This is a genomic window from Mesorhizobium loti R88b, assembly GCF_013170845.1.
In the GTDB taxonomy this organism is placed as follows: Bacteria; Pseudomonadota; Alphaproteobacteria; order Rhizobiales; family Rhizobiaceae; genus Mesorhizobium; species Mesorhizobium loti_B.
The window spans coordinates 1985001-2041722 of sequence record NZ_CP033367.1; the positions used below are offsets into that span (position 1 = coordinate 1985001).

Consider the following 56722-nt stretch of genomic DNA (forward strand, 5'->3'; position numbering starts at 1 on the left):
GATCCCGTCCGGCTCCACCACTTGCGCAATCCGAGAGGATTGTCGCTTCCAGCCGCAACGTTGCGGTTTGGCGAGCGCGCAATCCGAGAGGATTGTCGCGGTTCGCGACGATCCTGTGGATCGCGCGGAGGTGTCGAGTAGAGGTGAAAAAAGTCATTCGTAAAAAAGGTTTGTGGTGAGCTTCTGGCTTGCCGCTTGTTCTGTTTGACATCGTAAAGAGAAGATTTGTTCGAACTTCATGAGCCGAAAGGTCTTATGATTTGTCGCCGGGGACGCTCAATCCCTTGCATATGATGGGTTTGCCTAACCGCACCCTCGAACCGATCTCGAGAAGCTGGTCTTTTTGTGCCAATGACATCGAATTGGATCCCGCACAGGATCTGGTTCAGGCGACAATTCCTTTGGAATCGCGCGGATGGCGACAATCTCTTCGAGATTGCGCTGGAAGCGACAATCCTTCAGATTGCGCGGATGGGCATTGGCAATGAGAACGATCAAGTGTCTTAAGGGCAATTGGTGGATGCCTTGGCATGCACAGGCGATGAAGGACGTGATACGCTGCGATAAGCTACGGGGAGGTGCGAATACCCTTTGATCCGTAGATTTCCGAATGGGGAAACCCACCTAAGGTACTTGGAAAATCAGAGCAGCCAGAAGGTCGCAAGGCCGACTTGCTGCTGTGGTTTCCAAGTATCGATAATAGGTAACTTACCCTGAATACATAGGGGTAAAGTGGCGAACGCGGGGAACTGAAACATCTAAGTACCCGTAGGAAAGGACATCAACCGAGACTCCGGAAGTAGTGGCGAGCGAACCCGGACCAGGCCAGTGGCGATTGAGAGACAAGCGGAACCTTCTGGAAAGTAGGGCCATAGTGGGTGACAGCCCCGTACGCGTAATGCAATCAATCGTCCTCGAGTAAGGCGGGACACGTGAAATCCTGTCTGAAATTGGGGGGACCACCCTCCAAGCCTAAGTACTCGTGCATGACCGATAGCGAACTAGTACCGTGAGGGAAAGGTGAAAAGCACCCCGACAAGGGGAGTGAAAGAGTACCTGAAACCGGTTGCCTACAAACAGTGGAAGCCCAAGGTTCGTCCTGGGTGACCACGTACCTTTTGTATAATGGGTCAGCGACTTAGTGTGACGAGCAAGCTTAAACCGATAGGTGTAGGCGCAGCGAAAGCGAGTCTGAACAGGGCGTTCAGTTCGTCGCATTAGACCCGAAACCGAGTGATCTAGCCATGAGCAGGTTGAAGGTAAGGTAACACTTACTGGAGGACCGAACCCATAACTGTTGCAATAGTTCGGGATGACTTGTGGCTAGGGGTGAAAGGCCAATCAAACTCGGAAATAGCTGGTTCTCCGCGAAATCTATTTAGGTAGAGCGTCGACCGAATACCCCAGGGGGTAGAGCACTGGATGGGCTAGGGGTCCTCACCGGATTACCAAACCTAACCAAACTCCGAATACCTGGGAGTACTAGTCGGCAGACACACGGCGGGTGCTAACGTCCGTCGTGAAAAGGGAAACAACCCTGACCTACAGCTAAGGTCCCCAAGTTATGGCTAAGTGGGAAAGGATGTGAGGATCCCAAAACAACCAGGATGTTGGCTTAGAAGCAGCCATCATTTAAAGAAAGCGTAACAGCTCACTGGTCTAAATAAGGGTCTTTGCGCCGAAAATGTAACGGGGCTAAAGCCATACACCGAAGCTTAGGGTTTGGTCCGCAAGGGCCAAGCGGTAGCGGAGCGTTCTGTAAGCTGATGAAGCCATACCCGTGAGGGGTGGTGGAGGTATCAGAAGTGCGAATGCTGACATGAGTAACGTAAGGGGAGTGAGAGACTCCCCCGCCGAAAGACCAAGGGTTCCTGCTTAAAGCTAATCTGAGCAGGGTTAGCCGGCCCCTAAGACGAGGCGGAAACGCGTAGTCGATGGGAACCACGTTAATATTCGTGGGCTTGGAGGTAGTGACGGATCATTGAGGTAGTCCAATCTTATCGGATTGAACGGGCTGCTGCGTGGTTCCAGGAAATAGCTCCTCCTTATAAACCGTACCCGAAACCGACACTGGTGGTCTGGTAGAGTATACCAAGGCGCTTGAGAGAACTATGCTGAAGGAACTCGGCAAATTGCACGCGTAACTTCGGAAGAAGCGTGACCCTTTTCTACGCAAGTAGAGGAGGGTGGCACAGACCAGGGGGTAGCGACTGTTTATCAAAAACACAGGGCTCTGCGAAGTCGCAAGACGACGTATAGGGTCTGACGCCTGCCCGGTGCTGGAAGGTTAAGAGGAGGGGTGCAAGCTCTGAATCGAAGCCCCAGTAAACGGCGGCCGTAACTATAACGGTCCTAAGGTAGCGAAATTCCTTGTCGGGTAAGTTCCGACCTGCACGAATGGCGTAACGACTTCCCCGCTGTCTCCAGCATAGACTCAGTGAAATTGAATTCCCCGTGAAGATGCGGGGTTCCTGCGGTTAGACGGAAAGACCCCGTGCACCTTTACTATAGCTTTACATTGGCATTCGTAGTGGCATGTGTAGGATAGGTGGTAGGCTTTGAAACCTGGGCGCCAGCTCAGGTGGAGCCACCCTTGAAATACCACCCTTATTACTATGGATGTCTAACCGCGGCCCGTTATCCGGGTCCGGGACAATGTATGGTGGGTAGTTTGACTGGGGCGGTCGCCTCCTAAAGAGTAACGGAGGCGCGCGATGGTGGGCTCAGAACGGTCGGAAATCGTTCGCTGAGTGCAATGGCATAAGCCTGCCTGACTGCGAGACTGACAAGTCGAGCAGAGACGAAAGTCGGTCATAGTGATCCGGTGGTCCCGCGTGGAAGGGCCATCGCTCAACGGATAAAAGGTACGCCGGGGATAACAGGCTGATGACCCCCAAGAGTCCATATCGACGGGGTTGTTTGGCACCTCGATGTCGACTCATCGCATCCTGGGGCTGGAGCAGGTCCCAAGGGTATGGCTGTTCGCCATTTAAAGCGGTACGTGAGTTGGGTTCAGAACGTCGTGAGACAGTTCGGTCCCTATCTGCCGTGGGTGTAGGAATATTGAAAGGATCTGTCCCTAGTACGAGAGGACCGGGATGGACGGATCTCTGGTGGACCTGTTGTGGCGCCAGCCGCATAGCAGGGTAGCTATATCCGGACGGGATAACCGCTGAAGGCATCTAAGCGGGAAACCCACCTTAAAACGAGTATTCCCTGAGAACCGTGGAAGACGACCACGTTGATAGGCCGGGTGTGGAAGAGCGGCAACGCTTGAAGCTTACCGGTACTAATAGTTCGATCGGCTTGATCGTTCTCATTCCTTATGCTCATCTCGATTGGCGACAATCCTTTGGATTGCGCCAGAAGTCAGATGGTCTTACCAGCGCTCACGCATGAGCGGCCCTTACGGGCCTATGCTCCGCGAGGGCGCCGGAAAACCGGCGACGCGCAGTCGCGCTTGCGGGCCTTGCCCGTTAGCAAAACGCGAACGTCGCCTTGGCACAGAAAACAGCTTCTCGAATAACGTGCGTTTTGCCGACCTGGTGGTTATGGCGGAGCGGCTGCACCCGATCCCATTCCGAACTCGGCCGTGAAACGCTCCAGCGCTGATGGTACTTCGTCTCAAGACGCGGGAGAGTAGGTCGCTGCCAGGTCTGCTAAATGCACGTTAAAACTCTCATCCAAGCGGATGAAGTGAAATCTTCTCTCTACGAACAGGCCCGCCAACGGGAACTCGGGCCGCGAATGCGGCCCTTTCATTTGGTGCTCAATATCGCAATCGCCCACGGCGATCGCAGCATTAAGCAAGCAAACGCTTGCTAAGTTCGGCAAGCAAACGCTTGCCTAGTTTAGCAAGCAAGCGCTTGCTAAGTTCGGCAAGCAAACGCTTGCCTAGAGGTGGCGCGGGGTGGAGCAGCCCGGTAGCTCGTCAGGCTCATAACCTGAAGGTCACAGGTTCAAATCCTGTCCCCGCAACCAATCCCTCAAAACAAGCCCGCTTCGAGCGGGCCTTTTTGTATCCGGATGGCGGGCAGACTGCCTTGCGCTAATGTAAGCTGTCACTGACCGATGATCAAATAGCCACCATTTCGGCCTTTGCAACGCTTTTCGCGATGCAGCATGCTTGTCTGATCTTTAGGATCGGGCTTTTGAGAAGAACGGTCGCAATACGTCGGCGACGCGCGCCGGCTTCTACGGCATCGCCGGCTGGCATACGCGGGCGCATCTGTTGCGGGCGCTGTTCGAGGGCGTCGCCTTCGAGCACAAGAGCCATGTCGAGACGCTGCTCAAAGCCGGCGCCGATTTCGATTCCGTCATCGTGGTGCGCAGTCGCGAGACCGGAGCCCTGGGAGCAGCAATCGCGGCGGGCACCGGCGTTGGCCTCTTCGCGGACTATAGTGCTGGCGCCGCCGCCATGGCGGCCGCCGCCCGACACTTCGCGCCCAACGAGGCGGTTGCCGAGGCATACGCCCGGCGGTATCTGCTCTACAGCGAGATCAACAGCGCGATGGTGCCGCTATGGGAGCGCATCGCCGGACAACAGGCCCGCACGTGAGCGAAGCATCACCGTCCCCGTTTGGCGATTACGACTACGTCATCGTCGGTGCCGGCTCCGCAGGCTGCGTGCTCGCCAACCGGCTCTCGGCCGATCCGCGCAACCGGGTGCTGCTGCTCGAAGCCGGCGGCAGTGACCGCTACCACTGGGTCGATATCCCGATCGGCTACCTCTTCTGCATGGGCAATCCGCGCACCGACTGGATGATGAAGACCGAGCCGGAGGCCGGCCTCAATGGACGCAGCCTCAACTATCCGCGCGGCAAGGTGCTTGGCGGCTGCTCGTCGATCAACGGCATGATCTACATGCGCGGCCAGGCTGCCGACTATGATGGCTGGCGCCAGGCCGGCAATACCGGCTGGGGCTGGGATGATGTCCTGCCTTACTTCCTCAAATCGGAAGACCATCACGGCGGCAAGGGCGCCATGCATGGCAGTGGCGGCGAGTGGCGGGTCGAACGGCAACGCCTGTCATGGCCGATCCTCGATGCCTTCCGGGATGCCGCCGAGGAACTCGGCATTCCGCGCACCGACGACTTCAACACCGGCACCAATGAAGGCTCAGGCTATTTCGAGGTCAACCAGCGCAACGGCGTGCGCTGGAACACATCGAAAGCGTTTTTGCGCGGCATTGCGGCGCGCAAGAACTTGCGCGTCGTGATCGGCGCCGAGACGGAGCGGCTCGAGTTCGAAGGCTCGCGCGTCACGGGACTCGTCTTCCGAAAAGACGGTGGCCTGCATCGCGTGTCCGCCGGCCAGACCATTCTTGCCGCCGGTGCCATCAACTCCCCGAAGATCCTTGAACTCTCGGGCGTCGGCCGGCCAGACCTGCTCTCGGGCATTGACGTGGATGTCCGTCATGCCTTGCCGGGGGTCGGCGAAGGTCTGCAGGACCATCTGCAGATCCGCACCGTCTTCAAGGTCGCCAATGCCACCACGCTTAACCAGCGCTACCACAATCTGATCAGCCGCGCGTCGATGGGGTTGGAATACGCGCTCAGGCGCAGCGGGCCGCTGTCGATGGCGCCGAGCCAGCTCGGCATCTTCGCCAGGAGCGATCCGCGTCTCGCAACACCTGATCTCGAATACCATGTGCAGCCGCTGAGCACGGATCGGTTGGGCGAGCCGCTGCATCGCTTTCCGGCAGTGACGGTATCGGTCTGCAATCTGCGCCCGGAGAGCCGGGGCACTGTGCATATGGGATCGTCCGATGCGCGCGAGGCAACGAAGATCCAGCCGAACTATCTCTCCACCGAGGGAGACCGCAGCGTCGCCGTCGCTTCACTGCGTCATGTCCGCAGTTTGATGAAGGCAAGGGCGATAGCACGCTTTGCACCGGAAGAGATGCTGCCCGGTGCGCAATATGACAGCGACGAAGACCTCATCCGCAAGGCAGGCGATATCGGCACGACGATCTTCCACCCGGTCGGCACCTGCAAGATGGGTTCGGACTCGATGGCGGTGGTTGACGATCGTCTTAGGGTTCACGGGCTTGCCGGGTTGCGTGTGGTGGACGCCTCGATCATGCCGACAATCGTGTCGGGCAACACCAACTCTCCGGTGGTGATGATCGCGGAGAAGGCTGCCGAGATGATCCTGCGGGAGTCTCGCTGACGGCGTCACACAATGGCGGCGGCGCGTGATCGTCTTTTCTCGGCAGCCGCCATCAGGTCGACAAAGGCGCGCACCTTGGCGGGCCGGAACCGGGCCGGTGGAAAGACCGCGTGGATGCCGCCGGTCGGCAAGGTCCAGCCGGCGAACACCGGCAGCAGCCGTCCTTCGGCGATATCGTCGCTGACGCTGTAGTCGGGGAAGATGCCGAGCCCGATGCCGGCGAGCACGCAGGCCATGGAAGCCGGGCTCTTGTCACACATGATGACCGGGTTGAGCTCGGTCAGCACCATCTCGCCATTTCTGGAAAACAGCCATTGGCCGACGCCACGCAGCTGGGTGTTGCCAACCCAGGCCAGCGATCTCGCCTGGTGCGGGGTCACGTCGGGTGGCAAGGTCGCTGCGAAGGCCGGGCTCGCCACCACGACCTGCTCTATCGTGCCCAGGCGCCGCGCCTGGTTGGAAGAATCGGCAAGCCAGCCGACGCGGATGCCGAGATCGATCTGTTCGTCGACCAGATTGCTCACCGCGTCATCGAAGATTGCTTCGACACGCATCTGAGGATAGGCCTTCAGATATGCCGCCATGACCGGTGCCACCATCTTGGTGCCGTAGTCGAGCGGTGCGGTCAGCCTCAGCATTCCAGTCGGTTCGACGGCCGCGTGAGAGATTTCCCCATAGGCCGCTTCCGCCTCGCGCAAAATGATCATCGCACGGTCATAGAAGTGGCGACCCTCGTCCGTCGGCGTGACACGCCGTGTCGTGCGCTGCAGCAGCGTTGCGCCCAGTTCCTCCTCGAGCCTGCCGACCTGATGGCTGACGACGGCCTTGGCGACGCCAAGCCGGTCCGCGGCAGATGTGAACGAGCCGGTTTCCATCACCGTGGTGAAGTAGACGAGCCGGTTGAGGTTCAGAAGGTCGGTCAAAGCGCTGCTTTTGTCTGATTCAATCAGACAGTTTGTATTATTGGCGCCTATTTATCGCAAGACCGCTGCCTGCCACATATGGCCTGGATGTTTGGCGGGGCCGGGCTGTGGCAGCCCCCACCAGGAATGGCGATGACGATGAGCAATGCAGAAGTGACCTATTTTTTCGATCCGCTTTGCGGTTGGTGCTACGGCGCCACCCCGATGCTAGACAGGCTGTCGGCCAGCGGCGTGCGCGTTGAGCTGCTGCCGACCGGCCTGTTCTCCGGCGCCGGTGCGCGGCCGATGGATGAAGGCTTTGCCGCCCACGCCTGGGCGAATGACCAGCGGATCGAACGTCTGACCGCACAGAAGTTCACGCAGGCCTATCAGCGCAATGTCCTCGGCATCCGCGGCACCTTGCTGGATTCGCAAGCCGCGACCCTCGGCATCAGCGCCGCCGGCCTGGAGGACCCCAGCCGCCGGCTGGCCGCGCTGAAGGCGATCCAGCGGGCGCGCTATGTCGACGGCCGCGATATCGTGACCGTCGAAGGTGTGGCTGCCGTGCTCGTCGCCGCCGGCTTGGCGGATGTCGCCGCAATGTTGAAGGAGCCGACCGAGACATTGCTGACCGCTCACCGTGAGCTGGTTGGCCGAGGTCGCGCGCTGTTTCAGCGCCTGCATGCCAACGGTGTGCCTTCGCTCGCGGTCATTCGCAACGAAACGCCCCGGCTGATCGGTTCGAACGCGCTGTTCGGCAGCTTCGACAATCTTGTCGCCCATATCGCGGCGGCGTGAACTCCCCAACTGACCTCCAACAAGGACTGGAAAAGACATGGCAAAAGTTGCTCTCATCGGCGCATCGGGCGCGGTCGGTTCGCGCCTGCTCAAGGAACTTTCCGATCGTGGCCACTCGGTCACCGGTATCGCGCGCAGCCCGGAAAAGATCGCGGCGCTGCCCGGCGTCACCGCCAGGAAGGGTGATGTCTTCGACAAGCAGGCCCTTACCGATCTGATCCGCGGCCATGATGTGGTGATCAGCTCGGTGCATTTTCTCGACAGCGACACCGACACGCTGATCGCCGCCGTGCGCGCTTCCGGTGTGAAGCGTTATCTCGTTGTCGGTGGCGCCGGCAGTCTTGAAGTCGCGCCCGGCAAGCGTTTGGTCGACACCCCCGAATTCCCTTCTATCTACAAGGCCGAGGCGCAGAAGGGCGCCGACTTCCTCGACACATTGAAGACCGTCGGCGACCTCGACTGGACCTTCCTGTCGCCGTCGGCCATGTTCATTCCGGGCGAGCGCACCGGCAAATACCGCCTCGGCAAGGACACGCTTCTCGCTTCGGACAAGGGCAGCAGCATTTCCTTCGAGGACTATGCCATCGTCATGGTCGACGAGATCGAGAAGCCTGCCCATGTCAGGCAGCGCTTCACTGTCGGCTATTGATCAGGAGGCAGCGGCCGTGTCTCTGTTGAGGCCGGCCGACGCCAGCCGCATCAGAGCTTCGCGAACGCCGACACGCCGATAGGTTTCGGTGACGAGGCCGTCCTGTCGCAGCTCCTGGCGGCGGCGTTCGACGAAGGCGCGTTCCTCGGCGGTCAAATCGTGCTCACGCTTGCGCAGCCAGTCCTGGTAGGACGAATCGAGTTCCTTGACCGGCTTGGCCGCCGTCGAAACCGAGGCCGGCCGGCTGTCGGTGTAGCGGGGCCGCAGCGCGCTGTTGGGGTTGAATTCGGTTCGCTTGTCATTGCCCGAAATGACGAGGTCGGGATCCGAGACCCGGCCCGACGGGCTGTAGACGAAGGCCGAGGCGATGCGATCAAGCGCGGCATCGACCTCCTTCGGCCGATGCACCACCTCGCGCGGTGCGCGTTCGGGAACGGCCAGCCTTGTGATGCCACGATCATTGATGGCATCGAGCACCTCGCGATGATCGAGCGAGGTGATGATCTCGCGCCGGGCCGGCCAGAAATCATAGGGCGCATGCGCGCCATAACCCTTTCCGATGTGGAAGGCATAGATTTCGGGATAGACCGTCAGCTCCGTGCGGCGGCTCGGCTTGATGTCGTAAAAGGAGGTGATGGCGATCTGCAGCAGATGGGTGGCGCCGATGCCGCCAAGCGCATCGTCGATCACCAGGCCGAAGCGATCATGCGGGTTCCAGTCCGGCAAGGCCTGCGCGATCGAGGCCGGCTTGCCGTCGATCTCGAGGTCGAACATATCTGCCTTCAGCAATGTCACGACATGCATTGCGGTCTCCGTCGTCTTCCGCCGATTCGTCGGAACGTCATCAAATCAGCAGCGCTTGCGCTTGTCAGCCGGCATCCGGCTTGAACCGTTCGAATCGAGGCAGGTCAGCTAGGTCTCGCGAGACTCCTTCCCCATCAGCGTCGGCATGGTTAATACTGCCGACTTCGCGGAGAATCGATCATGGAGCACAGCCGGCTATCGAAGAAGGAGCGGCATGCGCTTATCCTGTCGGAAGTGCGCCGCTCGGCCTCGATCCGTATCTCCAGGCTCGCTTTGCGCCTGGGTGTTGCCGGCGAAACTATCCGCCGCGACCTGATCGAGCTTGGCGATGCGGGACTGCTTAACAGAACCTATGGCGGCGCGACGATCTCGCTGGTGACCTCCGAGCCGGTGATCGCCGAGCGCAGCCAGACCATGATCGAGGAGCGTGCCCGGATCGGGCGTGGTGCGGCGGGACTGGTCGAGAAAGGCCAGATCGTGATGATCGATGGCGGCTCGACGACTTACGAGGTGGCGCGCAGTCTCTCGCAGTTGAAGCGCGAGCTGACCATCATCACCAATTCCATCGGCGTGGCCTCGGTGACTGGGGCCAATCCGACCTTCCGGGTTATCCTGTGCCCCGGCACCTATGACAGCCGCGAAGCCAGCGTGTTCGGCGAGGATACGGTGGAATTCGTCCGGCGCTACAATGCCGACATTGCTATCATCGGCGCCTCGAGCCTGTCGGTGGACGGGCCTAGCGACATGATCTCGGGAGCGGCGGCGGTCAAGCGAGCGATGATTGCGCGCGCGCTGTCGACAGCGCTGGTGGTGACCAATGACAAGTTCGGCCGCAACAGCCTCGAACGCGTCTGCGCGCTCGGCGAGCTGTCCGACATCGTCACCGATCGAGAGCCGCAACCGGCGCTCCGCGCTGTCATTGAGACGGCTGGGACGGAACTTCACATAGTCAGCGACGGCTGATCGGAGCTACCGGAAGGCGAAGTCCGAATCTGCTGGAAGATGCCGGCCATCAGGCCGGGAACAGGAACGCCGAAGCGGGATCGAAAAAGATGCTCTGACTTGACGGGGCGGTGCTGTCTGCTTCTTCTGCGTCCGAAGTAGGCCTGACATCGATCTCGTCGCCACCGGCCGTGCGCGCCACGACGCGCCGGCGGTCGCCGAAGAAGGCGGTATCGACGATCTCGACGGCGAGTGCCGCGCTCGCCGGTCCGGGCGTCAGGCGGAAGGCTTCCGGCCGCACCATCAGCCGGACCTTCTGGCCTTGGCCGAAGGACGTTGTCGTCTTGACGCCGGTCACGATCGAGCCGTCGGCCAGGCGGATCGTCGATGCGCCGCCCGCGGTTTGCAAATGCTCGGCCGGCAGGAAATTCGAGTTGCCGATGAAGCCGGCGACAAACTCGCTCGCTGGCCTGAGATAAAGATCCTCGCCGGTGCCGATCTGTTCGATGCGGCCTTCCCTGAACAGGGCGATGCGATCCGAAAGATGCAACGCCTCCTCCTGGTCGTGCGTGACATAGAGGATGGTGACGCCCGTTTCGCGGTGGATGCGGCGGATCTCAGCCTGGATCTCCTGCCGCAGCTTCTTGTCGAGCGCCGACAGCGGTTCGTCCATCAACAGGATCGGCGGATCGTAGGCGAGCGCGCGGGCAAGTGCCACGCGCTGCTGCTGGCCGCCCGACAGCGCGCCCGGATGGCGGTCGGCGAAGTTTTCGAGGCGCACCAGCGCCAGCATGTCGGCGACCTTGCGCTTGATCTCGCCATCCGGCCGGCGGCGCACGCGCAGCGGAAAGGCGACATTCTCGGCGACGCTCAGATGCGGAAACAGCGTGTAGCGCTGGAAAACCATGCCGATGTTGCGTTTGTGCGATGGCACCGAAAGCAGCGACCTGTCCTCCAGGAGCACATCGCCCGAGCTCGGATCCTGGAAACCGGCGATGGCGTAGAGCGTGGTCGACTTGCCGGAACCCGATGGGCCGAGGAACGTCAGGAACTCACCCTTGGGCACATCGATGGTGACGTCGTGGACGGCGACGAAGGCGCCAAACGTCTTTCTTACCGCGCGTATGGACAGGAATGGCCGGGTCATCTGGACAATTTCCTGCGAAGGAGTGTGGTCACGATCATCAGGCACAAGGTCAGGCCGACAAGCAGGCTGGAGGCGGCGGCGACGACCGGGCTGAGGTCGGCGCGCAGGCTGCCCCAGATCTTCACCGGCAAGGTTTGCAAGGTCGGGCTCGCCATGAAGATCGCCACCACGACCTCGTCCCAGGAGGCCAGGAAAGAGAAGATCGCCGCGGAGAAGATGCCGATCCTGATCGACGGCAAGGTGATCCTCAGCCGGGCCTGCAGCGGGCTGGCGCCGCAGATTATGGCCGCGTCCTCGATGGATTTGTCGAAACCCTCGAGCGCCGCGGTGATCGGGATGATGGCGAAAGGCAGCGCCAGGATGGTGTGGGCGATGACGAAGCCGACGGTGGTGCCGGCGAGGCCGATGCGCAGGAAGAAGGCATAGATGGCGATGGCGAAAACGACGACCGGCAGCACCATCGGCGTCAACAGCAAGCCGCGCAGGACCTGGCGTCCGCGAAACTCACCCCTGACCAGGCTGAAGGAGGCGAACAGGCCGATGACGACGGCGAGGATGGCGGCCATGGCGGCAATCCGGGCACTCGTCAGCGCGGCATCGATCCAGGTCGGATCGGCCAGCAACTGCTGGTACCATTTCAGCGTCCAGCCGGGGGGCGGGAAGGCGAGCCAGCGCGACGAGCCGAACGACAGGAGCACGATGAAGACCACCGGCAGCAACAGGAAAGCAGCGACTGCCGCCGTGAAGCCGACAAGTGCCACGCGCAGCCATCCGAGCCGGTCATAGTCGAGCAGCATCCTCAGATCCCTCCGCCGGCGCGCTTAGCGCCGACCAGGCGAAGCTGGATCGCGTAGAGCGCCATGGTGACGACAAGCAGGACGAAGGCTGCTGCACTTCCGAGCCCCCAGTTGAGCAGCGACTGCACCGTCTGGGCGATCATCTCGGCCAGCATCATGTTCGATGTGCCGCCAAGCAGGGCAGGCGTGACGAAATAGCCAAGCGACATGACGAAGACCATCAGCCCTCCGGCGGCGATGCCGGGAAGCGACAGCGGCAAAAGGATGCGGCGGAAGGCCTCGAACGGGCTTGCGCCGCAAAGGGCGGCCGCGCGCAGCGTCATCGGATCAATGGCCCGCAGCGTACCGACCAGCGGCAGGATCATGAAGGGCAGCATGATGTAGACCATGCCGATGGTGACTCCGGCCAGATTGTTGATGAGCGGCAGCGGCTCGTGGATGATGCCCAGGCCCATGAGCGTCCTGTTAATCACCCCGGTGCGCTGCAGCAGCACCATCCACGCATAGGTGCGCGTGAGAAGATTGGTCCACATCGACAGGATGATGATGCCGAAGACGATCGAGCCCAGGGCCGGCGGCATGATCGCCAGCATCCAGGCGACGGGGAACGCCACCAGGATGGTGACGGCGGTGACGACCGATGCGACCAGGAAGGTGTTGAGGAACACCCGCACATAGGTGCCGCTGCCGAACAGCGCCGCGTAGTTCTGCAGGCCGGGTTCGGGATCGGTGACGCTGCGCAGCAGCAGGGCAACCACCGGCACGATGAAGAACAGGCCAACCAGGAGCAGCGCCGGCAAGGCGCTGCCGCTGCCGGCTGGCAGGCCGGCAACCGAGCTGCGTCTAAGAGAATTTCCCTGCATCGAGCGGTCCTGTCTCGAAACGGGGCGCGCAAGCCGCGCCCCGTCGGTCTGCAACGGTCTTACTTGGTCTGCCAGGCATACCAGCGCGTGGCTATCTCGTCGCGATGCTTGGCCCAGTAGTTCATGTCGAGGTTGATCTGGCCGTCGACATGGGCATCAGGCAGGGCCTTGACGGCATCGGCGGGCATTTCCGCCTTGGCCTTGGTGTTGATGGGCGCATAGCCGCTTGCCTCGGCGAATTTCGCCTGGCCGGTCGGGCTGGTGGCGGCAGCGAGGAACTTCATCGCGCTGTCCTTGTTCTTGGCGCCCTTCGGCACGACGAGCACGTCGGCTGCGGTGAGGTTCTGGTTCCAGGCGACACCGACATCGGTGCCATCCTGCTGGAGGGCGAAGACACGCCCGTTCCACAGCTGGCCGAAGGCGGCCTCGCCGGAAGCAATCAGCTGCTGCGACTCGGCACCGCCGCCCCACCAGACGATATCGGACTTGATGGTGTCGAGCTTCTTGAAGGCACGGTCGAGATCAAGCGGATAGAGCTTGTCCGCCGGAACGCCGTCGGCCAGCAAAGCGATCTCGATGACGCCCGGCGCCGACCATTTGTAGAAGGTCCGCTTGCCGGGAAACTTCTTGGTGTCGAACATGTCGGCCCAGCCGGTCGGTTCGCCCGTGACGGTGCCCTTGTTCCAGGCGAGCACGAAGGAATAGTAGAAGCTGCCGACGGCATGCTCATTGCTGAAGCGCGGGTCGAGATCGGCCTTGGGCACGACTGCATAGTCGATCGGTTCCAACAGCCCGTCCTTGGCGGCCTTGATGGCAAAGTCCATTTCCACGTCGACGACATCCCAGGTGACATTGCCGGCGTCGACCATGGCCTTGAGCTTGCCATAGTCGGTTGGTCCGTCCTGCAGCACCTTGATGCCGGAGCTGGCTTCAAAGGGTGCTGCCCAGGATTTGGTCTGCGCTTCCTGCGTGGTGCCGCCCCAACTGGTGAACGCCATCTCGTCGGCCTTGGCGGCGGTTGCCGTGAGCAGCCCGGCCAGCAGGCCGGTCAAAATCAGTTTCATGTCATTCTCCTCTGTTGGTCTGTTCTTGTTTTTCTCAGTGCACCTGCGTCCCGCGGTTCTCAGCGCATGACGAAGGGATCGGGGATCGGCTCGTCCGAGGTGTTGATCCAGACGGATTTCGAGCGTGTGTAGTCTCTGATGGCGTCGAGCCCGCCTTCGCGGCCAAGGCCTGACAGGCCGTAGCCGCCGAAGGGAACGAGCGGCGATACGGCGCGATAGGTGTTGACCCAGACGACGCCGGCATGGATGTCGCGCGCCATGCGGTGCGCCCTAGCGAGATTGCTGGTGAACACGCCGGAAGCCAGGCCGAAGGGCGTGTCGTTGGCGAGTGTCAGCGCCTGCGCTTCGGTGTCGAAAGCAAGCACGCTGAGCACCGGCCCGAACAATTCCTCGCGCACGCAGGGCAGGTCGCTGCCGCCGGCATCGATGATGGTCGGTGCGTAATAGAAGCCGCTGCCGGCTGGCCGTGTTCCGCCAGTGATGAGCATGCCGCCTTTGGCGAGGCTTTCCGCGACAACCTTCTCGATCCAGTCGCGTTGGCGCAGCGTGGCGAGCGGCCCCATTTCGGTCGCCGGATCCTGCGGATCGCCGATGCGGATCACCTCGGCCTTGCGCTTCAGCCGGGCGAGGAATTCATCCTTCACCGAACGCTCGACCAGCAGCCGCGAGCCGGCGACGCAGCTCTGGCCGGTCGCGGCGAAAATGCCGGCAACGACGGCATTGGCAGCGCTGCCGAGATCGGCGTCGGCGAAGACGACGACCGGGCTTTTGCCGCCGAGTTCGAGCGTGGTGTAGGCGAGGTTCTCTGCTGTGTTCCTGACGATGGCGCGCGCCGTCGACGGACCGCCGGTGAAGGCGACGCGCGAAACCAGCGGATGGCTGGTCAGGCGCCGGCCGCAATCATGGCCAAAGCCGGTGAGGATGTTGACGACGCCTGGGGGGAAGCCGGCCTCGTGAACCAGTTCGGCAAAGACGAGCAACGGCGCCGGGCCATCCTCGGAAGCCTTGAGCACGATGGTGCAGCCGGCGGCAAGCGCCGGACCGAGCTTGACGGCCGAGAGGAAGAGCTGCGAATTCCACGGCACCACCGCAGCAACGACGCCGATTGGCTCGCGGCGGATGGTGACGTCGAGATCGGGCTTGTCAACAGGCACATGAGCGCCCTCATGCTTGTCGGCCAGCCCGCCATAATAGCGATAGTAGTCACCGACATAGGCGATCTGGGCGCGGGTCTCGCGGATGATCTTGCCGGTGTCGCGTGTCTCGAGCTCGGCCAGGCGTGCGGCATTGGCAGCGACGAGGTCGCCGAGCTTGACCAGCAGCTTGCCACGCGCTGTCGCAGTCATCCTTCGCCATGGGTCTGAGCGCAGTGCACGGTGCGCCGCCTCGACGGCGCGGTCGACATCGGCTTCGCTCGCCGCCGGCATCCTGGCCCATGCCGCGCCGGTCGACGGGTCGACACTGTCGAACGTGGCGGACGGCTCGTCGAAGCGGCCGTCGATGAAGTTCCTGAAGAGGGCGTCGGTCATGGGCTCGCGATCAGAGGAAGGCCGGCATCACCCGGTCGATGAACAGTTGCAGCGATTTCATTTTGCGCTCGTGCGAAAGGCCGCTGTCGATCCAGATCGAGTACTGGTCGTAGCCGAGTGCCTCATAGGTCTTCAGCCGGGCGATGACCTCGTCGGCCTCACCGATCACCAGGTTCTGCCTGATCTTGTCGGGCGCGTATTGCGGCATGGCCGCGATCTCGTCCGCCGTCAGCGGCTCCAATATGCCTTGATGCACTGGTTTCTTGTTCTGGAACCAGGCGCCGAACTGGCAATAGAAAGTCGACAGGTCCTGCGTCAGGCGATCGGCGTCGGCCGCGTCCTCGGCGACGAAGGTGTGCATCAAAAGCATGATTTCCGGTCGTTCGATCTCTGGATGCGCGGCGCAGGCGGCGTTGAAGCGCTGCATCAGGCTCGTCACCTCGTCATCGCCGGAAGCCAGCGGCGTCACCTGGACCTTGCAGCCATTGGCGACGGCGAAATCGTGCGAGTTCGGGTCGCGGGCCGCCACCCAGATCGGCGGGTAGGGTTTCTGCAGCGGCTTGGGCGAGGAGGTCGTGGCGGGGAATTGCCAGAACTCGCCGGAGAGTTCGAAGTCGCCGTCCCAGAGGCCGCGGATCGCCGGTATGATCTCGCGCAAGCGCTGGCCGGCCCCCCAGGCGTCGAGGCCTGGAAAGAGGCGCTGATATTCATAGCTGTAGGCGCCGCGCGCAATGCCGATGTCGAGCCGCCCGCCACTGATGACGTCGGCCATCGCCGCTTCGCCGGCAAGCTTGATCGGATGCCAGAAGGGCGCAATCACGGTTCCGGTGCCGAGGCGGATACGGCTGGTCTTGGCGGCGAGATAGGCGATGTTGATGAAGGGATTGGGCGAGATGGTGAATTCCATGCCGTGATGCTCGCCGATCCAGGCGGTCTCGAAGCCTGCCTGTTCGGCCATCAGGACCAGCTCCTCGAGCTCGGTCACAAGCTCGGAATGCGGCTTTGTCAAGTCCGAGCGTTCCATGTGCACGAAGAGCGAGAATTTCATCCGTGGTCACCTGTATTGACGGCGGAAGCGCTGGCCCTGGCGAGCGGCCGGACCTCGCCTTCGACATCGTTGCCGACATAGACGCCGAAGGCATCCACCGAGCATTCCCTGATGTAGCGCGTGAGCATCGAGCGGATCGCCGGATCGGCGATCTTCAATCCTTCGATCGCGTCGATTTCGATCAGCCGGACGCCGCGATCGCTGGAAGCGGGCACGTCGAACGTGCCGCGATAGTAGACATGTGTGCGCGAAACAGGTCCGGCGTCGTCCCAGACGGCGAACAGGAAGCCGAGCTGAGCCTCGATGGCCTTCGCAGCGAGCAGCCCTCGCAGGCTTTTGCCATCGCCTGCCGAGCCCAATCCCCGGCCGCGCGGCAGTTCGAAACCGTCCGCCGTTTCCAGGAAGAGGATCCGGCCACCATTTTCGAGGATGGCGCCTACATCGGTGCCGGGCTGGGTGGCGGCCAGCGCGTCCTGGCTGAGGCCGGGTGCGACATAGGCGCCGCGGCAATAGCCGAGCGGCTGCGCGGAATTGTGCTCGAAATCGCGGACGCGGCCGATAAGGATCGAATGATCGCCGGCCTCGACCAGCCGCTCCATGTCGCAGTCGAAGGACGCGACGGAGCCGTCCAGCACGGGGCTGCCGGTCTGGCCAGGGTGCCAGGCTACCGAGGCGAACTTGTCGGCCGCTTTCGAGGCGAAGACGCCGGACGCTGCCTTTTGACCCTCATTCAGGACGTTGATGGCGAAGCTTTTCGAGGTCGCGAAGACGGGATGGCCAAGCGCCTTGTGTGCGATGCAGACCAGCACCAGCGGCGGATCGAGCGACACCGAGGTGAAGGAGTTGGCGGTGAAGCCACGCGGCTCGCCTTCGGGGCCGATCGTTGTGACGATGGTGACGCCGGTGAGGAAGGAGCCCAGCGCGCGGCGGAACTCGCCGCTGTCGAACCCGGTATTCGCCTTCGCAGTGCCGTTTTGCTCGGCCGCTTCGTCCTCTGCGAGGAAGTCAACGATATGGCGCGTGGTGAGGTCCGGTGCGGCGACCGCCATCATGTGCTTCTCGCCCGGCAGCACCGTGCAGCGGCCATGCGGCGCCAGGCGCGCCATCGTGGCCGACATTGCTGGCGAAGAGTTCCTGTCCTCTGAGCCGGTCATGAACATGGCCGGCACGGTCAGCGTCGGCAGGCGGTCAGCATGATCGCGGTCGGCACTAGCGAACAGGCGATAGGTGCGGGCATAGCCTTCCGGGTCTACCGCGCTCAGCGCGGATGCCGTCTTCTGCGCTGCCACCTCCAGCTCGGCCGGCACCGGATAGCCGAACCAGCGCGCGATGGTCTGAGCCGTGCCAGCCGTATCGCTGCGGCCATTGAGCGCCACGGCACGCTGGCGTACGGCTTCGGCCAGTTCGGGTGGACGGCGGAACACGGCATTCAGGGAAACGATGCGGCGGACGCGCTCCGGTGCGCGCAGGGCCAACTCCTGGGCAACGAGCGCACCCATCGAATGGCCGACGATGGACACCTTGCCGAGGCCGAGATGATCGAGTAGGCGCATGGCCTGGTCGGCGTAGTCGGCCAGTTCCGGGTGCTGCGGCGGCAGCGGCGAAAGGCCGTGGCCGAGCATGTCGATGGCGATGACGTCAAAGCGGTCGGCCATGCGCTCGATCTGCGGCTGCCAGATCGCGGCGTTCATGCCGACGCCATGGATGAACAGCACCGGCGTGCCCGATCCGGCGCGGATGAAGCCGGTGCCGTCGGGAGCGGTGCCCTGTCGAGCCCATGCGGAAGCGTCAGCCATGGACGTCCCCAAGCTCCTTGAGGTCCTGATAGCGATCGCCGATGCGGTGGTGCGGGCGACCGCCGATCGAAGCGCCAAGCGCGACCACCAGTTCGTCCGGCGCCGGCGCATCACCGATCTGGAAATGCACGGTCAGGTAATGCGAGCGCCGCCCCTCATCATTCTTGTCCATCAGCGGGATCATGATCGGCGTGTTCGGCCCGCCGCGCAGATTGGTGAAGGCAAGATAGGTCTTGGCGCCGACGGCGCGGCGATAATGATTGCCGAAATGCAGCGTATGGATCAGCGCCGAGGCGTGCTCGATCTCGCCCGACATGCCGCAAATGGCCGCCTTGCCATAGCCCTCGATCGCTTCGCCGGAACCGGCGACGGCAATGATCTCGCGGGTCAGGATCTCTCCCAGCACCGGCGCGCAGGCGCGGATTTCGGGCGACAGATCGTCGGTGAAGCCGCGACCGGCCCAGGGATTGGTCAGTACCGCGGCGACACCGATCAGGCGCAGCGGTCGGGGTGCGGCCTTGCCGCCTTCGATCAGCGTGTTCTCGGTATAGGTCACGATCTTGCGGATGGCGGGCTGCATGAAATCCTCGTGTCGGCGACGCTTTGGGACCATGCGATCCCATAGCGTCTTATGGTATACCATGCTATGGAGCGCCAAGTACCTTGTCAACCGGGCATGGAATCTGTTTTGTGGCGGCGCAGGAGGCAACACAACACATGCCAGACGACACGCTTCGCATCGATCGCAGCGCCAAGACCTTGAGGACGCTGGCGCTGGAGCGCATGCGCGACGCGATCATGGATTTCCACTTCCAGCCCGGCGAAAGGCTGGTCGAGCGGCCGCTTTGCGACCAGCTTGGCGTCAGCCGTTCCGTCGTGCGCGAGGTTCTGCGGCAGCTGGAGGCAGAGGGGCTCGTGCAGATGATCCCTGGGCATGGGCCGGCGGTGGCTAGGCCGGATCTCGGCCGCACCGACGAGATCTATGAGTTGAGGGCGCTGCTTGAAGGCATTGCGGCCCGCGCCTGCGCCCTGTCGGCCACCGGCGAGCAGCTGGCAACGCTCGAACGGGCGCTGGCGGACCTGTTCGAGGCATGGGCATCGGGGACACCGCCGGCGGTGATGCGGGCGACGACGAAATTCTACGAGGCGCTGTTCGAGGCCGCCGACAAGCGTGTCGCCTGGGAAATCGTCAGCGGGCTGAATGTCCGCATCAACCAGCTTCGTTCGATGACCATCGTCTCGATCAACCGTCGCGAAGCGGCGATCGCCGAGATGAACGAGATCATGGATGCGATCCGCGCACGCAAGCCGGAAGAGGCGGAAGTCGCGGCGCGGCGCCATGTCGAATCCGCCTGGCAGATCGCCCGCACGGCGCTGCGGCCGCCGGCATGAAGCCGCCTATGCACCGTTGGTCATGACCGTTCGCAGCCAGGCCGTGATGGCGTCGAAGTCGATCGGCTTTGTCGTGTCGACGTCGAAGAGCGGTCCGCGCCGCAGCGGTTCGGCGCGCTTGGCGAGTTCGATCAGTTCCGGAATATAGGCCGCCCCGGGATGGCCGGCGGGACGCTGGTCGAGCCGGGCGCCATAGCGCTCGGCAAGGACGTCGCCGGGCGCGTGGCACCAGATTTCAAAGGTCTGCTCGACACCGGCTTTTCGCAGATGATCCTCGAGAACCTCACGCGGCTGGAAGCCGAACCAGGCATCGACGACCACGGTGGTGCCGGCTGGCGCTTCGCCGACAACCGACCAGATTGCCTGGTAGCTGGCGCGGCCGAGCGTGCGGTTGAACAGGCGGTCGCCGCCGCCGAGGACTTCGAGGAACGGGTTCTTGATCGTGTCGAGCGCCAGCAACGGCCAGCCCATGCGGTCGGCGATGCCGCGCGACACCGTGCTCTTGCCGCTGGCGGGGATGCCGTTGACGAGCACGGCGCGCCGGGCGCGGTGGGACTGGGCTGATGGCTCTGCCAATGCCTGCAGGCCAGCGCCGATCACGCCGGCATCGTCGCCGAGCTGTGCGGGTTCGACGTGGCATTGGTACCAAGGCGCCAGTGCCGGCGCGCGGCCGAGTGCTGCATGTGCCGCCCGGCCAAGGCCGCCGCCAAGCACCACCAGATCGGGATCAAGCACGGCAACGGCGGTGTCGATGGCCGCACGCAGGGGTCTGGCCCAGGCGTCGAGTATGTCGCGCGCGTGGACGTCGCCGGCCGCATCGCGGGCAAAGAGCTGATCGACAGAGATGTCGGCGCCGAGCCCGGCGCGTGCAATGTGGCGGCCGAGCGCCGTGCCTGAACTGGTGGTTTCGACGCAGCCGCGGCGGCCGCAGGCACAGATTTCGCCGTTGAAGTCGACGGTGATGTGGCCGAGCTGACCCGCCGTTGCCGAGCCGCGCGCGATCCGCCCATCCTGAGCGACAGCGCCGCCAATGCCGGTGCCAATGGTGAACATGACGATGTTGTGGTGGCCGCGCCCGGCGCCGAGCGCCATTTCGGCGGCCAGCGCCATGTTGCAGTCATTGTCTATGGCGATGGGCTTGCCTGTCATGTCTTCCAGGCGCTGGGCGAGCGCAACCGAAGCGAGATCGACGTAGCCGCCCGACAGCACAGCGCCGCGCCGCGCATCGACGCGGCCGGGGACGCCGACGCCGATGGCCTTCACCTCGGGAGTGTCGAGTAGGCGCACCATGTCGGCGATGCGGCCGAGCACCAGCTCCGGGTCGGGCGCGCTCTTTTCGGTAACGCGCTTGAGGATTTCACCGGTCTCGGAGATACGGGCGGCACGCAGATTTGTGCCGCCGATGTCGATTCCTATGCTGAGAGGCATGGCGTCCTGCATTTGGTTTCACGCAATTCCGGACGCAAAACCGCTTCACACTTTTGCTGGAATAGCTCTAGTCCAAATTCGACTATCAGGCAGCGGCCTTCTGCCGGTAGTGCCCGATCACGGCCTGGATCTCACGCAATCGCGGCACTGCGATGGTCTTAAGCCTTTCGCGCTGGATGTCACGGTCGAGCGAGATGCAATCCTTCCACAGCGAGCGGCCGGCAATGACGCCCGAGGCGCCATTCTGCATGGCGATCTCGACCTGGCCAAGGAAGGTGGCGTGGTTGACGCCGGCCGAAAGCACCGCCCACGGCACGTCGCCGGCCATTTTGGTGATGTTGGCGCAGGCTTCCGGCGTTCCGGGATAGGGAAGCTTTAGTACCTTGGCGCCGCATTCCAGCGAAATCCTTGTGCCTTCCTCAACAAGCCATGGCGTCTTGGCCGCATAATCCTCGGGGCTTTCCCCGTCGAGCTGATAGGTCAGGAATTCGACGACCAGCAACAGGTCCTCCTGTCCGAAATCGGCGATGCACTGGCGCAGGATGGCGATGTTGTGCTCATTGGCTTGCGGCTTGTCGGCCCGCAGATACACCATGATCTTGCCGCCGGTGCCGCCCAGCGCGCGGACGCGGCGCGCGTCGATGTCGGGAACAAGGCGCGACAAGCGGTAGCCTTCGGGCGAGACATCAAAACCGGAGGCATCGAGGCCGATGAGCAGCGCCGTATCGCGGTTCAGCACGCCCTCGTCGACAATGCGCGGCACCGCGCAGAGCGGGTCGAGCAACACGCAGGACGCCGCACTGGCGAGGTAGCGCGTGATATCAGCCTTGGTGTCGCCGAGCATGTCGTTGGTGATCTTGGCCTGCTCGGCGGGATCCGACGCCAGCAGGGTCCGCATGCCGCCGCGCTGGTCGCAGGCGATGGCCACCATGGCCCCGTCCTTGCCGCATATCTGCTGGTAGCCGCGCAGTTCCGCGGTGGTCATCTTGGTCATGGTCTCAATCCGATGTTGGCGCTCTCTCGCCGAGGGCGCGGATCCCGTGGAAACAACGATGTTCAGTTCTGCCCGCCTTGCCGGCAGGGAGATTTTTTGCGGCGGTGCCGCGCCATCCACCCTCGCGAACAGTGTCTCGCCGACCCTGCGGCCTGGAGCGGTTGCACGTTGCGAGTTGGCTGGATTTGCGCGATAACTCCCGTCGGCGTATGCGTGTGTAACACGTTGCTGAAAGGAATTGCAAGCTGTCTGTTCCCTCTATCCAGGATGCGACCGCATCGCGGACGATGCTGCACACGGTGGCCAAGCTGCACTATTTGGAGGAGATGTCGCAGGTCGACATAGCCCGGCAGCTCGGCGTCTCCACCGCGACGATTTCGCGCCTGCTGCAGCGGGCGCGGGCGGAAGGGATCGTGCGGATCGAGGTTCTCGACCTGGCGACGCCGGAGGACATCACCAGGCAGCTGGTCGATGGGTTGAAATTGCGGGATGCCGCGGTGGTCGAGACGCCGGCCGCAGGCACACTGGCGGCGCTCGCGGCACCGCTTGGCGGGCTTATCAAGCAGGCACAGTTGGTGGCGGGCTCCGTCGTCGCCATCGGCTGGGGACGCGCCGTGCGCGAAGTCATCCGCGCCGGCCTGCCGCGTATTCCCGGCGTGCTGACCGTGGCCGCCACCGGCGGCATGCAGCAGCATGCGGCGCATTTTCAGGTCAATGAATTCGTGCGGCTTGCCGCCGAGGAGTTCGGTGGCACGCCGCATTTCATCCATGCGCCCTATTTGCCCTCTACCGAATTGCGTGAGGTCTTCCTGCGCGACACCGTCATCCGCGACGCTGTTGCCTTGTGGGAGAGGACCGATGTCGCGATTGTCGGCATCGGCCTGCCGCATGCCATCAATGCGCCCGAGGCAAGTGCCGCCACGCCGAGCGAGCAGGCGCTGGTTCATGCTGCCGGCGATGTGCTGCGCCATTATTTCGACGCCGAAGGCACGCTGATCGCCTGGGAAGGGGAGAGCCGGATGATCGCCATGTCGCCGGCGCAGCTGCGCGCCGTGCCGCTGGTGATCGGCCTTGCCGCGTCGCCCGAGAAGGCGACCGCAATCATCGGCGCCGTTCGCGCCGGGCTGATCAACACGCTGGTGACGGATACGAAGACGGCGCAGGCCATCCTCGCGGCGCTCGCGTAGCGACAGCACAGTCGGACGCTGCCGCGATTGGTGCTCGGGTGAGCCCAAGGCGTAGCCACTAAACCAGTTGTGTCGCCGAAGGCCCCGGGCAATAGTTGACCGGGGCTCTGCGGAGCAGTCGCATGTTGTACGGTGTGAAAAACCCGGTGCTGTCAGCTCGGAAAAACCGAGTTGCAATTTATTTCTGCAAAGTGTTACAAGTTGGAGCGCCCGCCGATAGAGCGTGGCGTGGGCCTAGTTTGCCGGACCTCGCGGAGGCAGAGGAATGGGGCTGAGGCCTGGTGTGCCGGTCGACTGACCGGCTGACATATCGACTGGAGGGCGCTTGGGAGGAGCTGCCCGCGAAAGGCAAACAGGCGTTCCCGGCCGTCGGCATGTGAACCGATGACGGCCATTCCAATGTCACTTGCAACGGCAGATCTGCCAATAATGAGGAGATCTGCCAATAATGAGGAGGATGTCATGAAGAAGATTGTTGCCGCGCTCGCGGCGCTCGCCCTCAGCGCGACCGTGCTGATCGCACCCGCGCAGGCGCAGGACAAGAAATACACCATTGCGCTCATTCCGGGCCTCACCACCGACGGTTTCTACATCACCATGCGCAAGGGCGCCCAGGCAGCCGCCGACGCGCTTGGCGTGACCTTGGTTTTCCAGGGCGCGCCGGACTTCAACCCGGTCACCCAGGTGCCGGTGCTTGACGCGGTCATCGCCAAGAAGCCTGATGCGATCCTGATCGCGCCGACCGACAAGGTCCAGCTGGTCGAGCCGCTGCGCAAGGCCAATGATGCCGGCATCCCGGTCATCACCGTCGACACTTTCATCGGCAGCGGCGTCTACCAGACGGGCGCGGGCGATGCCGATTTCCCGCTGGCCTATATCGCCTCGGACAACGTTTTGGGCGGCGAGATCGCCGCACGCGCGCTTGCCACCGCCATTGGCGACAAGGGCAAGGTCTATGTGTCGAACGTCAAGCCCGGCATCTCGACCACCGACCAGCGCGAAGAGGGCTTCAAGAAGGAGATGGCCAAGCATACGGGCATCACCGTTCTGGAAACCCAGTTCAACGACGACGACGCCAACAAGGCGGCTTCGCAGCTGCAAGCGGTGTTCGCGCGCAATCCCGACCTGGTCGGCGTCTTCGGCGCCAATCTGTTCTCGGCGCTGGGCGCCGCCAACGGCGTCAAGCAGGCCGGACAGACCGGTACCGTCAAGGTTGTCGCCTTCGATGCTCCGACCAGCATCGTCGACAACATCAACACCGGCCTGGTCGACGTGGCGATCGCCCAGCATCCGGCCGAGATCGGCTATTACGGTGTCGTTTCGGCCTACGCCCACCTGACCGGGCATTCGATCCCGGTCACCATCGGCACCGGCTTCACGATCATGAACAAGTCCAACATCGCGGACCCGAACATCTCGAAGTATCTCTACTCCGAGTAAGTCCAGACCAGCTTGGCTTCTCCCGGCCCGCCGGGAGGAGCCTGTACTGGGTCCTCGCCTGAGGCGGGACCTTTTTGATGGCAGCCGCGCCGCGGAGTATCCATGACCTCGACATCACCAGCCCAGCCGGCCGAGAAGCATGTCGCCCCTCAGGCTGATCACGGCGATCCGGCCCGGAGCCTGGTCGCACGCATCGCCGAAGGGCGCGCCTGGCTGTTTCTCGCCGGCCTGATCATCTGTTTCGAGATCTGGTCGCGGCTCGCCTTCGGCGCCACCTTCGTGCTCAATCCGTTCAACCTTCAGTCCATCGCCATATTCGCCGTGGCGCCGCTGCTGCTGGCGACCGGCCAGACCTTCGTCATCATCTCCGGCGGCATCGATCTCTCGCTCGGCTTCATCATGGGCCTCGCCGCCGTCATCGCCGCGCACGCCACCAACATGGCGGGCGCTGCCATTCCCTTGCCGCTGGCGATGCTGGTTGGCATCCTCGCCTCGGTGATCGTTGCCGGCGTGCCCGGCGTCATCAACGGCCTGCTGATCTCGCGGCTCAAGGTGCCGCCCTTCATCGGCACGCTCGGCATGTTCGGCGTCGCGCGCGGTGCCGCCTTCCTGCTTGCCGGTGGCACGACCGTGCCGGTGCAGAATTCCTGGTTCGCGCTGCTCGGCAACGGCAAGGTCTATGGCGTGCCCTATCTGGTGATCATCACCGCGATCTTCGTCATCGTGATGCACTACCTGCTCAGCCAGACCCGGTTCGGCCAACATAATTACGCCATCGGCGCCAATGTGCAGGCGGCGCGGCGCGCCGGCATCGACATCAGGGGCCACATATTGCGGCTCTATGTGCTGTCGGCGATGTGCGCCGGGCTTGGCGGTGCGCTCTACGCCGCGCGCTTCACCGCGGGTGCGGCGCAAGCCGGCGAGCCCTTACTGCTCGACAGCGTTGCGGCGGTGGTCATCGGCGGCGCCAGCCTGTTCGGCGGCTCCGGCACCATCTTCGGCACGGTTGCCGGCGCGCTGGTGATCGCGGTCATCCAGTACGGGCTGGTCTTCGTCAATGTCGAGCCGTTCTGGCAGTTCATCGCCGTCGGCGTGGTCATCATCATATCCGTCCTTATCGACCAGGCGCAGCGCCGGTTCAGTGGAGCCCGTCAGGATGAATAGCAGCAATCAGACCACGCCCCTGCTGGAAGTCCGCAACCTCTCCAAGCATTTCGGCGCCGTGCGTGCGCTCAGCGATTTCTCCATGGCCGTGCGGCCAGGCGAAGTGGTGGCGCTGGCCGGCGACAATGGCGCCGGCAAGACGACGCTGATCAAGGCGATTTCGGGCGTGTTCCAGCCGACCGGCGGGGAAATCCTGCTTCGGGGTCAGCCCGTGACGTTCGCGACGCCGCAGGAAGCGCGCGAGAAGGGCATCGAGACGATCTACCAGGATCTCGCGCTCGCCGACAATCTGTCGATTGGCGCCAACATATTCCTTGGCCGCGAACCGATGCGCAAGGCGTTCGGCTTCCTGCCGGTGCTTGACCGCAAGGCGATGGCCGAGGCCGCCAAGGCGACGATGGGACGGCTGGACTTCCATGTCAGCCGGCTCGAGGCTCCGGTCAGCAATTTCTCCGGCGGCCAGCGCCAGGCCGTAGCCATCGGCCGCGCCGTCTATTGGGATGCGCAGATCCTGATCATGGACGAACCGACCGCCGCCCTTGGCGTGCCGGAGCAGCGCAAGGTGATCTCGCTGATCCATCAGCTCAAGGCGCAAGGGCGCGGCGTGATCTTCATCTCGCACAATCTGCAGGACATCTTTGCCGTCTCGGACCGCATCGTCGTGCTGCGGCGCGGCGTCCAGGCCGGCGAACGCAAGATATCCGAGACCAACCATGACGAGGTCGTCAAGCTGATGGTCGGCGGTTAATTTCTAACCGGCATCCCGTTTGGTGTTCAATCGTGGTGCTGCTGCCACCAGCGCCTTGCCGATGGCCGATTGTGGTGCGTCGATGATCGTGCGGGCATCGCCGCTCTCGGCAATACGCCCGGCGTCGAGAAGGATAACCCGGTGGGCGACGGCGCGGACGACGCCGAGATCATGTGAGATGAAGAGATAGGCGATCTGTTCCTGGCGTTGCAGATCGAGCAAAAGCTCTAGGATCTGTCCGCGCACCGAGACGTCGAGAGCCGACACCGCCTCGTCGAGCACGATCAGCGACGGCTTTGTCGCGATGGCGCGGGCGATGGCGACGCGCTGCCGCTGGCCGCCGGAAATCTCGTGGATGGCGCGCGGCGCGAGATCGGCCGACAGCCCGACGCGTTCCAGCAAGGCGGCGATGCGACGTGGGCGCTCGGAGCGGGAGGCGATACCATGGATGCGCAAGGGATCGTCAAGTACACGCGCCACCGTGGCGCGCGGGTTGAAGGCGGCCAGCGGATCCTGGAACACCATTTGCAGACGCGCGCGACGGGCGCGCAAGGCCGCGCCACCCAAGGCCAGGAAGTCATCGCCCTCGAATTCGATGCGACCGGCGTCCGGCTCAATCAGGCGCAGCACCAGCCGGGCGATCGTTGACTTGCCGCTGCCGGAGGGGCCGGCCAGTGCCAGCGTCTCACCGGGTCCGATGGTGAATGAGACGTCGTCGACAGCGTTGACGGTCTTGCCGCCGCGACGATAGCGCTTGGTCAGGTTGGACACGGTGAGCAAACTCATGCGTGCAGCCCGGCTCGGTTGAGCAGCGGTTCGGCGTCGAGTCCGATATGGGCGTCGAGCAGTGCGCGGGTGTAGACCTGGGTCGGAGCGCCGACAATCTGTGCCGTCGTGCCAAGCTCGACCAACTGGCCGTGGCGAAACACGGCAATGCGCTCGGCAAGCTCGGCTGCCAGCGCGATATCGTGGCTGATGAACAGCAGCGTCATGCTATCCTCGGCCACCAGCCGGCGGATCAATGCGACGATCTCTGCCTGCACGATGGTGTCGAGCGCGCTGGTCGCCTCGTCGGCGATCAGCAATTTCGGACCGGCGGCGATGGCGGCGGCGATTGCCACTCGTTGTTTCTGACCGCCGGAGAGCTGATGCGGGAAGGCATGCAGGGCCGAGTCCGGATCAGGGAGGCGGACGCGTTCGAGGAGGGTTTTGGCCTTGGCGTATGCCTGCGGCCATGAGAGGCTGAGATGCGTGCGCGCGACTTCGGCAATTTGTTTGCCGACGGTCATGACGGGATCGAGGCTGGCGGAGGGGTCCTGGAAAACGAAGCCGATGTCACGGCCGCCGAGGGGCACTCCACCGCGAAGATGACGAAGTTGGCGCTCTACGGCGCCCCCCTCTGTCCTGCCGGACATCTCCCCCACTTGGGGGGAGATTGCACTGTCGCCACCGCTTTCGCCGATCTCGAACGCTGCAGAGGAAGAGCCGGCGACGAAGCTGCCGATCTCCCTCCTTGCGGGGGAGATGTCCGGCAGGACAGAGGGGGGTGCCTTGGCGCCCGACGCTGACGATGGGTGTATGAACCAACCGATGCGCCCTTCGATCGTAGCGCTCGCCGGCAACAACCCGGCAATCGCCAAAGCCAACGTGCTCTTGCCCGACCCACTCTCACCAATGATAGCCAGGCGCTCGCCAGCAACAACATCGAGGCTGATCCCCTTCAACGCCGCCACCTCACTGCCGTCGCGGCGGTAGGTCACCGTCAGGTCGCGGATTGACGCCAGCGCGCTCACGACAGGCCCCTCCTGACCGCTGTCGTCTCGACAATGCCTTCGCCGGCCAGATAGACGCCGAGCACCGTCAGCACCAGCGCTATGCCCGGGACGATCGATAGGAAAGGCGCGGTGCGCAGCACCGCGCGACCCTCTGCAATCATCCCGCCCCAAGTGACCCGGTTAGGATCGCCGAGGCCGAGAAAGGACAGGGCGGCTTCGGTGAGGATGGCTGCGGCGACGATCACCGAGGACATCGCCAGCACCGGCGGCAAGGCGTTGGGCAGCACCTCGCGAAAGGCGATTTCGAGCGGATGCATGCCGATGGCTCGGGCGCTGGTGACATAGTCGCGTTCGCGAATGGAGAGGACTTCCGAGCGGGCGATACGCGCCGGGCCGGTCCAGGTGCCGAGCGCTATTGCCGCAACGACAACGCCAAGCGACGGCCCGACGACGCTTACGAAGGCCAGCGCCAGCAGAAAGCTCGGCACGGTCTGGAAGGCATCGGTGATGCGCATCAGCACCTCGTCGGCGAGGCCGCCGGCAAAGCCGGCCAGCGTGCCGATCACAGAACCGATGGCAAGCGCAGCTGCTGCCGCCGCGAGCCCGACAGCCAGCGAGGTGCGGGCGCCATGGAAAAGCTCCGCCAGCACGTCGCGGCCGAGCCGGTCGGTGCCGAGCGGCAGCGACCAGTCCTGGAAGGGCGGCAGCAGCGCCTGTCCGGCAATCGCTTGCGGGTCGCCGGGAAACAGCAGCGAGGCCGACAGCGCCATGGCGACCAACGCGGCCAGAAGGATGGTGCCGGCAATCGCATCGGGCGTGCGCAGGAAACGGCGAAGCAGGCTCATGCGCCCTCGCTGGCGCCGACGCGCGGGTCGAGGAAGGCATAGGCGATGTCGACGAGCAGGTTGATGACGATGACAAGGACTGCACTGACCAGGATGATGCCGAGCAGCAGCGGCGTGTCGCGCGAAGCCACGGCTTCCTGCGCCAGCCGGCCGAGGCCGGGCACGGAAAAGACGCTCTCGATGACGACACTGCCGCCGAGCATCTGCGCCGATTGCAGGCCGAGCATGGTGATCAGCGGCAGCAGCGCGTTACGGGCGACATGGGCAAGCACGATGCGGTGGCGCGACAATCCCCTGGCATGAGCGGCCAGCACAAAATCCTGGCGCCAGGCCTCGGCCATGCCGGCGCGCATCATGCGCAGGTATAGGGCCAGATAGATGAAGCCGAGCGCGGCCACCGGCAGGATGAGGTGGACGGCGATGTCGGTGGCACGTGCAAGGCCGGTCTTGTCCGAGGCCAGGCTCTCGATACCGCCGATCGGCAGCCAGCGCAGATCGACGGCAAAGACGACGATCAGCACCAGGCCGAGCCAGAAACCCGGCACCGCATAAAGCGCCAGCGAGCCGATCGACAGGAAGCGGTCGCGGAAGCTGCCCGGCCTGGCGCCGGCATAGATGCCGAGCGCCGAGCCCAGCCCGAAGGACAGCGCGGTGGCGCTGACCATCAGAAGCAGCGTGTTGGGGAGGCGTTCGAGGATCACGTCGCGGATCGGCCTGGAGAAGGTCACCGACTGGCCGAGATCGAGATGCAGCAGCGCCCAGAGATAGTTCGCGAGCCGCGTCAACTCGGACTGGTCGAGGCCCCAGCGATGGCGCAGCAATTCGATCATGCCGGCGTCGCCGCCGGTGGAGACAATGTAGGCGTCTACCGCGTCTCCGGGGGCCGCTTCGAGCAGCAGGAAGGTGCCGATGACAACGATCAGCAGCACGAAGACGCTGCCGACAAGGCGGCGGTGGATTAGGGTGAGGGCGCGGTTCATGGCGGTGACAGGACGCGGTGCCGATTGAGAGAAGTGCGGTGTCTAGGCACCCCCCTCTGTCCTGCCGGACATCTCCCCCGCAAGGGGGGAGATTGGATGTCATCTCTGCTTTCGCTAACCTTGGATGCCGAATTTGCGCGACGGCGAAACTGCCGATCTCCCCCCTTGTGGGGGAGATGTCCGGCAGGACAGAGGGGGGTGTGAAGGAACTCGGCCTTCGACCAAATTCCCATTTTCTCGCGAACTTTCATCCGCGCAAATGTGTCACGATTCCAGATACGTGTCCGCCCAGTTCGACACCGCCCAGCGCGGGTTGTTGGCGATGTTGCCCACCGTGTCGCGCGCGACGCTGATGAAGCTCCATTCGGCGACGTTGATCAGCGGCAGGTCGGCGGCCACCTCCTTCTGGAACTCCTTGTAGAGGTCGGTGCGTGCCGATGTATCGAGTGTCTCGGAGGCCTTGGCGATCAGCGCATCGATCGCGTCGTTCTTGTAGCCGCCCTGGTTGGAGAACGGCACGCCGTCGGGAATGCCGCTCTGCACCAGGATGGTGGTCGAGATCGCCGGGTCGCCGCGGAAAACCGGCGGGCCGACGGCGAGGTCGAAGGCGTGGTCGGTGTAGACCGCCTTGATGTGCGCAGCCGAGTCGTTGTTGACCAGCTCTGCGTCGATGCCTATTGCCGCGAGCGCCTGGCGCAGATAGTCGCCGAACTGCTTGGTCTCGTTGAAATAGGGTGCCGGCAAAAGTTTTAGCGTAAAGCGCTTGCCGTCCGCGCCTTTCTTGTAGCCGGCCTCGTCGAGCAAGGCGTTGGCCTTGGCGACGTCGAAGGCATAGGTCGGCACGTCGGCGGTGTAGAATTGCGGATCGTTCTTCGGCACCGGGCCGGTGGCGGTGGCGGCATAGCCGAGGAACACGGTCTTGACGACGAAATCCTTGTCGATGGCATGCGCGATCGCCTGGCGCACTTTCACATCGGCCAGTTCTTTGCGGCGATGGTTGATCTCGACGACGAGCTGATAGGTCAGCCCTTCATAGCCTTTGCTGATCACCTTCAGGCCCGGCACCTTTGAGATGCGGTCGAGGTCGGCCAGCGGTACGGCGGAGAAGGCGGCGAGCTGGATTTCCTCCGCTTCCAGTGCGCTCGCCGCTGATGTGCGGTCGGGCAGCACCTGGTAGATGATCTCGTCGAGGTACGGCTCGTCCTTGCCCCAGTAATCGGTATTTTTCGTCAGCTTGTAATACTGGCCGGCCTTGTACTCTCCGAACTTGAACGGGCCGGTGCCGATGGGGGCGTTGTTGGCCGGGTTGTCTTCGATCTTGCCGACCTCGTATATGTGCTTCGGCACGACGCTCGACAGCGCCGGCAGCGCGTTGCGGATCAGCTGGAACGGCGTTGGCTTGGCGAATTTGAAGATGGCGGTGAGATCGTCCGGGGTCTCGACGGCAGCCAGATCCTTGAACACGGTGCGGCCGAGGTTTTGCAGCGGCTTCCAGATCTGCAGCGCCGAGAAGGCGACGTCGGCCGAGGTGAACGGCTTGCCGTCATGCCATTTGACGCCATCGCGCAGTTTGAAGGTTACCGAGAGCCCATCGGCGGCACCTTCCCAGGAGAGCGCCAGGCGTGGCGCAAGCCCGTCCTTGCCGTCGAAGGAGGCTTCAGCCAGCGTTTCGACGATCTTGCTGGAAATGAAGAAGACGCCGTTGGAGGCGACGATCGCCGGGTTGAGGTTGCGCGGCTCGGAATCGGCGGCAAGCACCAACCGGCCGCCCTTCTTCGGCGTCTGCGTCCACCCCAATGTGGGCATGGCGGTGGAGGCCAGCAGCATCGCCGAACCGGCGAGCATCTTGCGTCTGGAAATCGTGAAACCTGACATGATCGAACTCCGTCCTCTCCGCGACCCGATCGGCGCGACAACACCCCTCGGATGCCGGCACCGGCATCCTTGCGGCGGCGATTATGAGCCTTGCCGAGGGTTTCGCCAGAGACGGAATTGGCGCATCCTCGCTTGGCTTTGAAATTTTCGTCCGCTGGACCAGTTAGGAGTAATCGACCCACTCAGTCTATCTGGTAGGACCAGATTTGGCGAACGGGTGACGAATGACGACTTGGTGACCGCTGGGCTGCGCTCATTGCGGGATTTCTGGCTAGACCAGAGTGCGCAAAATGGTGCAGATTTGATCGACAGCCAAGGGATCGTGGCGCAACAGTCGGCGATCCTCGGCAATTCAGGGAGAGAGAGATGAACATTGCACCGGGCAAGAGTGCCGTCAGCACTATTCCGTTCGACCAGGCGAGGGTCGACCGGTTGATGGAGGAGGCCGGCATCGATGTGCTGCTGGCGACGTCCAAGCACAACACGCAATACCTGCTGGGCGGCTACAAGTTCATCTTCTTCGCCGCGATGGATGCGATCGGCCACAGCCGCTATTTGCCGATCGTCGTCTACGAAAAGGGCGGGCCCGACCACGCCGCCTATATCGGCAACCGCATGGAGGGCGGCGAGCACCAGAACCATCCGTTCTGGACACCGACATTGCACGCCGCCTGCTGGGGCACGCTGGATGCAGCCAACCTTGCGGTCGAGCATTTGCAGAAGATCGGCAAGGCGGGTGCGCGCATCGGCATCGAGCCGGGCTTCCTGCCGTCGGATGCCTACACGCTTATCCGCAAGGCGCTGTCGGACGCCAAACTGATCGATGCGACAACGATGCTGGAGAGCATGCGGGCCATCAAGACCGACGCCGAACTGGAGAAGCTGCGCACCGCCTCCGAACTGATCACCGATTCCATGCTGGCCACCATCCAATGGGCGCGCGAAGGCACGACCAAGGCCGAGATGATCGAGCAGATCAGGCGCGAGGAGACCAATCGCGGCGCGCATTTCGAATATTGCCTGCTGACGCTGGGCTCCAGCCACAACCGCGCCGCCTCACCGCAAGCGTGGAAGAAGGGCGAGGTGATGTCGATCGATTCCGGCGGCAATTATCACGGTTATATCGGTGACCTCTGCCGCATGGGCATTCTGGGCGAGCCCGATGCCGAGCTCGAGGATTTGCTGGCCGAGGTCGAGACGGTGCAGCAGGCGGCGTTCTCGAAGGTGAAGGCCGGCATGCTGGGCGGTGATATGATTTCTTATGCGGAAGGCGTGCTGAAGAAATCAAAGGTGGCGCCCTATACGGATTTCTTCGCCCACGGCATGGGGCTGATCACGCATGAGGCGCCGTTCCTGATGACCAACCATCCGGTCACCTATGAAGGCACCTATGCGGCCAAGCCGCTGGAAAAGAACATGGTGCTTTCGGTCGAGACGACCATGCTCCACCCATCGCGCGGGTTCATCAAGCTGGAGGACACGCTGGCGGTCACCGAGGGCGGCTACGTGATGTTCGGTGACCGGGGCAGGGGGTGGAACAGGGGTGGTATCGCCTAGCTGGATGAAGGGCGCTGCCCCCTCACCCGGATTGCCATCCGAATTGCAAAGGGCAATTCGGGGCAATCCGACCTCTCCCCGAGGGGAGAGGAGGAGCCGGCGATGATGCTCGTCTCTTCTCCCCTCGGGGGTGAGGCGTGATCCGCGCAGCGGACGAAAAGCCAACTGCTTGGCTTTTCGAACAACGAACGCCTGGAGGGCGGTGGCCGCGAAGCGGCCGGATGAGGGGGCCTTTGCAACGCGGGAGGTTACTTCCCACCCGCCGGGATCAGCCTGAAATCCGGCAGCTCCCGCAGGCCCAGTTCCGGTCCGGCAGGCGAATAGACAACAAACAGCTGCATCGGCCCGTCGCCCGTATTCAGCGTCGAATGAAAGCGGCTTTCCGGCACGTAGATGGTGCAGCCGGGGCCGACCTTCGCCACCACCGGATTACCCTTCTCGTCCTCGACCATTTGCTCGCCATGGCCGGAGATGACGAAGATGATTTCCTCGGCGCCGGGATGGTTGTGGCGTGTGTGGCCCTTGCCTGAGGGCAGGTCGACGACGCCGCCGGAAAAGCGCTCAGCACCGTTCACTTCCGGGGCTACCGTCAGCGACAGTTTTCCCCAGTCGAAGCCGAAGGCGCTGACGTCCTTCGGATAGACAAACACCTTGCTCCTGTCGGTCATTTCCTCATCCCTTCTTTTTCTTTTCATGTAGCGTGACGGCCTTGAAATCGGCCGTCTGCCTGGCGATCGCGGCTTCAGCCGGCAGCCGTTCCATCGAGCTTGCGCCATAGAAGCCGTGCAGGCCCTTGCAGCGGTCGAGGATGTAGCGGGCGTCGTCCGGCATCGAGATCGGCCCGCCATGGCAAAGCAATATGACGTCCTTGCGCACCGAACGGGCGGCATTGGCGATGGCGTCGATCTCGACCACGCAGTCGTCGAGCGACTTGGCCGAGGTGGCGCCGATCGAGCCGCCGGTCGTCACGCCCATATGGGCGACGACGATATCGGCACCGGCTTTTGTCATGGCGCGGGCTTCGTCGGGATTGAAGACGTAAGGCGTGGTCAGAAGGTCAAGCTTGTGCGCCTCGGCAATCATGTCGACTTCGAGCCCAAAACCCATGCCGGTCTCCTCGAAGCTTCGGCGCATATTGCCGTCGAACAGGCCGATGGTCGGGAAATTCTGCACGCCGGAAAAGCCCATCGTCTTCAGCTCGGCCAGCAGCAGCGGCATGATGACGAAGGGATCGGTGCCGTTGACGCCGGCCAGCACGGGCGTGTGTCTGACCACCGGCAGCACCTCATAGGCCATTTCCTTGACGATCTCGTTGGCATTGCCATAGGCGAGCAGGCCGGCGGCCGAGCCGCGCCCGGCCATGCGGTAGCGACCCGAATTGTAGATGATTATCAGGTCGATGCCGCCGGCCTCCTCGGCCTTGGCCGACAGGCCGGTGCCGGCGCCGCCGCCGACGATCGGCACACCCTTGTCGATCATTCCCCGGAATTTCTTCAATATGTCCTTGCGCGGTATGGCTGGCATGTCGGGTCTCTCAGTGTCTGGCGATGTCGAGGAAGGCGGCGGTTGCCACCTGAGCGAATTCGGGATCGTTGATGTGCAGTGGCAGGCGGCTGACGCGGCGTGTGGCAGTGGGCCTGATGGTGCGCTCGATGGCTTCGAACAGGACGGCATCGGCTTGCGGATCGAAGAAGGCGCCGCCCTCGATGTCGAGCGCCGAGACGCCCTTTTCCGGAATGAGAAAATGCACCGGCCCCTCGCAAAGAGCGAGCCCTGTGCCGATCCATTCGCCGATCTCGCGGCATTCCTGCGCCGTTGTGCGCATCAGCGTGACGTTGGGATTGTGCTCGTAGAACAGTCTTCCTCGATACTGTTCCGGAATGGTCGAGAGCGCCCAGAAATTGACCATGTCGAGCGCGCCGACCGAGCCGACATAAGGCAGGCCCGTGCGGGCAATCGCGCCGAAGCGATCCTCCGTCGCCGGCAGCACGCCGCCGAACAGCAGGTCGCAGACCTCGGTCGTGGTAATATCGATGACGCCGGACAGCAGGCCGCTATCGGCCAGTTTCTCCATGCTGCGGCCGCCAGTGCCGGTGGCGTGGAAGACCATGCAGTCATAGGTCGAGCGAAGCTGGTCGGCGATGGCGGTCACACATGGCGTGGTAACGCCGAACATGGTCAGCCCGATCGATGGCTTGCCGTCGGGCAGCGGCGCGGGGTTTGCCGCCATGCCCGCTATCGCCTGGGCTGCATTGTGAAGAACAACGCGGGAGAGCCGGTTCAGCCCGGCCATGTCGGTTACCGACGGCATCATGATGATGTCGGAGACATCGACATAAGGCGCTGTGTCGCCGGAAGCGAGCGTCGAGACCATGATCTTGGGCAGCCCAAGCGGCAGCGCACGCATGCCCGATGTGATGATCGAGGTGCCGCCGCCGCCGCCAATGCCGATCACAGCGGCAATGTCGTTTCGCGACTGGATGAAGCGGGTGAAGGCGACGCCCATGGCGGCAACCGCGGCGCCACGATCCTTGCCGCTGAGCACGGCTGTGCTGCCGTCCGGATGATGGCCGGCAATTTCCTTGGCGGTGATGTCGATGGGGATGGTTGCGTGGCGCGTGCCGACGTCGACACGGGAAACGGCGGCGCCGGTGGCGGCGATCGCATCAGCCAGGAAGGCGAGTTCCTCGCCCTTGGTGTCGGCAGTGCCCACGACATAGATGCGCTTCATGGGCAGTTCCCAAGTTATTGCAAATTTTTGAGACGCGCGTATCATATTGATATGGATATCTCACGTCAACAAGCCGCCGCGAACGACGACACCGGTGAGAGGGCCGAGCGTGGACCTCGGGCGCGCACGAAACGGTTGATGCTGGAGACGGCGACAAGGCTGATGCAGGCGGGCGTGACGCCGTCTGTCAGTGAAGTTGCCGAGGCGGCCGAGGTTTCCCGCGCCACAGCCTATCGCTATTTCCCGAGCCAGGCGGCGCTGGTGCATGCCGTTGTCGACGAGGGGCTCGGTCCGATCCTGACCTGGCAATCGACCTCCGGCGATGCCGAGCGCCGGGTCGCCGAACTGTTCGACACGGCGATGCCGCGCATCGAAGCGTTCGAGGCGACGTTCAAGGCAGCGCTTAAACTGTCGCTCGATCAGTGGGCGAGGCGCCAGGCAGGCACGCTGGATGGCGAGCCAGCCTTCACGCGTGGTCATCGCGTCGACTTGCTGCAGCAGGCGATCGCTCCGCTCAAGGGCCGGCTGCCGCCGCGCGACTTCAAGCGGCTGGCGCAGGCGCTGTCGCTGATTTTCGGTGTCGAGGTGCTGGTCGTGCTCAAGGATATCTGGGGGCTGGACAGCCGCAGAACGAGGTCTGTCGCGCAATGGGCGGCAGGCGCCCTGGTGCGCGCGGCGATCGCTGAATCGATCGATGAAGGAGACGGCGTCGATTCAAGGGTGGTTGTCAAGTAGGCCTATCTGGTTCGACCAGATTTGCATGCCGACTGCCAATGTTAGCGTCGGCATAGGGTGCTGTGCAACGCCTTTGCGTATCACTGAGTAGGAAAATCATTGGAAAACAGGCAGATAAAGCTTAAATTCGGCAGAGACGAGCAGGTCCGACTGCCAAGAAAGGACTTGACGCCGCCGCAAAATTGGTAATACCAGATCAGAAAAGAAAAGCGGATCGAAAGTGAGGGCTGCGATCCATTTTCCGGCAGGGCGAGGAGGCCCGGAACCGGAAAGGTGCGATCACGGGAGGAACTACCAGGGCCGGCTTCGTCGCCGGCTCGCATGACAAGGTAGAATGCGCACAAGGGAGGAAATCATTATGCGCAAGTTAGTGACCAGCGTGCTTGCTGGTATCGGCTTAACGCTTGCCTGCGGAACGTCCGTCTACGCGCAGGAAAAGTCGCTCACCATCTTCTGGGCGGAGTGGGATCCGGCCAATTACCTGCAGGAACTCGGCAACGAGTACGAGAAGGAAACCGGCGTCAAGATCACGGTGGAAACCACGCCGTGGTCCGACTTCCAGACCAAGGCCTTCACCGAGTTCAACGCCCATGGCGACGCCTATGATCTGGTCGTCGGCGACTCGCAATGGCTCGGTGCCGGCTCGACCGGCGGCCACTATGTCGATCTCACCGACTTCTTCAAGAAGCACGACCTCGGCAACGTCATGGCGCCGGCGACGGTGAAATATTACTCGGAGTATCCCGGCAACAGCGGCAAATACTGGGCCATCCCGCTTGAGGGTGACGCTGTCGGCTGGTCCTATCGCAAGGACTGGTTCGAGGATCCCAAGGAAAAGGAAGCCTTCAAGGCCAAGTATGGCTACGACCTCGACGTGCCGAAGGATTTCAAGGCGCTGCGAGACATCGCGGAATTCTTCTACCGGCCGGATCAGAAGAAATACGGCATCGCCATCTATACCGACAATTCCTATGATGCGATGGCGATGGGTTTCGAGAACGCGCTGTTCTCCTATGGCGGCGATCTGGGTGACTACGCGACCTACAAGGTCGATGGCCACATCAATTCTGAAAAGGCGGTGGCCGCACTCGACGCCTACAAGGAACTCTACAAGTTCACGCCTCCGGGCTGGGCCAAGTCGTTCTTCGTCGAGGACAACCAGGCGATCACTGAAAACCTGGCCGCGATGAGCATGAACTTCTTCGCGTTCTTCCCCTCACTGATCAATCCGGCGTCCAATCCGAACGCCAAGAACACCGGCTTCTTCGCCAACCCGCCGGGACCGAACGGCGACCAGTTCGCCGCTCTCGGCGGTCAGGGCATTTCCATCATCTCTTACTCGAAGAAGCAGGAAGAGGCGACGAAGTTCCTTGAGTGGTTCATCAAGGACGAGACCCAGAAGAAGTGGGCGGCCCTTGGTGGCTATACCTGCAGCGCGGCGGTGCTCAAGTCGCCGGAGTTCCAGAGTGCCACGCCCTACAACAAGGCCTTCTATGAGACCATGTTCAAGGTGAAGGACTTCTGGGCCGTGCCGGAATACGCCGAACTGCTGCAGCAGCTCAACCAGCGCGTCTATCCCTACATGATCGGCGGCGAAGGCACCGCCAAGGAAACGCTGGACGCTCTGGCTACCGACTGGAACGCGACGTTCAAGAAGTACGGCCGCGTTCAATAACAATCATGCATCACGGAGGGGGCGTTGGTGCCTCCTCCGTTTCTTTTTCTGCAAACGGGAGCAGGGGTCTTGGCGACCACGATGATCACAACGCTGGACAGGTCCTCGCGGGCGGTCGCGCGCGGCCTGAGCGACATTTCGATCCGCAACCTCTTCATTATCCCGACGGTCCTGTTCCTGATCGTCTTCAACATCTTTCCGCTGATCTATTCGCTTGGCTATTCCTTCACCGACTTCCGCGCGTCGACCAACGCGCCGGCGAATTTCGTCGGGCTGCAGAACTATCGCGACCTGCTCAACGACCCCTATGTCTGGTCGAACTTCGCCATCACCGCGAAATACGTCATCATCTCTGTCGCCGGCCAGCTGCTTGTCGGCTTCGGCGTGGCGATGCTGCTCAACAGGGATATCCCGCTCAAGGGCCTTATCACCACGCTCTTGCTGCTGCCGATGATGTTGTCCATGGCTGTTGTAGGGCTGTTCTGGAAGTTGCTCTATGACCCATCATGGGGCGTCATCAACTATGCGCTCGGACTCGGCAATTTCGAGTGGCTGGCCGACCCAAAGATGGCGCTCTACGCGGTTGCGCTGACCGATATCTGGATGTGGTCGCCCTTTGTCATGCTGCTGTCGCTGGCCGGGCTGTCGGCGGTGCCGAAGCACCTCTACGAAGCCGCCGCGATCGATCGTGCCGGGCCGTTCTACACCTTCTTCCGCATCACGCTGCCGCTGGTGGCGCCGATCCTGATGATCGCCGTCATCTTCCGCACCATGGAAGCGTTCAAGACCTTCGACCTTGCCTACATCCTGACCAGCCAGCCGACGGCCGAGCTGATCTCGATCCGGCTCTACAAGATGGCGTTCCAGGAATGGCAGACCGGGCGCTCCTGCGCGCTGGCCTACATCGTGCTGATCATGGTGCTGGCGATCACCAACATCTACGTCAAATATCTCAACAAGGTGAAGGAGCGCTGAGATGGCCGCAGTCCGCACTTCTTCCGAGATCGGCTTCAACCGCGTCGCCATCGTCGCCGTATTGTTGGTCACGATCATCTTCCTGGCGCCGATCTACTGGATTGCCTCGACGGCCTTCAAGCCGCGCAATCTGGCCACGACCATCCCGCCGACGGTCGTCTTCCAGCCCGAGATTTCGCCCTTCGTGAAGCTGTTCACCAAGCGCTCGCAAATGCGCAGCCCGCCGTCGCCGGAAGAGTACGCGGCGGCTCCATGGTGGGAACGCGTCGTCTTCGATGGCGGCGAAAAGATCGTGCGCGACGGCAAGGACCAGGTGCAGTGGTCGGGCTATCCGAGCCGCTTCCTGAACTCGCTGATCATCGCCATCACCTCGACGGTGCTGGCGGTCGGCATGGGTACTTTTACCGCCTATGGCTTCTCGCGCTTCAAGGTGAAGGGGGAGGCGGATCTGCTCTTCTTCATCCTGTCGACACGCATGCTGCCCCCGGTGGTGGTGGCGATCCCGATGTTCCTAATGTACCGCGCGGTCGGCCTCAACGATTCCCACATCGGCCTGATCATCCTCTACACCGCTTTCAACCTGTCCTTCTCGGTGTGGCTGATGAAGGGCTTCATGGACGAAATCCCGAAGGAGTATGAGGAAGCCGCTCTCGTCGATGGCTACACGCGCATGGAGGCCTTCTTCAAGATCGTACTGCCTGAGGCCGCCACCGGCATCGCCGCCACCGCGGTGTTCTGCTTCATAACGGCGTGGAACGAATATGCCTTCGCGCTGATCATGACCAACCGCCGCGCCCAGACCGCGCCGCCCTTCATCCCGAGCCAGGTCGGTTCCGGCCTGCCGGACTGGACTGTCATCGCCGCTGGAACCTTCCTGTTCCTGCTGCCGGTCGCGATCTTCACCTTCCTGCTCCGCAATCATCTGTTACGCGGCATGTCCTTTGGAGCGATCCGCAAATGAGCTTTCGCGCCATCAACCAGAAATATCTGGAACCCGGTAGCCAAGTGCTCATGGTGCTCGGCATCGTGGCGCTCTGCCAGCCGTGGAGCATGCTGCTGCACACATACGGCCTGACCATCATCCTGATCGGACTGATCGGCTTCAACATCACCTCGAAGATCGCGCCTGAAGAGGAGGCCGGCACCGGTCATGCCGCGCGAAATCCGGGAGCACAGCATTGACCCAGATCGAGCTTCGCGGCGTCCAGAAGTTCTTCGGCGCCGTCCAGGTCATCAAGGACCTCAACCTCAAGATTGCGGACAACGAGTTCATCGTCCTGCTCGGCCAGTCGGGCTGCGGCAAGACGACGACCTTGCGCGCGGTCGCCGGGCTGGAGACGATCGACGAGGGCGACATCCTCATCGACGGCAAGCCGGTCCAGCATTTGAAGGCCGCCGATCGCGACATCGCCATGGTGTTCCAGTCGTTCTCGCTCTATCCGCATATGAGCGTCTACGAGAACATCGCCTTTCCCTTGCGCGCCACGCGCAAGAGCAAGGCGGAGATCGACCAGGAAGTGCGCTCGGTCGCCAAGACGCTGCAGATAACCGATCTGCTGGCCAAGAGGCCATCGGCACTTTCGGGCGGCGACATGCAGCGCGTCGCCATCGGCAGGGCGCTGGTGCGGCGGCCGAAGGCGATGCTGATGGACGAGCCGATCGGCGCGCTCGACGCCAAGCTGCGCGAGGAGATGCGCGCCGAGATCAAGCGGCTGCACATCAAGCAGGGCTCGACCACCATCTATGTCACGCACGACCAGATCGAGGCGATGAGCCTCGCCGACCGCATCGTCATCATGCATGAGGGTGTGCTGCAGCAGGTCGGCTCACCCGACGAGGTCTATTCGCGCCCGGCCAATCTGTTCGTGGCGCAATTCGTCGGCAGCCCGGTGATGAATGTCGCCGACGCGGCGGTTGCCGAGACGGCGTCGTCGGCTTCGGTGACGGTGGGTGGAGCGGCTTCGGGTTTCGAGTTTCCACGCACGCTGCTGTCGAAGCTCAACGGCCATGCCGGTGGCGAACTGGCGCTCGGCATCCGGCCGGAAGGCGTGCTCATTCGCCGTGACGCGGCGGAGGGGTTCATGGCGGTCGAGACGCAGATCGTCGAACCGCTTGGCTCCTTCGACATCGTCGACCTGAAGGTCGGCTCGAAGATGCTGCGCGCCCGCACCAAGAGTGGCTTCGTCGCCGGGCCGGGTGAGCAAGTCTTTGCCCGGATCGATCCGACGCAGGCCCATTTCTTCGACAAGGCAAGCGGCAGGTCGCTTGATGTGAGACTGTAATGGCCCATATCCAGCTCAAGAACATTTCCAAGACCTTCGGCAACCACACGGCTCTGACCGGGCTCGATCTCGATATCGCCGATGGCGAGTTCTTCGTGCTGCTCGGCGAAACAGGGGCTGGCAAGACGACGACGCTGCGGCTGATCGCTGGTCTCGAAAAACCCAGCGAAGGTCAGGTCTTCATCGACGGCGTCGATGTCGCCGATTGGGGTGCGGCCGAGCGCGACGTGGCGCTGGTGCTGCAGCAATATTCGCTCTATCCGCGCTACACGGTGCGTGAGAACCTTGAATTTCCGCTGAAGCCGAAGATCCGCCGTCTGCCCGACGCCGAGATCAAGGATCGCGTCGACCGCGCCGCCCGTACACTGCGGATAGAACATCTGCTCGATCGCAAGACCGACCGGCTGTCGGGCGGCGAGATGCAACGCGTCTCGATCGGCCGCGCCATCGTGCGCAAGCCGCGTGTGTTCCTGATGGACGAGCCGCTGTCGGCGCTCGACGCCAAGCTGCGCGAGGCGCTGCGTACGGAGTTGAAGAACCTGCAGATCCAGCTTGGCGCCACCTTCCTGTTCGTCACCCACGACCAGATCGAGGCGATGTCGATGGGTGACAAGGTCGGCGTCTTGAATCATGGCCGCATCGTCCAGACCGGCACGCCGCACGAGATCTACAACAACCCGCGCGACACCTATGTGGCAAGCTTCGTCGGTTCGCCGCCGATGAACCTCATCGATGGCAGATTGGTGAACGGCCGCGCGGTGATGGCGCCGTTGAATTTCGAATTGCCTTTCTCAGGGGGAGCCAAGACGAGTGCGGCGACCGACGGTCGCCCGCTCGTCTTCGGCATCCGTCCCGAGGATGTCTATCTCGAGAGCGGCGCGCCGGTCGAGGCACGCGTCCACGATGTCGAGAACCATGGCGTGGAGAAGATCCTGACGCTGCGGGTCGGCGACACGACGCTGCGCGCCACGGTGCCGGCCAGAACCGATGTCGCCATCGAACAGCCGGTGCGCTTTGCCTGGAACCCGGACAAGGTTGTGCTGTTCGACAAGGGCAGTGGTGTCAGCTTGCGGCACGCGTCATAGGCCGCACCTTGCTCTATTTCGGCAAATAGGTCTCGTAAGGCGTGTCATTGATCAAAAGGATCACGCATTCAGTGTCCGAGAGGCAGGCGTCGTCATGCATCTCGTTGGCCTTTTGCGTCCAGTAGGAACCCACAGGCAGCACCACCTTGGTCGCTTCGCCGCCTTCCATCTGCCAGTGCGCCCACAGCCCCTTGATGACGATGGCGCGGTAATCAGCGGTGTGGCCATGGACAGGCGCGCGCCAGTTGCCGGGGACCTTCAGCAGCGTGCCAGCCGGTCCCTTCGCCCGCTCGCCCCATAGCGAACCCAGCCGTTGCGGCTGGTCCGGCGCCTCGGCAACGTAAGGGATCTTGTCGGCGGGCAGGTAGCTGTCTTCGAGAGCAAAGGCGCGAGCGGGAAAGACGCACAGAGTGGCGAGTACTAGAAATGCAGAACGATTGGGCATGGCGGTTCCTCCGCCTGCCAGACTATGGCGGTTCTGCCGGCGTGCAATGACATGCCGTCCAAAAGATTTGGCAATTTCTCCAGCCCGCAGAGGGACTGACGGGACGTGCCGAATCCGAATCTCAGCTGTGGATGTCGCCGTCGCCGGTGTTGCGCAGATGGCTCGGCGCCACGCCCATCACCCGCTTGAAGGCGCGGCTGAAGGAGGCTTCCGAGTCGTAACCCAGTTTCGCCGCCGTCACCGACACCCTCAAACCGTCCCGGGTAAGCCATTGCCGCGCCTGGTGCATGCGCACGCGCAGCACGTATTTGGCCGGCGTTTCGCCGACGACAGTGGCAAAGCGCTGGGCAAAGGCGGAGCGCGAGGCGCCCATCATCCTGGCCAGCGCCTCGACCGTCCAGTCGCGGTCGGGCTGCAGGTGAATGGCGGCGAGCACCTTGCCGACATCGGGATTGCGGACAGCGGCAATCCAGCCGGAGGCATCGCCGCAGCCATTTTCCACCCAGGAGCGGATGATGGTGGCGGCGAGCACGTCGGCAAGGCGCGCCAGAATACCGCCGGAACCGACCCGGTCCATCGTCACTTCGCCGGCCATCGCATCAAGCAAATGCTGGATGCCTGGCGCGTTGGTCATCAGCTTGTGCGCCTGCATCAGACTGGGCATCATGTCGAGCAGGGGGTGCGAGCCGTCGAGGTTGAAATGCATGCTGCCGCAAAACAACAACGTCTTGCAGCCATCGCAGCCGTTTGAGACGTCGTAGATGTTCTCGCATACCGGTTCGATTGAGTAGCGGCCGATCGGAACGGGCGGCACGCCTGGCGCGCTGGCCAGAATATGCGCGTCGCCGCGCGGGATCAGCAGCGCGTCGCCAACCGACAGTTCGATCCACTCCTTCGACGGCGAGAACAGCCAGCAGCTTTGCTGGCCAATGAAGTGGAAACGCGCCGCTTTCTGCGCGGGAAATGAAACGGCCCACGGCTCGCCAAGCACGCAACGGCCATAGTCGACACCGTCGAGGCGCAAGCCGCGCAGCATGTCGCTCAGCGGGTCGCCGGACGCGGGCAAAGCGACTTTGGACGAATTGTAGGTCATTTTGGTGTTTTTAACATGGAAACTCCAAGCCGTCACTTCCTATGTTGCGGTGCAGCTAAATGTTGCGGTGCAAACAGGCTGGAAGCCGGCCATACTGCCAAGCCGTGACGGCAAGGCATGTAACGGGTGGAAGCCCCGGTCGGTCATTCCCTATGTGGCGCTGCGAACAGACCGGAGACTGACCATGGCCGACCCTTCCACAGGTGTGATCGACGCCACACTTCCGAACCCCGCAGAATCCGACGAGAGAGCCGAACCGGCCTGGGGTGCCGTAGTCTCGCTGGCGCTTGGCGTTTTCGGCCTCGTGACCGCCGAATTCCTGCCCGCCAGCCTGCTGACGCCGATGGCGCGCGATCTCGGCGTCAGCGAAGGCGTGGCCGGGCAAGCGGTGACAGCGACCGCCATCGTTGCGGCGATCGCCGCGCCGACCATGGCGATCATCACCAGGCGCATGGACCGCAGGTTCGTGATGTGGATGCTGACAGGGTTCCTGATCCTGTCCAACCTTTTGGCTACCTTCGCCTCGTCGCTCACCGTGCTTCTGCTGGCTCGGGTTGTGCTCGGCGTAGCCCTCGGCGGTTTCTGGGCGATGTCGGCGGCCATGGCGCTGCGGCTGGTGCCGATGCGGCTGATGCCGCGCGCCATGTCGATCATCCTGACCGGCGTTTCGCTGGCCACCGTCACTGCTGCTCCTGTCGGCGCCTATGTCGGCGACATCTGGGGATGGCGCACGGCGTTCATGATCGCCACCATCGTCGGTGCGCTGGCGCTGCTGGTGCAATTGGCCACCATTCCCAAACTGCCGCCGGTGGGTGTCGCGAGTTTCCGCACCTTGCTCGAGGTGCTGGAACGGCCGTCGATCCGGGTGGCTCTGCTGGTCGTGCTGCTGGTCGCGTCCGGGCACTTTGCCGGCTTCACCTATGTGCGCCCCTTCCTCGAAAAGGTGCCGGTGCTCCACATCGAGACGATCTCACTCGTGCTGCTGGCCTATGGCATTGGCGGTTTCTTCGGCAATATAGCCGGCGGCATCCTGGCCGAGCGCAACCTCAAGACCGCAGTCGCCCTGGCGCCGTTGCTGATTGCCCTGGCGGCCACCTCGATGCTGATCTTCGGCGCCTCACCGACGGTCGCGGCCCTTGCCGTTGCCGCCTGGGGCTTTGCCTTCGGCGCGGTGCCGGTCGGGCTGCAGAGCTGGCTGGTGCGGGCAGCCCCCGACCAGGCCGAAAGTGCCGGCGGGCTGATGGTGGCGACGTTCCAGGTGGCGATCGCGCTCGGCGCCGTCTTCGGCGGCCTGCTGGTCGATCATGCCGGCGTCGCCAGCGCCTTCGCCTATTGCGGCGTCGCGACTCTGCTGGCGGCCATCGTGGTGTTCCTGCGCGGCCCGAAGCAGGCCGAATAGTCTCTCTCGGCGAGCAATCCAGCCTTATGTGGTGGCCCGGCAACCACTACGGTTTTCGGGCCACGGCCGTCGTGATGGCGGCAACGAAATGGATGAGACTGTCCTCGACATAGGCAGCCAGTTCGATCGTCGGATCGAAACTCCACCACAGCAACGATCCCTGCCAATGCGATGCCATCAGCAGGCCAATGTCCTGTGGCGGCGTGGGCATCTCCGCGAAGCAATCAGCAAGGATTTTGGACAGGGATGCCTTCCAGGCCGCACCCCGCGCCCGGAGCAGGGGATCACGCAGATCCTCGCGCAGGACAAGCAGACCTTCGGCATAGGAATCGATGCCGCCATAGCCTTGCGATAGCGCGACCAGCAACTCGATCGCGCCAGCCGGTGTCATGGCGATGGTGGCGCCCAGTGTCCTGGTCTTGTCGTCGAGACCGTCCCACGCATGCATAAGCGTGCGTTGCTTCAGCTGCGCCTTGTTTCCAAAACGCTGCACAAGAGTTGCGCCGGAAAGGCCGCAAGCCTTTGCCAGCCGATCGAAAGTGAGCGCCTCCGGACCATGCCCATGGATCAGCCGAAGCGCTGCCTCCAGCACCTGCTCGTCCGACTGGGTTTTTGGTCTTGTCATCTTGACATCTCAATATAACCGAATGATCATTTATATATGACAGGAGCGGCGGAAGCCAGCTCAGTTTGATCGATCGTACCGTTTTCGGGAGAGTTCAATGACGTTGCAAGGAAAAGTCGCATTGGTCGCCGGCGCCACGCGTGGCGCCGGGCGCGGTATCGCTGTTGAGCTAGGAGCTGCCGGCGCCACCGTCTATGTCACCGGGCGCACGACACGCAGCCAAAAATCAGAATATGCCCGACCCGAAACCATTGAGGAAACGGCGGAACTGGTCTCCGCGAACGGAGGCAAGGGCATCGCCGTACAGGTCGATCATCTGGTTGCCGACGATGTACGAAGTCTGGTCGAACGCATCCGCACTGAACAGGGTCAGCTCGACATACTTGTCAACGACATCTGGGGCGGCGAAAAACTGTTCGAATGGGACAAGCCTGTCTGGGAGCACAATCTGGAAAACGGCTTGCGCATGCTGCGGCTGGCCATCGACACGCATTTGATCACCGCCCATCATGCGCTGCCCCTCATGATCGAGCGGGCGGGCGGACTGCTGGTCGAAGTCACCGACGGCACGGCTGAATACAATGCCGACCACTACCGGCTGTCGCCCTTCTACGACCTGGCCAAGGTGGCGGTGAACCGCATGGCCTGGGCGCACGCCAAGGACCTTGCGAAACATGGCGCCACGTCAGTCTCGTTGACGCCCGGCTGGATGCGCTCGGAAATGATGCTGGAGGCCTTTGGGGTGCGCGAGGACAACTGGCGCGATGCAACCGCCACTGTGCCGCATTTCGTCATTTCCGAGACGCCGCGCTTCGTTGGGCGCGCCGTTACCGCCTTGGCGGCGGATCCGAACCGCGCGCGCTGGAACGGGCAGTCCCTGTCCAGCGGCGGGTTGGCGCAGGTCTATGGTTTTACCGACCTCGACGGTTCGCGGCCCGATGCCTGGCGCTATGTGCCGGAAGTCCAGGATGCCGGCAAGCCTGCTGACGCAACGGGTTACCGGTAAGCCAAAATTGCTTCAGGCCGAGCGGCCGTCGAAATTGAAGACCGACAGGGTGGAAGGGTCGAGATCGGCGACGCAGTTGAGATTGACGTAGGCGTTGCGTTCACCGCCTTCGCGGACATCCTCGGCGAAAGGGTGGATGCCGCAAGTGCGGCAGAAGCGGTGCGCCATCGCGTGGTTGCCGAATGCGTAACTGCCGAGATCATCGCCCCAGGCCAGGACCGTCAGGCTCCCATGCGGAATGGCACATAAGAGGGCGCCCTTGCGCGAGCAGATCGAACAATTGCACCGGATGGCGCCGGTGAGTTCCGCCTTGAATTCGAAGGCGACCTTGCCGCAATGACAGCTGCCTCTGTACAGCATCAGTATCTTCCTATCGCTGGCAGGTGCAAAGGCACGCTGGCCGGGTTATCCCTTCCGCAGGCCAAATCGGCTGCTTGCCTTAAAGACGTTGCATCCTGGCGGAGTCCGACATCGACATGCAATCCATCCGCGATCGTCTCGAAATCATCCTGTCACGTCTTGCCAATCGGGCTGGAGACGAGAAGGTCTTCACGAAGCTCTATGCCGAGGCAGCGCGAGCCGCGGCCGACGCCAGCGATGCGCGCAAAAAGGCTGGCGTGACGCTCGGACCGCTCGACGGCACCATTGTCTCGATCAAGGATCTGTTCGATGTCGCCGGCGAGGCGACCACGGCTGGCTCACTGATGCTCAGGACTGCCATGCCCGCCGTGCGCGACGCGGCCATCGTCAGCCGGTTGCGTCAGGCCGGAGCTGTCATCATCGGCAAGACCAACATGACCGAATTCGCCTTCACCGCGATCGGCGACAACATGCATTACGGCACGCCGGGCAATGCCCTCGACAGCAGTCGCATTCCCGGTGGCTCCTCATCGGGTGCCGGCGTTTCCGTCGGCGAGGGGACGAGCGACATTTCGATCGGCTCCGATACCGGCGGTTCCATCCGCATCCCGGCATCGTTGAATGGTGTTGTCGGCTTCAAGCCGACGGCGCGGCGTGTGCCGTTGACCGGCGCGTATCCATTGTCTGCGACACTGGATTCCATCGGGCCGCTGGCTCTGAGCGTTGCCGCGTGTGCGGTTGCCGACGCCGCAATGGCTGGCGAGGAACTACCGCCGCTGCATCTGCCGCTCCCGCTTGCCGGGCTTCGTGTCGGTATTCCGCGTGGCCGTCTTTTCGAAGACACTGAAAGCGAGATCAGCGCGGCCTTCGATCGCAGCCTTGCCAAGATAGAGCGGACAGGGGCGCGGTTGGTGGACATATCGATCGATGACTTCATTGCCGATATGCGCGCGGCCACCAAGCGCGGCTCGATCGCTGCCATGGAAGGAGCCGAAGTGCATGCCGACTGGCTGGCAACAGGCGCACCGGTGCCGGTCGATCCGCATGTCAGCGGGCCTTTGTCGCGCGCGGCCATGCTGCCGACGCCGGTCTACATCAGGGCCTTGCGCCGCCGCCGCGCGCTCGTCGCCGCCATGGATGAGCGGCTGGCATCGGTCGATGTGCTGGCTCTGCCAACCACGCCGGTGACGGCCCCGACCATCGTTTCCCTGGCCGAGGACGCCGAATTGCGCGACCGTATAGAAGGCCTGCTGCTGCGCAACACGCAGGTCGCCAACCAGTTCGGCCTCTGCGCGATCTCGCTGCCGATGCCTGATACGGCGCTGCCGGCCGGACTGATGCTGGTGGCGCGCAATGGTCATGACCAGCGCCTGCTGCGGATTGCTGCTGAAGTCGAGCGGCTGTTCTGAAGGGCAGTGTGCCTCGGATAGGCAATCAGTGCGCCGCGCAGCGCTTGCGCTCGCCTGTCTTGGACGCGCGTTCGATGTTGGTAATGACCAGCATCGGCGGATCGCTTGGCTTACCACGATGCTGGATAGATCCGCGGACGACAAGCTTTCCCGCATGGAGCTTGTCGGAGAGGTCAGGTGCGAATCTGCTCAGCGGCGGCAATTCGGTGGTGTTCAGTTCCACGCCCTTCGTGATCTTGCCGGTGGCCAGATCGAGCGCATTGCCCGATGGGCAGGGGGCCATGACGCAGACGATCCCATTGCTGCAATAGACGTAATCGCTGCTTTGCGCCGCCGCGAGCGAGGGCAAGGCCGCGATCGAACATGCGGCAAGACCAAGAAATGCGAAGCGAAAAGCGAACATGGTGCTCAGCGTCGCGGAGAATTGGGGCGAAACCGCGATGCGCTAGATGTCGAGCGGAAACCGCTGCCGGTAGTGATCGGCCACTTCGGGATTGCGCAGATTGACCGGCAGCTTGCCCGCCAGCACCAGCAAGGCTTCCCCCACCGCGCCGACGCCCATGCGCATCATCGATTCCTCGGTAATGCCGGCCATATGCGGGGTGATGATGACGTTGTCAAAGCCGAAATAGGGATGATTGGCCGGCAGCGGCTGCGTCGAAAACACGTCGAGCGCGGCACCGCCGATGCGACGTTTCTGCAAGGCTTCGATCAGCGCGTCGTCATCGACGACCGGCCCGCGCGACACGTTGATCAAGAGCGCATTGGGCTTCATGCGGGTGATGCGTTCGCGACTGATCAGGCCGCGCGTTTCCTCGGTCAGCGGACAGCAGAGCACGATGATGTCGCTCTGTTCGACCAGCGCGTCGATGGAGAGGAAGCCGACCTTGTCTGGCGCCGGCTGCATGCTGCGCGTCGTAGCCACCACTTTCAGGTCGAAGCCGTGCGCGGCGATATGGCCGACGGCCTGGCCAACGGCGCCGAGGCCGACAATGCCGATGGTCTTGCCGGCAAGCTCGCTGTTGGTATTGGCGTGCTCGCGTCCGGCGAGCCAGCCTTTGGCCCTGAGGTCGCGGTCGACCTTGCGGAATTGCCGCAGCAGCGCAAGTGCGGTGAACATCACGTGTTCGGCGACAGAGCGCGCATTGACCGCCGGTACGTTGGCCACCAGCACGCCGGCAGCGGTCGCCGCCTCCATCGGGATCATGTCGAGCCCGGCGCCGTGGCGGATAGCCGCCCTCAGCTTCCAGGCGCCCTCGAAAAGCTGTGGCGGCAGGTGCGCGCGCACGATGACGATGTCGGCGTCCTTGGCCTCCCTGGTCAGGGTGGCGGCATCGATCGCCGAGGCAATGACAAGCTGGCCAGCTCCTGCCAACTTGGCCGAGGCGCGCGGGTGCAACGGGTGGGTCGACAGTATCTTTGGCTGGTCCACGGTCAGGCCTTTTCGAGTGCCGGGCTTGTGGGCGCAACCGCCTTGCCGCCCTCGATCAGGCCCTTCCAGTAGCTCTCCGCGCCTTGCAGATGGGCGCTCATCAGCGCCTGGGCGAGATTGCCGTCGCGGCGCAGCAGCGCCTCGTAGATCTGCACGTGCTCGGCATGCGAACGCACGCTGCGTTCGGGATCGTTGAAGTAGATCGGCAGACGCTGTTCGCCCATCAGATAGTAGACGCTGCAGATGTTGTGGAAGACGCTGTTCTTGGTGGCGCGCACGATCTCCAGATGAAACTCGCGGTCTTCCTTGGCCAGGCCTTCGCCAGCGGCGATGCGCTCCTCGGATGCCTTGAGGATCTCGCGCAGCCGCTCGAAATTCTCCTCGGTGGCGCGCGAGCAGGCAAGCTCGGCCGCCTTGATCTCATGGATCTTGCGCAATTCGACCGTCTCGTAAATCTGCAAGGGATCGAGCGGCAGGCCGGCGCGGGCAAACAGCGCCAGCGCCTCGACGCTCGCCTGCTTGGTGTCGATGTAGATGCCGGACTTGGCCCGGCGCTCGACGATCCGCATGGCTTCCAGGATGGCGAGCGCTTCGCGAATCTGGCCGCGGCTGACGCCGAAATGCTCCGCCAGTTCCCGTTCCGACGGCGTCCGGCCCGTATCCTTGTCCGAATGGGAGAAGAGATAGGCTGCGAGTTCCGCGAGAAGGTTCTTTTCTTTCATCGTCAACTGCGTTGCGCGTGCGCCTCCAGGAACCGCTCCGAGATGGTGATTCCCAGACCCGGCCTTTCCGGGATCGCTATCATACCGTCCTTTGCTTCGACAGTCTCTTCGATCAGATCGTGGATCATCGGGTTGGCGCCGAGCGAATATTCGACGGTGAAACTCGACGGCGAGGCCGCGCAGACATGCAAGCCGGCGAAGAAGCAGGGCGCGCCGGCCCATAGATGCGGGGCAAAGCGCAGATTGAAGGCGCTGGCGATGGTGCCGATCTTCATCGCCTCGCTGATGCCGCCGCAAAAGGCGGGATCGGGCTGGAAGATGTCGGCGGCCTTGAGCACGGCGAGGTCGCGGAAGGCATAACGTGTCGCCTCGCTCTCGCCGGTGGCGATCGGAACCGCACCCGAGGCGCGCACTTCAGCCATGCCCGGCTTGTCGTCGGCGATCACAGGCTCCTCGAACCAGGCGAGATCGAGGTCGTTGACGAGATGGATGAAGCGTTTGGCCTCGGCCACCGTATAGGTGCCGTGGGCATCGACCATCAGCTCGACATCGGGGCCGAGCGCCTGGCGCGCGGCGCGGACACGGGCGGCCGAAACATGGGCTGCCCCATCCATAGCGCCGACCCGCATCTTCAGCGCCTTGAAGCCGCCCCTGGCAATGTAGGATTTCAGTTGTTCGCCGATGGCATCGGCCGATGCCCAGCCGCCCGAGGCATAGGCCGGCATGCGGTCGAGCTTGCGGCCGCCGAGCAGCCGCCAGACCGGCACGCCGAGTGATTTCCCCAGAATATCCCAGAGCGCGATGTCGACGGCGCTGATGGCGGCGATGCTCATGCCGCGCCGTGCCAGCTGCGGCATGGCATGGCCTGCGCGCGCCGCGCTGTCGTGGCGCACGCCATTGTAGAGCATCTCCCAGATGACGCCGATATCGGCGGGGTCGCGGCCGATCAGTTGCGGCCCGACCTCATGGTTCAGCATGTGGACGAGAGCGCCGTAGCTGCCGGCGCTGCCGGCGGCGTTCTTGCCTTCGCCCCAGCCGACCAGCCCGTCATCGGTCTCGATGCGCAGGATGGCGGCGTCGAAGGTCGTCACCTGGCCGAAGTCGCTGCGATGTTGCTTCGCGGCTTCGATCGGGATGCGGACCCACCAGGCTTGGACGGTCTTGATGCGCATGTCTTTCCCCAGCCCCGCCGCCAGTCAGGGCGGAAGGGCAAATTTCCCGGAAGCAGTCGACTACTTGATCAGCGGCAGCAGCGTTTCGGCGGTGATGCGCATCTGGTCGGTGTAGAATTTCTCGGTCAGCACGCTGGAGCCGTGGTCCTGGATGAACTTCAGCTGCTCGGGCGAGATATCGACCGGGTGGCGTTCGACCATTTCGGGATAGGGTGCCGCCGGCGTGCGGTCGACCGGTGCGACGAACTCGTTGGTCAGCGCGCCGTCGTAGCCGACTTCCTTCAAGGTGGCGATGATTGCGGGCCAGTCGATCTGGCCGAGGCCGGCGGCGAAGCGGTTGTTGTCGGCGACATGGAAGTCGAACAGGCGCTTTCCGACCTGACGGATCGCATCATGGACGTTAAATTCCTCCATGTGGATGTGGTAGGCGTCGAGGCAGACGCCGCATTCGGGGCTGACCGCGTCGGCCAGCGCCAGCGCCTGGGCGCCGCGGTTGAACAGATAGGTCTCGAAGCGGTTCAGTGGCTCGACGGCAATCTTGACGCCGACCTTCTTGGCATGGGTGAAACACTCGCGGGTCGCGTCGACGACCCACTTCCATTCCTCTTCCTCGGTGCCATCCGGCACCACCTTGCCGACGGTTGCGGGAACGAGCGTGATGATCTCGCCGTCGAGCTCGCTGACCATGGTCAGCACGTCCTTGACGTACTGCACGGAGCGCTCGCGCTGGCCCTGGTTCCTGGCGGCAAGGTTGCGTTCGCCCAGCATCAGGGTCACCGCGCCCCAGCAACGGATGCCATGCTCCTTCAAGAGCGCCCGCGTCTCCTTGGTCTTGTACTGTTCGGGTTCGCCGGAAATCTCGATCGACTCATAGCCGAATTTCTTGATGCGCTTCAGCGTCACCTCCAACGGCTCCGCGCGCATCCAGTTGTGCGTCGAAAGATGCATGGTCTGTCCTTCCCAAATTCGTCCGTATGGTTTGCCTGCGACATGCGTTGCCAAAAGACGACGCAAGGGTTCCTCCCCAAGGCATCCCCAGCCTTTTCTCGCAAACTGGTTCGACCAATTGGGCCTGAAGCGAGGTCTACAGCAAATTCCATAGAACGGCAAGAAGTGCGGCAACGCAACTCTTCGTGCGGATTATTTCATTGATTATATTGCGATATATGTCGATATTTCGGATGTGCCGAGGGCTTCGGCGATGCATTGTGAGGCTTGACCAAATTCCCCTATTTGGTAATACCAGAATGGCAGTGCCTGCAAAGCGCCCGGTGCGAGAAGACCAAAATGGCTGGCCCTGCTTCCAATCGGCGCTATGCTTGGTCGCGACACAATGAGGGAGGATGCCGATGCCGACGACAATGAAGGGCCCTGGACTGTTTCTGGCGCAGTTCGCGGGTGATGTAGCGCCATTCAATTCGCTGGCCTCGATCACCAAATGGGCCGCCGGTCTCGGCTATAAGGGCGTGCAGATCCCCACCTGGGACGCGCGGCTGTTCGACCTCAAGAAGGCGGCGTCTTCCAAGACCTATTGCGACGAGGTGAAGGGCATCTGCACTGAGGCCGGCGTCGAGGTCACCGAACTGTCGACGCATCTGCAGGGGCAGTTGGTGGCGGTGCATCCGGCCTATGACGCGCAGTTCGACGGCTTTGCGCCGGCATCGGTCCACAACAATCCCAAGGCGCGGCAGAAATGGGCGGTCGAGCAGATGAAGTTCGGCGCCAAGGCGTCGCGCAATCTTGGGCTCAACGCGTCTGTCACCTTCTCCGGCGCGCTGGCCTTCCCCTATCTCTATCCCTGGCCGCAGCGGCCGGCCGGTCTGATCGAAGAAGCTTTCGCCGAACTCGGCAAGCGCTGGAAGCCGATCCTCGATGTCTATGAGGACAATGGCGTCGATGTCGGCTACGAGATCCATCCCGGCGAGGACGTGTTCGACGGTGCCACCTTCGAGATGTTCCTCGACGCGGTCGGCGGCCACAGGCGCTGCAACATCAATTACGACCCGTCGCATTTCCTGCTGCAGCAACTCGATTATCTCGAATTCATCGACATCTACCACGAGCGCATCAAGGCCTTCCACGTCAAGGACGCCGAGTTCAATCCGACCGGGCGGCAAGGTGTCTATTCCGGCTATCAGAGCTGGACCAACCGCGCCGGCCGCTTCCGTTCGCTGGGCGACGGGCAGGTGGATTTCGGCGGCATCTTCTCCAAGCTGACGCAGTACAATTATGATTCCTGGGCGGTGCTGGAATGGGAGTGCTGCCTGAAGCACCCGGAAGACGGTGCGGCCGAGGGCGCACCCTTCATCCAGCACCACATCATCCGGGTGACGGAAAAGGCATTCGACGATTTTGCCGGCGGCGCGACGGACAAGAAAGTGCTGCGCGGCATGATGGGTATCTAACGGAGAAGAACATGGTTGGCGCATCGAAGTCGGAAACGGGAGGCGGCCCGATCCGCTATGGCATGGTTGGCGGCGGGCAAGGCGCCTTCATCGGTGCGGTGCATCGCATCGCGGCGCGCATGGACAATGATTTCGTGCTGGTGGCCGGTGCGCTGTCGGCCAATCCCGAGCGAGCCAAGGCTTCGGCCGCCGAACTCGGGCTCGACCCGGATCGCAGCTATGCGTCCTATGCCGAGATGGCCAAGGCCGAGGCGAAACGCCCCGACGGCATCGAGGCGGTGGCGATCGTCACCCCCAACAATGTCCATGTGCCGGCGGCCAAGGCCTTCCTCGAGGCCGGCATCCACGTCATCTGCGACAAGCCGCTGGCGACCACGCTGGCCGAGGCCAAGAAGCTTGCAGCGATCGTCGAGAAGACCGGCAAGGTGTTCGTGCTGACCCACAACTACACCGCCTATCCGATGGTGCGGCAGGCGCGCGAAATGGTGGCCAAGGGGCAACTTGGCGATATCCGCATCGTGCAGTCGGAATATCCGCAGGACTGGCTGACCGAGGACCTTGCCGCCACCGGCCAGAAGCAGGCGGCGTGGCGCTCCGATCCCAAGCAGGCGGGTGCGGGCGGTGCACTGGGCGATATCGGCACGCATGCCTACAATCTCGCCCGCTTCGTCTCCGGGCTGGAGCTCGATTCGCTGTCGGCCGATCTCGACGCCTTCGTGCCGGGGCGCCAGCTGGACGACAATGTCAACGTCATGCTGCGCTTCAAACCGGCCGGCAAGACGCATCCGGCCAAGGGCATGATCTGGGCGAGCCAGGTGGCGCCCGGCCATGAGAACGGACTGAAGCTGCGGATCTACGGCTCGAAAGGCGGGCTGGAATGGGTGCAGGCCGATCCGAACTATCTCTGGTACACGCCATTCGGCCAACCGAAACAGCTGCTCACCCGGAATGGCGCCGGTTCGTTGCCGGTTGCCGGCCGTGTCAGCCGTGTGCCGTCGGGCCATCCGGAGGGCTATCTCGAAGGTTTTGCCAACATCTATCAGGAGGCCGCGCGCGCCATTCGCGCGGCACGCAAGAAAGGTGGCAAGCCGGCAAAGGATGTCGTCTTCCCGACCATCCAGGATGGCGTCGAGGGCATGGCCTTCATCGAAGCCTGCGTGAAGTCTTCGAAGAAGAACGGGGCGTGGATGAAGCTTTAGTCGCATGACCAGGTGAGGGGGGCATGGCGCGAAGCAGGCGGAATAGCCAGCGCGTCGTCAAATGGGGGAGGGGCGTC

Annotated in this window: 51 protein-coding genes, 2 tRNA genes, 2 rRNA genes and 1 pseudogene (1 of these 56 running past the window's edge); 27 read left to right on the forward strand and 29 right to left on the reverse strand. The window is 63.1% G+C overall.

The annotated features are described in order from the left end of the window. From EB235_RS09685 to EB235_RS09710, 6 genes and pseudogenes are all read left to right on the forward strand, one after another. Window positions 1-20: transfer RNA gene (locus EB235_RS09685), tRNA-Ala, on the forward strand; it begins 56 nt to the left of the window's first position. 472 nt (window positions 21-492) lie between these two features. Then, a 23S ribosomal RNA gene (locus tag EB235_RS09690) occupies window positions 493-3314 on the forward strand. Between the two features lie 227 nt (window positions 3315-3541). Next, window positions 3542-3656 (forward strand): 5S ribosomal RNA (gene rrf / locus EB235_RS09695). Between the two features lie 248 nt (window positions 3657-3904). Further along, window positions 3905-3981 (forward strand) — tRNA-Met (locus tag EB235_RS09700). 202 nt (window positions 3982-4183) lie between these two features. After that, a pseudogene (locus EB235_RS09705) lies at window positions 4184-4558 on the forward strand (carbohydrate kinase); the annotation flags it as partial. Further along, on the forward strand, window positions 4522-6171 hold the full coding sequence (locus EB235_RS09710; protein ID WP_051429685.1) for a GMC family oxidoreductase: 1650 nt from the start codon (window positions 4522-4524) through the stop codon (window positions 6169-6171). The pseudogene EB235_RS09705 and the gene EB235_RS09710, both read left to right, overlap by 37 nt. Before the next feature lie 5 nt (window positions 6172-6176). On the opposite strand, the gene EB235_RS09715 is transcribed toward EB235_RS09710, so the two are convergent. Continuing rightward, window positions 6177-7094, reverse strand: a complete 918-nt coding sequence (locus tag EB235_RS09715) for a LysR family transcriptional regulator (RefSeq protein WP_027031196.1) — start codon at window positions 7092-7094, stop codon at window positions 6177-6179. 138 nt (window positions 7095-7232) lie between these two features. Here EB235_RS09715 and EB235_RS09720 point away from each other — a divergent pair, with 138 nt between their 5' ends. After that, window positions 7233-7871 (forward strand): DsbA family protein, encoded by a 639-nt coding sequence (locus EB235_RS09720; protein ID WP_027031195.1) that lies wholly within the window; start codon window positions 7233-7235, stop codon window positions 7869-7871. Between the two features lie 37 nt (window positions 7872-7908). Further along, window positions 7909-8520: an NAD(P)-dependent oxidoreductase gene (locus tag EB235_RS09725; RefSeq protein ID WP_027031194.1), complete on the forward strand. Its 612-nt coding sequence runs from the start codon at window positions 7909-7911 to the stop codon at window positions 8518-8520. Here EB235_RS09725 and EB235_RS09730 read toward each other — a convergent pair whose 3' ends face one another. Beyond that, window positions 8521-9324, reverse strand: coding sequence for a hypothetical protein (locus tag EB235_RS09730; RefSeq protein WP_027031193.1), 804 nt, complete (start codon window positions 9322-9324; stop codon window positions 8521-8523). Between the two features lie 180 nt (window positions 9325-9504). Between EB235_RS09730 and EB235_RS09735 the strand changes: the two genes are divergently transcribed. Beyond that, complete coding sequence (locus tag EB235_RS09735; RefSeq protein WP_027031192.1) at window positions 9505-10287, forward strand: DeoR/GlpR family DNA-binding transcription regulator; 783 nt, start codon at window positions 9505-9507, stop codon at window positions 10285-10287. Between the two features lie 49 nt (window positions 10288-10336). On the opposite strand, the gene EB235_RS09740 is transcribed toward EB235_RS09735, so the two are convergent. Genes EB235_RS09740 through EB235_RS09775 form a run of 8 tightly spaced genes read right to left on the reverse strand, consistent with a single transcriptional unit; the run spans window position 10337 to window position 19090 of the window. Next, a complete protein-coding gene (locus EB235_RS09740) occupies window positions 10337-11413 on the reverse strand; it encodes an ABC transporter ATP-binding protein (protein WP_027031191.1) in 1077 nt (358 codons plus the stop codon). After that, window positions 11410-12210 (reverse strand): ABC transporter permease, encoded by an 801-nt coding sequence (locus tag EB235_RS09745; protein WP_027031190.1) that lies wholly within the window; start codon window positions 12208-12210, stop codon window positions 11410-11412. The genes EB235_RS09740 and EB235_RS09745 overlap by 4 nt, the downstream gene beginning before the upstream one ends. A gap of 2 nt (window positions 12211-12212) precedes the next feature. Next, window positions 12213-13073 carry an ABC transporter permease gene (locus EB235_RS09750; protein ID WP_027031189.1) on the reverse strand — a complete coding sequence of 287 codons (861 nt, stop codon included), beginning with the start codon at window positions 13071-13073 and terminating at the stop codon, window positions 12213-12215. Between the two features lie 59 nt (window positions 13074-13132). Next, window positions 13133-14137 carry an ABC transporter substrate-binding protein gene (locus EB235_RS09755; protein WP_032925571.1) on the reverse strand — a complete coding sequence of 335 codons (1005 nt, stop codon included), beginning with the start codon at window positions 14135-14137 and terminating at the stop codon, window positions 13133-13135. A gap of 59 nt (window positions 14138-14196) precedes the next feature. Next, window positions 14197-15666, reverse strand: coding sequence for an aldehyde dehydrogenase (locus tag EB235_RS09760; protein WP_027031187.1), 1470 nt, complete (start codon window positions 15664-15666; stop codon window positions 14197-14199). 10 nt (window positions 15667-15676) lie between these two features. Continuing rightward, window positions 15677-16714, reverse strand: coding sequence for an LLM class flavin-dependent oxidoreductase (locus tag EB235_RS09765; protein ID WP_027031186.1), 1038 nt, complete (start codon window positions 16712-16714; stop codon window positions 15677-15679). Continuing rightward, complete coding sequence (locus EB235_RS35090; protein WP_027031185.1) at window positions 16711-18510, reverse strand: alpha/beta fold hydrolase; 1800 nt, start codon at window positions 18508-18510, stop codon at window positions 16711-16713. Before EB235_RS35090 ends, EB235_RS09765 begins: the two co-directional genes overlap by 4 nt. Further along, window positions 18503-19090 (reverse strand): amino acid synthesis family protein, encoded by a 588-nt coding sequence (locus EB235_RS09775; protein WP_027031184.1) that lies wholly within the window; start codon window positions 19088-19090, stop codon window positions 18503-18505. Before EB235_RS09775 ends, EB235_RS35090 begins: the two co-directional genes overlap by 8 nt. A gap of 137 nt (window positions 19091-19227) precedes the next feature. Between EB235_RS09775 and EB235_RS09780 the strand changes: the two genes are divergently transcribed. Beyond that, window positions 19228-19902 (forward strand): GntR family transcriptional regulator, encoded by a 675-nt coding sequence (locus EB235_RS09780; RefSeq protein ID WP_027031183.1) that lies wholly within the window; start codon window positions 19228-19230, stop codon window positions 19900-19902. A gap of 6 nt (window positions 19903-19908) precedes the next feature. Here the strand turns inward: EB235_RS09780 and EB235_RS09785 are convergent, their stop codons facing one another. Both EB235_RS09785 and EB235_RS09790 read right to left on the reverse strand, forming a co-directional pair. Continuing rightward, window positions 19909-21330, reverse strand: coding sequence for an ROK family protein (locus EB235_RS09785; protein WP_032926500.1), 1422 nt, complete (start codon window positions 21328-21330; stop codon window positions 19909-19911). Between the two features lie 85 nt (window positions 21331-21415). Continuing rightward, window positions 21416-22324 (reverse strand): tagatose-bisphosphate aldolase, encoded by a 909-nt coding sequence (locus tag EB235_RS09790; RefSeq protein ID WP_027031181.1) that lies wholly within the window; start codon window positions 22322-22324, stop codon window positions 21416-21418. 287 nt (window positions 22325-22611) lie between these two features. Between EB235_RS09790 and EB235_RS09795 the strand changes: the two genes are divergently transcribed. The 4 genes from EB235_RS09795 (at window position 22612) to EB235_RS09810 (ending at window position 26863) form a co-directional block, all read left to right on the forward strand. Continuing rightward, window positions 22612-23511 (forward strand): sugar-binding transcriptional regulator, encoded by a 900-nt coding sequence (locus EB235_RS09795; protein ID WP_027031180.1) that lies wholly within the window; start codon window positions 22612-22614, stop codon window positions 23509-23511. Between the two features lie 462 nt (window positions 23512-23973). Then, the gene (locus EB235_RS09800) at window positions 23974-24951 is read left to right on the forward strand and encodes an ABC transporter substrate-binding protein (RefSeq protein ID WP_027031179.1); all 978 of its coding nucleotides are present in this window, start codon (window positions 23974-23976) and stop codon (window positions 24949-24951) included. A 102-nt stretch (window positions 24952-25053) separates the two neighbouring features. Beyond that, entirely contained in the window at window positions 25054-26115 is a 1062-nt protein-coding gene (locus EB235_RS09805) for an ABC transporter permease subunit (protein ID WP_027031178.1), read from the forward strand. Continuing rightward, on the forward strand, window positions 26108-26863 hold the full coding sequence (locus tag EB235_RS09810; RefSeq protein WP_027031177.1) for an ATP-binding cassette domain-containing protein: 756 nt from the start codon (window positions 26108-26110) through the stop codon (window positions 26861-26863). The genes EB235_RS09805 and EB235_RS09810 overlap by 8 nt, the downstream gene beginning before the upstream one ends. Before the next feature lie 3 nt (window positions 26864-26866). On the opposite strand, the gene EB235_RS09815 is transcribed toward EB235_RS09810, so the two are convergent. The 5 genes from EB235_RS09815 to EB235_RS09835 all read right to left on the reverse strand — a co-directional run bounded on the left by EB235_RS09815 (window position 26867) and on the right by EB235_RS09835 (window position 32338). Then, on the reverse strand, window positions 26867-27649 hold the full coding sequence (locus EB235_RS09815) for an ATP-binding cassette domain-containing protein (protein WP_027031176.1): 783 nt from the start codon (window positions 27647-27649) through the stop codon (window positions 26867-26869). Next, window positions 27646-28656 (reverse strand): ABC transporter ATP-binding protein, encoded by a 1011-nt coding sequence (locus tag EB235_RS09820; RefSeq protein WP_032925569.1) that lies wholly within the window; start codon window positions 28654-28656, stop codon window positions 27646-27648. The genes EB235_RS09815 and EB235_RS09820 overlap by 4 nt, the downstream gene beginning before the upstream one ends. Further along, the gene (locus tag EB235_RS09825) at window positions 28653-29483 is read right to left on the reverse strand and encodes an ABC transporter permease (protein ID WP_027031174.1); all 831 of its coding nucleotides are present in this window, start codon (window positions 29481-29483) and stop codon (window positions 28653-28655) included. The genes EB235_RS09820 and EB235_RS09825 overlap by 4 nt, the downstream gene beginning before the upstream one ends. Continuing rightward, on the reverse strand, window positions 29480-30463 hold the full coding sequence (locus EB235_RS09830; protein WP_027031173.1) for an ABC transporter permease: 984 nt from the start codon (window positions 30461-30463) through the stop codon (window positions 29480-29482). Before EB235_RS09830 ends, EB235_RS09825 begins: the two co-directional genes overlap by 4 nt. 264 nt (window positions 30464-30727) lie before the next feature. Further along, on the reverse strand, window positions 30728-32338 hold the full coding sequence (locus tag EB235_RS09835) for an ABC transporter substrate-binding protein (RefSeq protein WP_027031172.1): 1611 nt from the start codon (window positions 32336-32338) through the stop codon (window positions 30728-30730). Between the two features lie 366 nt (window positions 32339-32704). Here EB235_RS09835 and EB235_RS09840 point away from each other — a divergent pair, with 366 nt between their 5' ends. Next, complete coding sequence (locus EB235_RS09840) at window positions 32705-33895, forward strand: M24 family metallopeptidase (RefSeq protein WP_027031171.1); 1191 nt, start codon at window positions 32705-32707, stop codon at window positions 33893-33895. Window positions 33896-34143: 248 nt separating this feature from the next. On the opposite strand, the gene EB235_RS09845 is transcribed toward EB235_RS09840, so the two are convergent. Genes EB235_RS09845 through EB235_RS09855 form a run of 3 tightly spaced genes read right to left on the reverse strand, consistent with a single transcriptional unit; the run spans window position 34144 to window position 36626 of the window. After that, window positions 34144-34563, reverse strand: a complete 420-nt coding sequence (locus EB235_RS09845; protein ID WP_027031170.1) for a cupin domain-containing protein — start codon at window positions 34561-34563, stop codon at window positions 34144-34146. Between the two features lie 4 nt (window positions 34564-34567). Next, window positions 34568-35419 (reverse strand): phosphoenolpyruvate hydrolase family protein, encoded by an 852-nt coding sequence (locus EB235_RS09850; protein ID WP_027031169.1) that lies wholly within the window; start codon window positions 35417-35419, stop codon window positions 34568-34570. Window positions 35420-35429: 10 nt separating this feature from the next. Then, window positions 35430-36626, reverse strand: coding sequence for a Tm-1-like ATP-binding domain-containing protein (locus tag EB235_RS09855; protein ID WP_027031168.1), 1197 nt, complete (start codon window positions 36624-36626; stop codon window positions 35430-35432). 51 nt (window positions 36627-36677) lie between these two features. Between EB235_RS09855 and EB235_RS09860 the strand changes: the two genes are divergently transcribed. The 7 genes from EB235_RS09860 (at window position 36678) to EB235_RS09890 (ending at window position 43378) form a co-directional block, all read left to right on the forward strand. Then, window positions 36678-37361 (forward strand): TetR/AcrR family transcriptional regulator, encoded by a 684-nt coding sequence (locus tag EB235_RS09860; protein ID WP_027031167.1) that lies wholly within the window; start codon window positions 36678-36680, stop codon window positions 37359-37361. A gap of 358 nt (window positions 37362-37719) precedes the next feature. Then, window positions 37720-39036 carry an ABC transporter substrate-binding protein gene (locus EB235_RS09865; protein WP_027031166.1) on the forward strand — a complete coding sequence of 439 codons (1317 nt, stop codon included), beginning with the start codon at window positions 37720-37722 and terminating at the stop codon, window positions 39034-39036. A 69-nt stretch (window positions 39037-39105) separates the two neighbouring features. Beyond that, window positions 39106-40011: a carbohydrate ABC transporter permease gene (locus EB235_RS09870; protein WP_027031165.1), complete on the forward strand. Its 906-nt coding sequence runs from the start codon at window positions 39106-39108 to the stop codon at window positions 40009-40011. 1 nt (window position 40012) lies between these two features. Beyond that, entirely contained in the window at window positions 40013-40972 is a 960-nt protein-coding gene (locus EB235_RS09875) for a carbohydrate ABC transporter permease (RefSeq protein ID WP_027031164.1), read from the forward strand. Further along, window positions 40969-41193, forward strand: coding sequence for a hypothetical protein (locus EB235_RS09880; protein ID WP_027031163.1), 225 nt, complete (start codon window positions 40969-40971; stop codon window positions 41191-41193). The genes EB235_RS09875 and EB235_RS09880 overlap by 4 nt, the downstream gene beginning before the upstream one ends. Continuing rightward, window positions 41190-42293 (forward strand): ABC transporter ATP-binding protein, encoded by a 1104-nt coding sequence (locus EB235_RS09885; protein ID WP_027031162.1) that lies wholly within the window; start codon window positions 41190-41192, stop codon window positions 42291-42293. Before EB235_RS09880 ends, EB235_RS09885 begins: the two co-directional genes overlap by 4 nt. Then, window positions 42293-43378 carry an ABC transporter ATP-binding protein gene (locus tag EB235_RS09890; protein WP_027031161.1) on the forward strand — a complete coding sequence of 362 codons (1086 nt, stop codon included), beginning with the start codon at window positions 42293-42295 and terminating at the stop codon, window positions 43376-43378. Before EB235_RS09885 ends, EB235_RS09890 begins: the two co-directional genes overlap by 1 nt. A 13-nt stretch (window positions 43379-43391) precedes the next feature. On the opposite strand, the gene EB235_RS09895 is transcribed toward EB235_RS09890, so the two are convergent. Together EB235_RS09895 and EB235_RS09900 are read right to left on the reverse strand one after the other, a co-directional pair. After that, on the reverse strand, window positions 43392-43823 hold the full coding sequence (locus EB235_RS09895; protein WP_027031160.1) for a DUF4437 domain-containing protein: 432 nt from the start codon (window positions 43821-43823) through the stop codon (window positions 43392-43394). Between the two features lie 121 nt (window positions 43824-43944). Then, a complete protein-coding gene (locus EB235_RS09900; protein WP_027031159.1) occupies window positions 43945-44916 on the reverse strand; it encodes an AraC family transcriptional regulator in 972 nt (323 codons plus the stop codon). A 184-nt stretch (window positions 44917-45100) separates the two neighbouring features. Here EB235_RS09900 and EB235_RS09905 point away from each other — a divergent pair, with 184 nt between their 5' ends. Further along, window positions 45101-46315, forward strand: coding sequence for an MFS transporter (locus tag EB235_RS09905; RefSeq protein ID WP_027031158.1), 1215 nt, complete (start codon window positions 45101-45103; stop codon window positions 46313-46315). 46 nt (window positions 46316-46361) lie between these two features. Here the strand turns inward: EB235_RS09905 and EB235_RS09910 are convergent, their stop codons facing one another. After that, the gene (locus tag EB235_RS09910; protein WP_027031157.1) at window positions 46362-46940 is read right to left on the reverse strand and encodes a TetR/AcrR family transcriptional regulator; all 579 of its coding nucleotides are present in this window, start codon (window positions 46938-46940) and stop codon (window positions 46362-46364) included. A gap of 97 nt (window positions 46941-47037) precedes the next feature. Between EB235_RS09910 and EB235_RS09915 the strand changes: the two genes are divergently transcribed. Continuing rightward, a complete protein-coding gene (locus tag EB235_RS09915) occupies window positions 47038-47946 on the forward strand; it encodes an SDR family oxidoreductase (protein ID WP_027031156.1) in 909 nt (302 codons plus the stop codon). A gap of 12 nt (window positions 47947-47958) precedes the next feature. On the opposite strand, the gene EB235_RS09920 is transcribed toward EB235_RS09915, so the two are convergent. Then, the gene (locus EB235_RS09920) at window positions 47959-48306 is read right to left on the reverse strand and encodes a GFA family protein (RefSeq protein WP_027031155.1); all 348 of its coding nucleotides are present in this window, start codon (window positions 48304-48306) and stop codon (window positions 47959-47961) included. Between the two features lie 116 nt (window positions 48307-48422). Between EB235_RS09920 and EB235_RS09925 the strand changes: the two genes are divergently transcribed. After that, window positions 48423-49715 (forward strand): amidase, encoded by a 1293-nt coding sequence (locus tag EB235_RS09925; protein WP_027031154.1) that lies wholly within the window; start codon window positions 48423-48425, stop codon window positions 49713-49715. Window positions 49716-49740: 25 nt separating this feature from the next. Here the strand turns inward: EB235_RS09925 and EB235_RS09930 are convergent, their stop codons facing one another. From EB235_RS09930 to EB235_RS09950, 5 genes are read right to left on the reverse strand one after another with little or no spacing between them, the layout of a single operon-like run. After that, on the reverse strand, window positions 49741-50118 hold the full coding sequence (locus tag EB235_RS09930) for a hypothetical protein (protein WP_027031153.1): 378 nt from the start codon (window positions 50116-50118) through the stop codon (window positions 49741-49743). A 42-nt stretch (window positions 50119-50160) separates the two neighbouring features. Then, a complete protein-coding gene (locus EB235_RS09935; RefSeq protein WP_027031152.1) occupies window positions 50161-51147 on the reverse strand; it encodes a hydroxyacid dehydrogenase in 987 nt (328 codons plus the stop codon). A 2-nt stretch (window positions 51148-51149) separates the two neighbouring features. Continuing rightward, window positions 51150-51869 carry a FadR/GntR family transcriptional regulator gene (locus EB235_RS09940; RefSeq protein WP_027031151.1) on the reverse strand — a complete coding sequence of 240 codons (720 nt, stop codon included), beginning with the start codon at window positions 51867-51869 and terminating at the stop codon, window positions 51150-51152. A gap of 2 nt (window positions 51870-51871) precedes the next feature. Then, entirely contained in the window at window positions 51872-53041 is a 1170-nt protein-coding gene (locus EB235_RS09945) for a mandelate racemase/muconate lactonizing enzyme family protein (protein WP_027031150.1), read from the reverse strand. A gap of 60 nt (window positions 53042-53101) precedes the next feature. Further along, entirely contained in the window at window positions 53102-53989 is an 888-nt protein-coding gene (locus EB235_RS09950) for a sugar phosphate isomerase/epimerase family protein (RefSeq protein ID WP_027031149.1), read from the reverse strand. Window positions 53990-54390: 401 nt separating this feature from the next. Between EB235_RS09950 and EB235_RS09955 the strand changes: the two genes are divergently transcribed. Both EB235_RS09955 and EB235_RS09960 read left to right on the forward strand, forming a co-directional pair. Next, window positions 54391-55446 carry a sugar phosphate isomerase/epimerase family protein gene (locus tag EB235_RS09955; protein WP_027031148.1) on the forward strand — a complete coding sequence of 352 codons (1056 nt, stop codon included), beginning with the start codon at window positions 54391-54393 and terminating at the stop codon, window positions 55444-55446. 11 nt (window positions 55447-55457) lie between these two features. Next, window positions 55458-56645: a Gfo/Idh/MocA family protein gene (locus EB235_RS09960; RefSeq protein WP_027031147.1), complete on the forward strand. Its 1188-nt coding sequence runs from the start codon at window positions 55458-55460 to the stop codon at window positions 56643-56645. Window positions 56646-56722: the final 77 nt, after the last annotated feature.

Coding starts and splice junctions, on each gene's coding strand:
- EB235_RS09855 (WP_027031168.1), bottom strand. CDS start 36,626: ATGAAGCGCATCTATGTCGTGGGCACTGCCGACACCAAGGGCGAGGAA.
- EB235_RS09905 (WP_027031158.1), top strand. CDS start 45,101: ATGGCCGACCCTTCCACAGGTGTGATCGACGCCACACTTCCGAACCCC.
- EB235_RS09895 (WP_027031160.1), bottom strand. CDS start 43,823: ATGCCCAATCGTTCTGCATTTCTAGTACTCGCCACTCTGTGCGTCTTT.
- EB235_RS09890 (WP_027031161.1), top strand. CDS start 42,293: ATGGCCCATATCCAGCTCAAGAACATTTCCAAGACCTTCGGCAACCAC.
- EB235_RS09840 (WP_027031171.1), top strand. CDS start 32,705: ATGAACATTGCACCGGGCAAGAGTGCCGTCAGCACTATTCCGTTCGAC.
- EB235_RS09880 (WP_027031163.1), top strand. CDS start 40,969: ATGAGCTTTCGCGCCATCAACCAGAAATATCTGGAACCCGGTAGCCAA.
- EB235_RS35090 (WP_027031185.1), bottom strand. CDS start 18,510: ATGGCTGACGCTTCCGCATGGGCTCGACAGGGCACCGCTCCCGACGGC.
- EB235_RS09735 (WP_027031192.1), top strand. CDS start 9,505: ATGGAGCACAGCCGGCTATCGAAGAAGGAGCGGCATGCGCTTATCCTG.
- EB235_RS09955 (WP_027031148.1), top strand. CDS start 54,391: ATGCCGACGACAATGAAGGGCCCTGGACTGTTTCTGGCGCAGTTCGCG.
- EB235_RS09775 (WP_027031184.1), bottom strand. CDS start 19,090: ATGCAGCCCGCCATCCGCAAGATCGTGACCTATACCGAGAACACGCTG.
- EB235_RS09910 (WP_027031157.1), bottom strand. CDS start 46,940: ATGACAAGACCAAAAACCCAGTCGGACGAGCAGGTGCTGGAGGCAGCG.
- EB235_RS09960 (WP_027031147.1), top strand. CDS start 55,458: ATGGTTGGCGCATCGAAGTCGGAAACGGGAGGCGGCCCGATCCGCTAT.
- EB235_RS09850 (WP_027031169.1), bottom strand. CDS start 35,419: ATGCCAGCCATACCGCGCAAGGACATATTGAAGAAATTCCGGGGAATG.
- EB235_RS09825 (WP_027031174.1), bottom strand. CDS start 29,483: ATGAGCCTGCTTCGCCGTTTCCTGCGCACGCCCGATGCGATTGCCGGC.
- EB235_RS09710 (WP_051429685.1), top strand. CDS start 4,522: ATGGGAGCGCATCGCCGGACAACAGGCCCGCACGTGAGCGAAGCATCA.
- EB235_RS09730 (WP_027031193.1), bottom strand. CDS start 9,324: ATGCATGTCGTGACATTGCTGAAGGCAGATATGTTCGACCTCGAGATC.
- EB235_RS09765 (WP_027031186.1), bottom strand. CDS start 16,714: ATGAAATTCTCGCTCTTCGTGCACATGGAACGCTCGGACTTGACAAAG.
- EB235_RS09790 (WP_027031181.1), bottom strand. CDS start 22,324: ATGACCAAGATGACCACCGCGGAACTGCGCGGCTACCAGCAGATATGC.
- EB235_RS09835 (WP_027031172.1), bottom strand. CDS start 32,338: ATGTCAGGTTTCACGATTTCCAGACGCAAGATGCTCGCCGGTTCGGCG.
- EB235_RS09795 (WP_027031180.1), top strand. CDS start 22,612: ATGCTGCACACGGTGGCCAAGCTGCACTATTTGGAGGAGATGTCGCAG.
- EB235_RS09800 (WP_027031179.1), top strand. CDS start 23,974: ATGAAGAAGATTGTTGCCGCGCTCGCGGCGCTCGCCCTCAGCGCGACC.
- EB235_RS09750 (WP_027031189.1), bottom strand. CDS start 13,073: ATGCAGGGAAATTCTCTTAGACGCAGCTCGGTTGCCGGCCTGCCAGCC.
- EB235_RS09865 (WP_027031166.1), top strand. CDS start 37,720: ATGCGCAAGTTAGTGACCAGCGTGCTTGCTGGTATCGGCTTAACGCTT.
- EB235_RS09780 (WP_027031183.1), top strand. CDS start 19,228: ATGCCAGACGACACGCTTCGCATCGATCGCAGCGCCAAGACCTTGAGG.
- EB235_RS09945 (WP_027031150.1), bottom strand. CDS start 53,041: ATGCGCATCAAGACCGTCCAAGCCTGGTGGGTCCGCATCCCGATCGAA.
- EB235_RS09755 (WP_032925571.1), bottom strand. CDS start 14,137: ATGAAACTGATTTTGACCGGCCTGCTGGCCGGGCTGCTCACGGCAACC.
- EB235_RS09745 (WP_027031190.1), bottom strand. CDS start 12,210: ATGCTGCTCGACTATGACCGGCTCGGATGGCTGCGCGTGGCACTTGTC.
- EB235_RS09950 (WP_027031149.1), bottom strand. CDS start 53,989: ATGCATCTTTCGACGCACAACTGGATGCGCGCGGAGCCGTTGGAGGTG.
- EB235_RS09785 (WP_032926500.1), bottom strand. CDS start 21,330: ATGCCTCTCAGCATAGGAATCGACATCGGCGGCACAAATCTGCGTGCC.
- EB235_RS09875 (WP_027031164.1), top strand. CDS start 40,013: ATGGCCGCAGTCCGCACTTCTTCCGAGATCGGCTTCAACCGCGTCGCC.
- EB235_RS09900 (WP_027031159.1), bottom strand. CDS start 44,916: ATGACCTACAATTCGTCCAAAGTCGCTTTGCCCGCGTCCGGCGACCCG.
- EB235_RS09940 (WP_027031151.1), bottom strand. CDS start 51,869: ATGAAAGAAAAGAACCTTCTCGCGGAACTCGCAGCCTATCTCTTCTCC.
- EB235_RS09930 (WP_027031153.1), bottom strand. CDS start 50,118: ATGTTCGCTTTTCGCTTCGCATTTCTTGGTCTTGCCGCATGTTCGATC.
- EB235_RS09725 (WP_027031194.1), top strand. CDS start 7,909: ATGGCAAAAGTTGCTCTCATCGGCGCATCGGGCGCGGTCGGTTCGCGC.
- EB235_RS09815 (WP_027031176.1), bottom strand. CDS start 27,649: ATGAGTTTGCTCACCGTGTCCAACCTGACCAAGCGCTATCGTCGCGGC.
- EB235_RS09760 (WP_027031187.1), bottom strand. CDS start 15,666: ATGACCGACGCCCTCTTCAGGAACTTCATCGACGGCCGCTTCGACGAG.
- EB235_RS09920 (WP_027031155.1), bottom strand. CDS start 48,306: ATGCTGTACAGAGGCAGCTGTCATTGCGGCAAGGTCGCCTTCGAATTC.
- EB235_RS09915 (WP_027031156.1), top strand. CDS start 47,038: ATGACGTTGCAAGGAAAAGTCGCATTGGTCGCCGGCGCCACGCGTGGC.
- EB235_RS09830 (WP_027031173.1), bottom strand. CDS start 30,463: ATGAACCGCGCCCTCACCCTAATCCACCGCCGCCTTGTCGGCAGCGTC.
- EB235_RS09845 (WP_027031170.1), bottom strand. CDS start 34,563: ATGACCGACAGGAGCAAGGTGTTTGTCTATCCGAAGGACGTCAGCGCC.
- EB235_RS09925 (WP_027031154.1), top strand. CDS start 48,423: ATGCAATCCATCCGCGATCGTCTCGAAATCATCCTGTCACGTCTTGCC.
- EB235_RS09740 (WP_027031191.1), bottom strand. CDS start 11,413: ATGACCCGGCCATTCCTGTCCATACGCGCGGTAAGAAAGACGTTTGGC.
- EB235_RS09805 (WP_027031178.1), top strand. CDS start 25,054: ATGACCTCGACATCACCAGCCCAGCCGGCCGAGAAGCATGTCGCCCCT.
- EB235_RS09720 (WP_027031195.1), top strand. CDS start 7,233: ATGAGCAATGCAGAAGTGACCTATTTTTTCGATCCGCTTTGCGGTTGG.
- EB235_RS09860 (WP_027031167.1), top strand. CDS start 36,678: ATGGATATCTCACGTCAACAAGCCGCCGCGAACGACGACACCGGTGAG.
- EB235_RS09810 (WP_027031177.1), top strand. CDS start 26,108: ATGAATAGCAGCAATCAGACCACGCCCCTGCTGGAAGTCCGCAACCTC.